Consider the following 57,671-nt stretch of genomic DNA (forward strand, 5'->3'; position numbering starts at 1 on the left):
GGAATGAAATCGAAAAATATCAGGGCTTCTTCCACCTCAACCTGATGTGGATCCTCGGTGGCGTTATCGGCGTGTTCCTTGCCATCGATATGTTCCTGTTCTTCTTCTTCTGGGAAATGATGCTGGTACCGATGTACTTCCTGATTGCTCTGTGGGGCCACAAAGCCTCTGACGGGAAGACTCGTATCACCGCTGCAACCAAGTTCTTCATCTACACCCAGGCAAGCGGCCTGGTGATGTTGATTGCGATTCTTGGGCTGGTGTTTGTGCACTACAACGCGACCGGCGTTTGGACCTTTAACTACGAACAACTGCTGCATACCGAAATGTCCCACAGCGTACAGTGGCTGTTGATGCTGGGCTTCTTCATTGCATTTGCGGTGAAAATGCCTGTCGTTCCATTGCACGGTTGGTTGCCAGACGCGCACTCCCAGGCACCAACAGCGGGTTCTGTTGACCTCGCAGGTATCTTGCTGAAAACCGCGGCCTACGGCCTGCTGCGTTTCGCTCTTCCCCTGTTCCCTGAAGCGTCTGCTGAGTTTGCACCAATCGCCATGTGGTTGGGTGTTATCGGCATCTTCTACGGCGCGTGGATGGCCTTCGCACAAACCGATATTAAACGTCTTATCGCTTATACCTCCGTTTCCCACATGGGCTTCGTGTTGATTGCCATTTATACCGGTAGCCAGTTGGCCTACCAGGGGGCGATTATCATGATGATTGCGCATGGTTTGTCTGCGGCGGGTATGTTCATCATCTGTGGTCAGCTTTACGAGCGTTTGCACACTCGCGATATGCGTCTGATGGGCGGCCTGTGGAACAAAATCAAATGGCTGCCAGGTTTGTCGATGTTCTTCGCAGTGGCGACTCTCGGGATGCCAGGTACGGGTAACTTCGTTGGCGAATTCATGATTCTGTTCGGCAGCTTCCATGTTGTGCCAGTGATTACGGTTGTCTCGACCTTCGGTCTGGTGTTTGCCTCGGTTTATTCTCTGGCGATGCTGCATCGTGCTTACTTCGGTAAAGCAAAAAGCGAAATCAGTGATAAACAACTGCCAGGCATGTCGCTGCGCGAGTTCTTTATCATTCTGTTGCTAGTGGTGTTGTTAGTCCTGTTGGGCTTCTACCCGCAGCCAATTCTGGATACTTCGCATGCTGCGATGAGCAATATTCAGCAGTGGTTTACCAGTTCAATTCCAACTACAAGGCCGTAATTCGCCATGACTATAACTCCTCAACAATTGATCGCGCTGCTACCGCTGCTCGTCGTCGGATTGACGGTGGTGGTTGTGATGCTCTCCATAGCGTGGCGACGCGACCATTTTGTCAATGCAACACTTGCTGTTATCGGCCTTAACGCTGCGTTAGTTTCGCTGTGGTTTGTGGGGCAGGCTGGAGCAATGGATGTCACACCGCTGATGCGTGTTGATGGCTATGCAATGCTCTACACCGGGTTGGTTCTGCTGGCGAGTCTGGCAACCTGTACGTTTGCCTATCCGTGGCTTGAGGGTTACACCGACAACCGCGAAGAGTTTTACCTGCTGGTGCTGATTGCGGCACTCGGCGGTATTCTTCTGGCAAACGCCAACCACCTGGCGGCGTTGTTCCTCGGCATTGAATTGATCTCACTGCCGCTGTTCGGTCTGATTGGTTACGCCTTCCGTCAGAAGCGCTCGCTGGAAGCCAGCATCAAGTACATGATTCTGTCTGCCGCCGCCTCTTCATTCCTGCTGTTTGGTATGGCGCTGGTGTACGCAGAATCGGGTGACCTGTCGTTTGTGGCTCTCGGCAAAAGTCTGGCTGACAGCATGCTGCACGAACCGTTGCTGCTTGCCGGTCTGGGCCTGATGATTGTGGGACTTGGCTTTAAACTGTCACTGGTTCCGTTCCACCTCTGGACGCCTGATGTTTACCAAGGGGCTCCGGCACCTGTTTCCACTTTCCTGGCGACTGCCAGCAAGATCGCCATCTTTGGTGTGGTGATGCGTCTGTTCCTCTATGCGCCAGTTGGCGACAGTGAAGCGGTGCGCGTGGTGCTGGGTATTATCGCCTTCGCCTCTATCATCTTCGGTAACGTGATGGCGCTGAGCCAGACCAATATCAAGCGTCTGCTGGGTTATTCGTCTATCTCGCACCTCGGTTATTTGATGGTGGCACTGATTGCCCTGCAAAGTGGCGATATGTCGATGGAATCAGTGGGTGTCTATCTAGCCGGTTACCTGTTCAGCAGCCTCGGCGCGTTCGGCGTGGTCAGCCTGATGTCCAGTCCATACCGTGGCCCGGATGCAGATTCTCTGTACTCCTACCGTGGTCTGTTCTGGCATAAACCGATTCTGTCTGCGGTGATGACCGTGATGATGCTGTCACTGGCAGGTATCCCAATGACATTAGGCTTCATCGGTAAGTTCTACATTATTGCTGTCGGCGTCCAGTCTCACCTGTGGTGGTTGACCGGTGCTGTGGTGCTGGGTAGTGCGATCGGTTTGTACTACTACCTGCGTGTGACGGTGAGTTTGTACCTGAATGCGCCGCAACAGCTTACTCGTGATACCCCAGGAAACTGGGCATTCACCGCAGGCGGTGTTGTGGTTCTGATCTCCGCTGTGCTGGTACTGCTGCTGGGTGTTTACCCGCAACCGCTTATCAGCCTGGTGCGTTTGGCAACACCGATGATGTAAATGATTTCTGCTGCAAACGAAGGCTACCCAATCGGGTAGCCTTTTTTGTTTTACATGCTTGCTACACTTAGATGTGAATACGCTTAAAGGAGTAAGTCATGAGCGACAAAATTAATATTGGCATCAGCGCTTGCTTACTCGGGGAAAATGTCCGGTTTGACGGCGGGCATAAACGGCTGGCCTTTGCCGTCAATGAACTGGCTCCGTGGGTGCATTTTGAGCCTGTTTGCCCTGAAATGGCGATTGGTTTACCCACGCCCCGGCCTGCTTTACGCCTGGTAAAACAGGATGATGGTGAAATCGCATTGCGCTTTAGCAACCACAGTGAAGGGGATTTAACGCAGGCGATGCAGCAATTTTCTTCGCGCCGGGTTGCCGGTTTGGACCATCTTTGCGGTTATATCGTTTGTGCGAAATCCCCAAGCTGTGGCCTGGAGCGGGTGAGGGTTTATGAAACTGAAGGGAATAATAATCGTAAAAGCGGCACTGGGATTTTTACTGCCGAGTTGAAACGACAGTTACCGTGGTTGCCGGTCGAAGAGGACGGACGTTTATATGACCCGGCTATTCGCGAGAACTTTGTCGAGCGCATTTATACGCTTTATGAGCTTAATAAATTACGCAAATCTGGCCTGACGCGCGGTGGACTTATCGGTTTTCACAGCCGTTATAAATTACTGCTGCTGGCACATTCTCAGCCGCAGTATCGGGAACTGGGGCGGTTTGTGGCGGGTATCGAAAGCTGGGATTCGCTGGATGACTTTTTCGTTGAGTACCGTACGCGTCTTATGGCTTTGCTCGAACACCAGGCGACGCGCCGCAACCACACTAACGTGCTAATGCATGTACAAGGATACTTCCGCCGCCAGTTAAATTCTCGCCAGCGACAGGAGCTATCAGGGCTTATCGACCGCTATCGCCAGGGCACCCAACCTTTACTGGCTCCCATCACCTTGTTAAAACACTATATGGCAGAATATCCTGACGCTTATCTGGCGCAGCAACGCTATTTTGAGCCTTATCCCGAAGCGTTACGTTTGCGCTACGGAAATTAAATATGGAGATGTATGACCACCCATCTGGTCTGGTTTCGCAATGATTTACGAGTGAATGACAACCTGGCGCTGGCTGCGGCGTGCCGCGATCCTCATGCTCGCGTGGTGGGGATTTTTCTCGCCACGCCAGAACAATGGCGGCAACACGATATGTCGCCACGCCAGGCGGAATTTATCTGGCAGCATCTGCAATGCCTGCATGATGCCCTTGCTGCGCGCGGTATTGAATTGCACATCCATCAGCTTAATGACTTTGCTGATTGTGTTGAATACCTGAAAAGCTTTTGCGAAACGCAGAAAGTGGATGCGCTATTTTATAACTACCAATACGAACTGAATGAACGAAAGCGGGATGCTGACGTTGAAAAAACGCTGGATGTTGATGTGGTGTGCCAGGGTTTTGATGACAGCGTTTTATTACCGCCCGGTAGCGTGACCACCGGTAATCACGAAATGTATAAAGTGTTTACGCCGTTTAGTCGGGCATTTATCAAACGACTGCATGAAGGTTTACCTGAATGCATCGCGCCACCAAAGGCACGTAGCGCCGCTTTGCCTGATACCGAAAAACTTACCCCGTTTGATTACCCCCGCCAGCCCGTAGACGCAAATCTATTTCCCATTGGTGAGCAGCAAGCGATAAACCAGTTGCGTCAATTCTGCCGCCAGCCGGTGGCGAATTATGGCGAGCAGCGCGATTTCCCGTCTGTTGACGGAACCAGCCGCTTATCGGCCTATCTTGCCATTGGCGTGCTGTCACCGCGCCAGTGCTTACACCGTTTACTGAAAGAGCACCCACAGGCGCTGGACGGTGACGCAGGGGCAATCTGGCTAAATGAGCTCATCTGGCGTGAGTTCTATCGCCACTTGCTGGTGGCATACCCCAAACTTTGCCGCCATCAGCCGTTTATCCCATGGACAGATAACGTCAGCTGGCAGCAAGATGAACAGCAGTTCATTGCCTGGCAACAAGGGAGGACGGGTTATCCGATAGTGGATGCGGCAATGCGTCAGCTAAACACCACCGGCTGGATGCATAACCGTTTGCGAATGGTGGTGGCGAGTTTTCTGGTCAAGGATTTATTGGCAGACTGGCGGCAGGGTGAACGCTACTTTATGTCACAACTGATTGATGGTGACCTGGCTGCAAACAACGGTGGCTGGCAGTGGGCAGCCTCGACAGGGACTGATGCCGCACCTTATTTTCGTATCTTTAACCCGACCACCCAAGGCGAGCGGTTTGATAAGAAAGGTGAATTTATACGCCAGTGGTTGCCAGAACTGGGTATTGTGCCTGATAAATATATTCATACCCCATGGGTTTGGGCCGAAAAACAGCAACTGACGCTGGACTATCCGCATCCCATTGTTGAACATAAACAGGCACGTATAGCGACACTCGCCGCTTATGAAGTGGCCCGTAAACCTGAAGAGAAAGAACATGAAAAATAGCGAACTGGAACGCCTGATTAACGAGAAACTCAACAGCGCCGCCATCAGCGATTACGCGCCAAATGGTTTGCAGGTCGAGGGACGCGAAGAAGTCCGCAAAATCGTCACGGGTGTGACGGCAAGCCAGGCGCTCATTGACGAAGCCATTCGCCAGCAAGCCGATGCCGTCATCGTTCACCATGGTTACTTCTGGAAAGGTGAATCACCGGTCATTCGTGGTATGAAACGCAATCGCCTGAAAGCCTTGCTCAGTAACGACATCAATCTCTACGGCTGGCATTTACCGCTTGATGCGCATCCTCAGTTGGGCAATAACGCGCAACTCGGGGCGCTACTGGGGATTGAAAACAAAGGTGAAATCGAGCCGCTGGTGCCTTGGGGCGAGTTTTCAACATCGCTTTCTGGCGTGGAGTTAGCGTCATGGATTGAGATGCGTCTTGGCCGCACGCCGCTGTGGTGTGGCGATACTGGCCCTGAGCAAATTCGCCGCGTCGCCTGGTGTACTGGCGGTGGGCAAAGCTTCATAGATAGCGCGGCACGTTTTGGTGTCGATGCGTTCATTACTGGTGAGGTTTCAGAGCAAACCATTCATTCTGCGCGTGAACAGGGGCTGCATTTTTATGCGGCTGGGCATCATGCCACTGAACGCGGCGGCATCCAGGCACTGAGTGACTGGCTGAACAGCGAAACTGATTTGGACGTGGCGTTTATAGATATTCCAAACCCGGCATAGCGCAAAACCAAGGAGCAAAAGTGCAAAGAGCACGGTGTTATCTGTTAGGCGAAAGTGCAGTGGTTCTTGAACTGGAACCGCCTGTATCGCTAGAAAGCCAACAACGCATCTGGGGATTAACGCAACGACTGCTGGAAGCACCCAGCGTTTTGGATGTGATTCCTGGGATGAATAATATCACTGTGGTACTACGCGAGCCGCAAAGCCTGGCGCTGGATGGCATTGAACGTATTCAACGCTGGTGGGAAGAGAGTGAGGCGATAGTGCCTGAATCCCGACGCATCGAAATCCCGGTGATATATGGTGGAAATTGCGGCCCTGATCTCCAGGACGTCGCCAAACATTGCGGGCTATCACCAGCGCAGGTGGTGGAGCAGCACTCATCAGTTGAGTACATCGTCTATTTCCTCGGTTTCCAGCCGGGTTTCGCCTACCTTGGCGGACTGGCTCCGTCACTTGAAACACCACGTCGGGCTGAGCCGCGTTTAATCGTGCCTGCCGGTTCGGTGGGGATTGGCGGCAGCCAAACGGGGATTTATCCACTTTCCACTCCTGGAGGCTGGCAAATTATCGGCCAGACTTCCGTACGGTTATTCAATCCGGCAGATGAAATGCCAACATTATTGGCTCCGGGTGATACCGTCCGCTTCGTGCCTCAAAAGGAGGGCGTGTGCTGAAAATAATTCGTGCTGGAATGCACATGTCGGTGCAGGACACCGGACGTTATGGTTATCGGCAGTTAGGCGTGAGCCGTTGCGGTGCGCTTGATGCACCGGCACTGCAAATGGCAAATTTGCTGGTAGGTAATGCGCCAGAGAGTGCTGCGCTAGAAATCACATTGGGAAATTGTGTCGTCGAGTTTACGCAGGATGGGTGGTTTGCGTTAACGGGGGCGGGCTGCCACGCGGAGCTGGATGGCCATGCCGTATGGACGGGCTGGCGATTGCCGGTTAAAGCGGGTCAGCAATTACGCCTGAAAGTGCCTGAGCGTGGGATGCGCAGCTATCTTGCTGTTGCAGGCGGGTTGGATGTTCCTGAAGTCCTGGGTTCTTACAGCACCGATGTGAAAGCGCAAGTCGGTGGCATCGAAGGGCGGTTGCTCAAAGATGGCGATGAAATTGCTCAACTGCCTGCTACGCGACATTTCCGCGAAGCGCGTGGTGTGAAGCAACTGTTATGGGGAAATCGCATTCGTGCGTTGGAGGGGCCGGAGTATCACGAGTTTACTCAACACGCTCAGGATGCGTTCTGGCGTTTGCCGTGGCAGTTAAGCCCGCAAAGTAACCGAATGGGTTATCGCCTGCAGGGGCAACGCCTGGAGCGCACGACTGACCGTGAGTTACTCTCGCATGGATTGCTGCCGGGTGTTGTGCAGGTGCCACACAACGGTCAGCCTATCGTGCTGATGAATGATGCGCAGACCACGGGCGGGTATCCTCGGATTGCCTGCGTTATCGAAGCAGATATGTTTCATCTGGCGCAATTACGGTTAGGTGAACCGATCCATTTCGTACACTGCACTCTGGAAGAGGCGCTTAAAGCGCGACGCGATCAGCAAATCTATCTTGAGCAGTTGGCCTGGCAATTGAACAACGAAGACTGATTTTTTAGGGATGACGTGATGCCTGAAGGCCCTGAAATTAGGCGAGCGGCGGATAAGCTTGAAGCCGCCGTTTTAGATAAACCGTTAACCGATGTCTGGTTTGCTTTTACTGAGCTGAAACCGTTTGAACCCACGTTGGTCGGCCAAAAAGTTATACGTATAGAAACACGTGGCAAAGCTCTGTTGACGCATTTCTCCAACGGGAAAATCCTGTATAGCCACAACCAACTTTACGGTGTGTGGCGGGTGGTCAATAGCGGCGAACTCCCGCAAACAACACGGATACTGCGTGTAAAACTGCAAACGGCTGACAAAGCAATTTTGCTTTATAGTGCGTCAGATATTGAGATGCTCGATTCGGAGAAACTGGCGGAGCATCCATTTTTAAAGCGAGTAGGGCCGGATGTGCTGGATATGACGTTGACGGTGCAACAAGTTAAAGAACGTTTATTGTCAGCCCGATTTCGCAAGCGTCAGTTCAGCGGCTTGCTGCTCGATCAGGCATTTCTCGCGGGGTTGGGTAACTATCTGCGCGTTGAGATCCTCTGGGCGGTTGAATTACTTGGTCATCATAAAGCGCAGGATTTAACGGCGACACAACTCGATAAACTGTCACACGCGCTGCTGGATATTCCACGATTTTCGTATAACACGCGTGGCAATGTGGATGAAAATAAACATCATGGCGCGATTTTTAGCTTTAAGGTGTTTCATCGGGCTGGTGAAAAGTGCGAGCGTTGCGGTGGTGTGATTGAGAAAACTATGCTCTCATCAAGGCCATTTTACTGGTGTCCGGGTTGCCAGCATTAAATCGTGCTGAAGATAGCATTTGTCTCATAGGGCGGAGGGAATCAGGGATTTTGTTGAAAAATGGATAATCGGGGGGAACGGACTCCTCTGAGTCTCCCGACTGTGCATTCATCTCTCACCGGAGATCGAGTATATTGCGCCACAGATCACAAAAATCCCTTAAAGGAAGACCTCGCATTATGAGTTATCGTTTCACCCTGGCTGCCGTAGCAGCTGTTCTAGCCCTGACGGGCTGCGCAAAATCGAAAACCGCCGACCAGGCACCGGCTTTTGATTTCGGCTCCTCGCGGGTGACCGTAACGCATATCCCGACCAAAACCGACGATGGCACCCAAATCTATGTGACCGTTGATGACAAAGATGCCGGAGCGCTGGGGACGGGTGAGAGCCTTGAGGTGCAGCTGCCAGAAGGTAAACATAAAGTCGGCGGGTATGCCCGTTCGCTCATTGGCCGCGTGAACATATCGCCTGTCGAAGTGTTAACATCGAGAGATGTTATCAGTCATGTGACCTATTCTGTTGCGAAGGGTAAACCGACATTTATCGTCCGCGCGCCAACCCCAGTTCCAAAACCGAAGGCAGAATCGATTCCGGCAGAACCTGTTCCGGTTATGCCAAAACAAATTGAAACCCCTGCTACGGCCGAACAGACGCAGGCTGCAACACCTGCTGTACCAGCAGCAACTCAGCAAACGCAGACTGCAACACCTGGCGAGCCAGCCGCGACACAGGAAACGCAGACGCCAAAAGTGACCGAGCTGACGCCAACGACTGAAGCACCGACCGAAACGCAAACCACGACACCGCAGGGCGTGAACATCACTAATCTGACGGACAGCCCTCAGGCATAAGTTGGCTCTGGTCTGAAAAAACAAAACCCCGCGAAAAACGCGGGGTTCGTCAGCGGCTTTTAGTCCTCTTTAAAAGGAGAGGGCTGAAAGATTATTTCTTCAAATCAGATTTGAAATCACGCTGTGCATAGCCGGTATACAATTGGCGTGGACGGGCAATTTTAATGCCGTCGTCGTGCATTTCGTTCCAGTGAGCAATCCAACCAACCGTACGCGCCATCGCGAAGATAACGGTAAACATGGAAGATGGAATCCCCATCGCTTTCAGGATGATACCGGAATAGAAGTCCACGTTCGGGTAGAGTTTCTTCTCGATGAAGTACGGGTCGTTAAGCGCGATATGCTCAAGTTCCATCGCCACTTCCAGCAGGCTGTTATCTTTCAGATTCAGCTCTTTCAGTACTTCATGGCAAGTTTCACGCATCACAGTGGCACGCGGGTCGTAGTTTTTGTACACGCGGTGGCCAAAGCCCATCAGGCGGAAAGAGTCATTCTTGTCTTTCGCACGACGGATGAATTCCGGAATGTGTTCCACGCTGCTGATTTCTTCGAGCATTTTCAGTGCGGCTTCGTTAGCGCCACCGTGTGCGGGTCCCCACAGGGATGCGATACCGGCAGCGATACAGGCGAACGGGTTAGCGCCGGAGGAGCCTGCGGTACGAACGGTAGAGGTAGAGGCGTTTTGCTCGTGGTCAGCGTGTAGGATCAGAATTCGGTCCATTGCGCGTTCAAGAATCGGGTTAACTTCGTATTTCTCACACGGTGTGGAGAACATCATGTTCAGGAAGTTACCGGCATAGGACAGGTCGTTGCGTGGGTAAACGAACGGCTGGCCAATGGAATATTTGTAGCTCATTGCTGCTACGGTCGGCATTTTTGATAGCAGGCGGAATGCTGCAATCTCGCGGTGGCGCGGGTTATTCACGTCCATTGCGTCATGGTAAAACGCCGCCAGTGCGCCGGTCACACCACACATGACTGCCATTGGGTGTGAGTCACGACGGAAACCGTGGAACAAACGGGTGATTTGTTCGTGGATCATGGTGTGACGGGTGACGATGGTTTTAAATTCTTCGTATTGTTCCTGAGTCGGTTTTTCGCCGTTCAGCAGGATATAGCAGACTTCAAGATAGCTGGAGTGGGTTGCCAGTTGATCGATTGGGAAACCACGGTGCAACAAGATGCCTTCATCACCATCGATAAAGGTAATTTTTGATTCACATGATGCAGTCGATGTAAAACCTGGATCAAAAGTAAATACACCTTTAGAACCAAGACTACGGATATCAATTACATCCTGACCGAGCGTGCCTTTTAGCACATCCAGTTCCAGAGCATCACCACCGTTATAGGTGAGAGTTGCTTTTTTATCAGCCATTTACGGTCTCCTTAGCGCCTCATTTCATAAGACTGCGGGATACCTGATTTGCATTCAAACACAACCGTGTTCGTTACCCGTTTTTTATTTGCTCGTGGCTCTGTTTTGATTGTGTACAGCCAGGGTACAGAGCGATGGGCGCTTGCAGGTAACATATTCCACGCAGGCGAAAAAATCAGCAAATCAAGGTGTTAGCAGTCCATATCATTCAAACCTGTTTACCACTAATAACTGTCCTAATCGACCGGGTCAATACCGACACACTGTTACATAACTTATTCTCAGGTGAAAGGCTGACCCTATAACTTTTGCGAATTATACGGCTTTTCTGGCTCTGGTTGTAACAAGAATGTTTAACTTTTGTCAAATCAGATGATTAAAAATTAAAATAATGTTGTTATCGTGATCCTGCTCACTGTTCCGACTAAAACCCTTCAAACTATATGTAGGTTAATTGTAATGAATTTGTGAAGCGCCTATACTGCGGCCAGGTCTCCGGAATACCCTGCCACCGGGCGCCACCCAGCGTTGTAGCCAGTTTTTTGGCATCTGGATGTAGCTGTTTTTGCATGACGCACAGTTATAGAAAGTTCACGCTGTCTGACCCCGCCTACAGATCCGGAGGAAGGAAACTATAAGAACAGCATGTGGGCGCTATTCATGATAAAAAATGCGAAAAAACAAAGACCTGTAAACCTCGATCTCACAACGATGAGGTTCCCCGTCACTGCAATCGCTTCCATCCTCCATCGTGTATCCGGCGTGATCACCTTTGTGGCTGTCGGCATCCTACTTTGGTTATTGGGTCAGTCACTCTCATCTCCAGAAGGCTTCCTTGTTGCATCAGCAATAATGGGTAGCTTCTTTGTTAAATTCATTATGTGGGGCATCCTCACCGCGCTGGCTTATCACGTTGTTGTGGGTATTCGCCACATCATGATGGACACCGGTTTGCTGGATGAAACCCTAATAGCGGGCAAACGATCCGCGATGATTTCCTTTGTTATCACTGTCGTGCTTTCACTTCTCGCAGGAGTCCTCGTATGGTAAGCAATGCCTCCGCATTAGGTCGCAATGGTGTGCATGACTATATTTTAGTCCGTGCCTCCGCCATCGTAATCACCCTGTACATCATCTATATGATTGGGTTCTTCGCTGTTACCGGCGATTTAACCTACGAGGTCTGGAGTGGGTTCTTTGCCTCCGCCTTCACCAAAGTGTTCACCCTGCTGACATTGTTCTCAATTTTGATCCATGCCTGGATTGGCATGTGGCAGGTGTTGACCGACTACGTTAAACCAGTGGCGATTCGTCTTGGTCTGCAACTCGTGATTGTTGTTGCCCTGCTGGTTTACGTCATTTATGGATTCGTTGTGGTGTGGGGTGTGTAATGAGCTTACCAGTCAGAGAGTTTGATGCAGTCGTCATCGGTGCGGGTGGTGCAGGTATGCGCGCCGCGCTACAGATTTCCCAGTCAGGCCAGACTTGTGCCTTGCTGTCTAAAGTTTTCCCAACCCGTTCCCACACCGTGTCTGCGCAGGGGGGGATTACCGTTGCACTAGGTAACACCCACGAAGACAACTGGGAATGGCATATGTATGACACGGTAAAAGGTTCCGACTATATCGGTGACCAGGACGCCATTGAATATATGTGTAAAACCGGCCCGGAAGCGATTCTGGAACTGGAACACATGGGTTTGCCGTTCTCCCGTCTTGAAGACGGTTCCATTTATCAACGTCCGTTTGGTGGCCAGTCGAAGAACTTTGGCGGCGAACAAGCGGCACGTACTGCGGCTGCGGCTGACCGTACGGGTCACGCGTTGCTGCACACCCTTTATCAACAAAACCTGAAAAACAAAACCACCATTTTCTCTGAATGGTATGCGCTGGATCTGGTGAAAAATGCTGATGGCGCAGTGGTCGGTACGACCGCGCTGTGTATCGAAACCGGTGAAGTGGTGTACTTCAAAGCGAAAGCGACTGTACTGGCAACAGGCGGTGCAGGCCGTATTTACCAGTCAACGACCAATGCGCACATTAATACCGGCGACGGTGTTGGCATGGCGCTGCGTGCCGGTGTTCCGGTACAAGATATGGAGATGTGGCAGTTCCACCCAACGGGTATTGCGGGCGCAGGTGTACTTGTGACCGAAGGCTGTCGTGGTGAAGGTGGTTATCTGCTGAACAAACACGGTGAACGTTTCATGGAACGTTACGCACCGAACGCCAAAGATCTGGCGGGCCGTGACGTTGTTGCGCGTTCCATCATGATCGAAATCCGCGAAGGTCGCGGCTGCGATGGTCCATGGGGCCCACACGCTAAGCTGAAGCTTGACCATCTGGGCAAAGACGTTCTGGAATCGCGTCTGCCGGGCATTCTCGAGCTGTCTCGCACCTTTGCGCACGTTGACCCGGTTAAAGAGCCAATTCCTGTCATCCCAACTTGCCACTACATGATGGGCGGTATTCCGACCAAAGTGACCGGCCAGGCTTTAACGGTGAATGAGCAGGGTGAAGATGTTCTGATTCCAGGCCTGTTTGCGGTAGGTGAAATCGCCTGTGTATCGGTTCACGGTGCTAACCGTCTGGGTGGTAACTCACTGCTTGACCTGGTGGTCTTTGGCCGCGCGGCGGGTCTGCATCTGCTGGAATCCATCGCTGAGCAAGGCGAACTACGCGATGCAACTGAAGATGAAATCAATGCTGCACTTGAGCGTTTGAATCGCTGGAATGGCAACCGTAATGGTGAAGATCCGGTACAAATCCGCAAAGCCCTTCAGGAATGTATGCAGCATAACTTCTCGGTATTCCGTGAAGGTGACGCCATGGCGAAAGGCCTTGAGCAGCTGAAACAAATTCGTGAACGCCTGAAAAATGCCCGTCTGGACGACACGTCAAGCGAGTTCAACACTCAGCGCGTTGAGTGCCTGGAGCTGGATAACCTGATGGAAACCGCCTACGCAACTGCGGTATCCGCTAACTTCCGCACCGAAAGCCGTGGCGCGCATAGCCGCTTCGACTATCCGGAACGTGACGATGCAAACTGGCTGTGCCACAGCCTATATTTGCCTGAGTCGGAAAGCATGACTCGCCGTGAGGTGAACATGCAGCCGAAACTGCGTCCGGCATTCCCGCCGAAAGTGCGTACTTATTAATAGCGGAGCAAAGTGATGAAACTCGAATTCTCTATTTATCGCTACAACCCGGATGTTGACGATGCTCCGCGTATGCAGGAGTACACCCTGGAAGGAGAAGAAGGGCGCGACATGATGTTGCTTGACGCGCTAATGCAACTGAAAGAAAAAGATCCGACGCTGTCGTTTCGTCGTTCGTGCCGTGAAGGGGTTTGTGGCTCCGATGGCGTGAACATGAACGGTAAAAATGGTCTGGCTTGTATCACGCCAATCTCTGCGTTGGGCAATGGAAAACAGAAGATTGTGATCCGTCCCTTACCTGGATTGCCAGTTGTGCGGGATCTGGTGGTAGACATGGGGCAATTCTATGCTCAATATGAGAAGATTAAGCCTTACCTGTTGAATAATGGACAGAATCCGCCAGCTCGTGAGCATTTACAGTCACCTGAGCAGCGTGAAAAACTGGATGGCCTGTACGAGTGTATTCTGTGTGCTTGCTGCTCGACATCTTGTCCATCCTTCTGGTGGAACCCAGATAAGTTCATCGGGCCTGCGGGTTTACTGGCTGCGTACCGTTTCTTAATCGACAGCCGTGATACTGAAACCGCCAGTCGTCTTGACGGTATCAGTGATGCTTTCAGTGTATTCCGCTGCCATGGCATCATGAATTGCGTCAGTGTTTGTCCTAAGGGGCTAAACCCGACGAAAGCCATCGGTCACATTAAGTCGATGTTGCTGCAAAAGAGTGCCTAAGTAACAAGCCCTCACCCTAACCCTCTCCCCCAGGAGAGGGAACAAATCTTTTCCCCCTCTCCTGGGGGAGAGGGCCGGGGTGAGGGGAAGTGATTAATTGCAGGAAATCTTTAAAAACTGCCCTACGTAATTTGATACAGCGACAGTTTTTAAAGGTTCCTTCGCGGGCCACCTGTAAAGGTACCCGTAGTTGTGAACCCCGGTAATGTGTACCACATGTGTACGCAATAGTTATTCACGGCGAAATAAGCATATAAATGCTTAAGGGATCACGATGCAGAACGGCGAAATGAAAGCCTGGCTGGATTCCTCTTACCTGGCAGGTGCAAACCAGTCCTGGATAGAGCAGCTCTATGAAGACTTCTTAACCGATCCTGACTCTGTTGATGCGCACTGGCGCTCAATGTTCCAGCAATTACCTGGAACCGGGGCCAAACCGGATCAATTCCATTCCAAAACACGTGATTATTTCCGTCGTCTGGCGAAGGATGCCTCACGTTATTCCACCGCAATTACCGACCCTGACACTGACGTTAAGCAAGTCAAAGTCCTGCAGTTGATCAACGCCTGGCGTTTCCGTGGTCATCAAGCAGCAAATCTTGACCCGCTTGGCCTGTGGAAACAGGACGCGGTCCCCGATCTGGACCCTGCTTTCCACAATCTGACTGATGCCGATCTTCAGGAAACTTTCAACGTGGGTTCCTTTGCCAGCGGCAAAGAAACCATGAAGCTTGCTGACCTGATTGAAGCGCTCAAACAGACTTACGGCGGTTCGATTGGTGCGGAATATATGCACATCACCAGCACCGAAGAAAAACGCTGGATTCAGCAGCGCATTGAATCGGTGGTGGGTCACTCAACATTTACAGTTGAAGAGAAAAAACGCTTCCTGAGCGAACTGACCGCAGCTGAAGGGCTTGAGCGTTATCTGGGGGCAAAATTCCCGGGCGCTAAACGCTTCTCGCTGGAAGGCGGTGACGCACTGGTGCCAATGCTCAAAGAGATGATCCGCCATGCGGGCAAGAGCGGCACACGTGAAGTGGTTCTGGGCATGGCACACCGTGGCCGCCTGAACGTACTCATCAACGTACTGGGTAAAAAACCGCAGGAACTGTTCGACGAGTTTGCCGGTAAGCATAAAGAACACCTCGGCACGGGTGATGTGAAGTACCACATGGGCTTCTCATCCGACGTTGAAACCGAAGGTGGCCTGGTGCACCTTGCGCTGGCGTTTAACCCGTCGCACCTCGAAATCGTAAGCCCGGTGGTTATCGGTTCTGTGCGTGCTCGTTTAGACCGTCTGGATAAACCAGGCAGCAACCAAGTTCTGCCAATCACCATTCACGGTGACGCAGCGGTTGCCGGTCAGGGCGTGGTTCAGGAAACCCTGAACATGTCCAAAGCACGTGGCTACGAAGTGGGCGGTACCGTTCGCATCGTTATCAACAACCAGATTGGTTTCACCACTTCTAACCCGCTGGATGCGCGTTCTACACCGTACTGTACCGATATCGGTAAGATGGTGATGGCACCGATTTTCCACGTTAATGCGGATGACCCAGAAGCGGTGGCGTTTGTGACCCGCCTGGCGCTGGACTTCCGTAACACCTTTAAGCGTGACGTGTTTATCGACCTGGTTTGCTACCGTCGCCATGGTCATAACGAAGCTGATGAGCCAAGTGCAACTCAGCCAGTGATGTACCAGAAAATTAAGAAACACCCGACGCCGCGTAAGATCTATGCCGACCGTCTGGAGCAGCAAAAGCTTGCCACGCTGGAAGATGCCACTGAAATGGTCAACCTCTACCGTGATGCGCTGGATGCCGGTGAATGTGTGGTGAAAGAATACCGCCCAATGAACATGCATTCCTTTACCTGGTCGCCGTACCTCAACCACGAGTGGGATGAGAGTTACCCGAACAAGGTAGAAATGAAGCGTTTGCAGGAACTGGCTAAACGTATCAGCAGCGCTCCTGAAACCGTTGAAATGCAGTCACGCGTAGCAAAAATTTACAGCGACCGCATGGAAATGGCGAACGGCGCGAAGAAATTCGACTGGGGTGCAGCAGAAAACCTGGCGTATGCAACCCTGGTTGATGAAGGTGTCTCTGTTCGTCTGTCTGGTGAAGACGTGGGCCGTGGTACGTTCTTCCACCGTCACGCTGTGATTCACAACCAAACCAACGGTTCGACTTACACCCCGCTGCAACACGTTCACAACAGCCAGGGTGAGTTCAGAGTTTGGGACTCAGTACTGTCTGAAGAAGCGGTTCTGGCGTTTGAATACGGTTATGCCACTGCGGAACCTCGTACGCTGACTATCTGGGAAGCTCAGTTCGGCGACTTCGCCAACGGTGCTCAGGTTGTTATCGACCAGTTCATCAGCTCCGGCGAGCAGAAATGGGGCCGTATGTGTGGCCTGGTGATGTTGCTGCCGCACGGCTACGAAGGCCAGGGTCCAGAGCACTCATCCGCACGTCTGGAACGTTATCTCCAGCTGTGTGCTGAGCAAAACATGCAGGTTTGCGTGCCTTCTACTCCAGCTCAGGTTTACCACATGCTGCGTCGTCAGGCGCTGCGCGGTATGCGTCGCCCATTAGTCGTCATGTCACCGAAATCCCTGCTGCGTCATCCGCTGGCGGTTTCCACGCTTGATGAACTGGCTAATGGTAGCTTCCTGCCAGCGATTGGCGAAGTTGACGAGTTAGATCCGGCAGGCGTGAAACGCGTGGTAATGTGTTCAGGTAAGGTTTATTACGACTTGCTGGAACAGCGTCGTAAGAATGATCAAAAAGATGTGGCGATTGTGCGCATCGAGCAGTTGTATCCATTCCCGCACCAGGCGGTGCAGGAAGCATTGAAACCATTTGCTCACGTACACGATTTTGTTTGGTGCCAGGAAGAGCCGCTTAACCAGGGCGCCTGGTATTGCAGCCAGCACCACTTCCGCGAAGTGGTTCCATTTGGATCTGGCCTGAGTTATGCAGGTCGTCCAGCCTCCGCATCACCTGCGGTAGGGTACTTGTCCGTTCACCAGAAACAGCAGCAAGATCTGGTTAATGACGCGCTGAACGTCGATTAATAAAAGGATAAAAAATGAGTAGCGTAGATATTCTAGTTCCTGACCTGCCTGAGTCCGTTGCCGATGCGACTGTTGCCACCTGGCATAAAAAACCGGGTGATACCGTAACCCGCGACGAAGTGCTGGTGGAAATCGAAACTGACAAAGTGGTACTGGAAGTACCGGCGTCTGCAGATGGTGTTCTGGATGCTGTACTGGAAAATGAAGGTACAACGGTTACGTCTCGCCAAATCCTTGGCCGCCTGCGTGAAGGTAACAGCTCTGGCAAAGAGACTTCTGCGAAAGCAGAAAGCAAAGAGTCTACTCCGGCACAGCGCCAGCAGGCTTCTTTGGAAGAGCAGAGCAATGACGCACTCAGCCCGGCGATTCGCCGTCTGATTGCTGAACATTCCCTGGACGCTAATGCCATTAAAGGCAGCGGTGTGGGTGGTCGTATCACCCGTGAAGATGTTGATAAACATCTGACTCAGGCGAAAGCGGCTCAGCCTGCGACAGCGAAAGCTGCGGCAGAGACTAAAGCACCGGTTGCTCCACTGGCAGGCCGCAGTGAAAAACGCGTTCCGATGACACGTCTGCGTAAGCGTGTTGCCGAGCGTCTGCTGGAAGCGAAAAACTCCACCGCCATGCTCACCACATTTAACGAAGTGAACATGAAGCCGATCATGGAACTGCGTAAGCAGTACGGTGAATCCTTCGAGAAACGTCACGGTGTGCGTCTGGGCTTCATGTCCTTCTACATCAAAGCGGTTGTTGAAGCGCTGAAACGTTATCCAGAAGTGAACGCTTCTATCGATGGCGAAGATGTGGTTTATCACAACTACTTCGACGTTAGCATCGCGGTTTCTACTCCGCGTGGTCTGGTAACGCCAGTACTGCGTGATGTTGATACCCTCGGTATGGCTGACATCGAAAAACGTATTAAAGAACTGGCTGTGAAAGGCCGTGACGGCAAGCTGACCGTGGAAGACTTGACCGGCGGTAACTTCACCATCACCAACGGTGGTGTGTTTGGTTCACTGATGTCTACGCCGATCATTAACCCGCCGCAGAGCGCGATCCTCGGCATGCATGCTATTAAAGACCGACCAATGGCGGTCGACGGTAAAGTTGAGATCTTGCCAATGATGTATCTGGCGCTGTCTTACGATCACCGTTTGATCGATGGCCGCGAGTCTGTGGGCTACCTGGTGGCAATTAAAGAGCTGCTGGAAGACCCAACTCGTCTGCTGCTGGACGTGTAGTACCCTACGCCCGGTAGCAAAAGCTATCGGGCCTACAATTATCACCTGCGTTGTAGGTTGGTCTTGCGGCGAGAGTTGTGACAACTGACCTACATGTTTTTATGAAGGATGGATAGAACTCATGAACTTACACGAGTATCAGGCGAAACAGTTGTTTGCTCGATATGGCCTGCCGGCTCCCGTCGGTTATGCCTGTAACACGCCGCGTGAAGCGGAAGAAGCCGCGTCCAAAATTGGCGCAGGTCCGTGGGTGGTAAAATGTCAGGTTCATGCTGGTGGCCGCGGTAAAGCGGGCGGCGTGAAAGTGGTAAACAGCAAAGAAGACATCCGTGCTTTTGCTGAACACTGGCTGGGTAAACGCCTGGTGACCTACCAAACTGACGCTAATGGCCAGCCGGTTCACCAGATTCTGGTTGAAGCTGCGACTGACATTGATAAAGAACTGTATCTTGGCGCGGTGGTTGATCGTAGCTCCCGTCGTGTCGTGTTCATGGCGTCCACCGAAGGTGGCGTAGAAATTGAAAAAGTTGCGGAAGAAACCCCGCACCTGATCCACAAAGTTGCACTGGATCCGCTGGCAGGCCCAATGCCTTACCAGGGCCGTGAACTGGCGTTCAAACTGGGTCTGGAAGGTAAACAAGTTCAGCAGTTCACTAAGATCTTTATGGGTCTGGCAAACATCTTCCTTGAGCGTGATCTTGCGCTTATCGAAATCAACCCGCTGGTCATCACTAAGCAGGGCGACCTGGTATGCCTTGATGGCAAACTGGGTGCTGATGGCAACGCACTGTTCCGCCAGCCAGAGCTACGCGAAATGCGTGACCCAAGCCAGGAAGATGCGCGTGAATCTCAGGCTGCACAATGGGAACTGAACTACGTTGCGCTTGATGGCAACATCGGTTGCATGGTTAACGGTGCGGGCCTGGCAATGGGCACCATGGACATCGTTAAACTGCACGGCGGCGAGCCTGCTAACTTCCTGGATGTTGGCGGCGGCGCAACAAAAGAGCGCGTAACCGAAGCATTCAAAATCATTCTGTCTGACGACAAAGTGAAAGCCGTTCTGGTTAACATCTTCGGCGGTATCGTGCGCTGCGACCTGATTGCGGACGGTATTATCGGTGCTGTTGCAGAAGTGGGTGTTAACGTTCCAGTGGTTGTCCGTCTGGAAGGTAACAACGCAGAACTGGGTGCGAAGAAACTGGCAGATAGTGGCCTGAATATTATTGCAGCGAAAAGTCTGACGGATGCAGCACAGCAGGTTGTTGCTGCCGTGGAGGGGAAATAATGTCCATTTTGATCGATAAAAACACCAAGGTGATTTGCCAGGGTTTCACCGGCAGCCAAGGGACTTTCCACTCCGAGCAGGCGATTGCATACGGTACGCAAATGGTTGGCGGTGTTACGCCAGGCAAAGGCGGCACCGAACATTTGGGTCTGCCAGTATTTAACACCGTGCGTGAAGCCGTAGAAGCAACGGGCGCAACAGCGACTGTTATCTACGTTCCAGCACCGTTCTGCAAAGATTCCATTCTGGAGGCTATCGATGCAGGTATTAAGCTGATTATCACGATTACCGAAGGCATCCCGACGCTGGATATGCTGACAGTGAAAGTGAAACTGGACGAAGCGGGCGTGCGCATGATTGGGCCAAACTGCCCGGGCGTTATCACCCCAGGCGAGTGCAAAATCGGCATCATGCCAGGTCATATTCACCTGCCAGGTAAAGTCGGTATCGTTTCCCGCTCTGGTACGCTGACGTATGAAGCGGTTAAACAAACTACCGATATCGGTCTGGGCCAGTCCACCTGTGTGGGCATCGGTGGTGATCCGATCCCTGGCTCTAACTTCATCGACATTCTGAAGATGTTCCAGGAAGATCCGAAAACCGAAGCTATCGTGATGATCGGTGAGATCGGCGGCAGTGCAGAAGAAGAAGCCGCAGCCTACATCAAAGAGCATGTGACCAAGCCAGTTGTGGGTTACATCGCAGGTGTGACCGCGCCGAAAGGCAAGCGTATGGGTCACGCGGGCGCAATCATTGCAGGTGGTAAAGGTACAGCGGATGAGAAATTCGCCGCACTGGAAGCCGCAGGCGTGAAAACCGTTCGCAGCCTGGCTGATATCGGTGATGCGCTGAAAGCGATTTTGCCTCAATAAATAGTACTAATAATATTGTTCGACATGGTTGGCCGCTCTTGAGCGGCCTTTTTTTTGTTCCTGCAATTTCATTTGGTGCCAAGAATCTAAACCAGATGCTTGTGATACGCCGTGGCAACCAGGCCGCTTCCGATGCTTTCAGCAAGATGCGTACGCAGTGCCCTTAAAAAGCTGAGGATTGTGATGTGTTGCAAATCCGCATCTGCACCCCAGATGCGACTTGCGGCAGGGCTCTCAAGATAGTTTTAATTTTTTCTTAAAGCGGTTCATTCACGTAGCCTTTCTGTTTTTTCACACCAGGCCCAACATTGTTAACCTTATCAAAAATAATGAATTGTTGAATAGTGTGGGATAAAAAGTAAATTAATTGTTAATTACGAACAAGAAAAGAAATAAACCCGATAAATACCGCAAAGTGATTAATACCAGCAGCGACAAAGTCGAAGGAATTTAATTTTTTAATCTCGCTTCAAATAAATAACTTTTGTTTATAGTTATCATTCTTGTATTAACGATTGCGCTTTTTGTAAAACATATCTTTAACAACAAATTCACTACTCATTGTGATGGGAAACTAAATTAACAAACTAAGAATAAATTGCGCTAGATCAATATCTAAAACTGGCAAATGGTATGCGAAACCGCGTAAATTGTTGCAGATCAAGATGGCGGGATGACGACATTTTCGCTATAAATTGATCACTGTCGAGAAACGTAAATAACTCTAAGCAATTACCTGTTTATTGTAGGGAAATTGCAGGGTAATATATTTGCGGATTATTTTGGGTTTTTATTAACGTGTTTGTAACCTTTCATCCTTCTTTGTTACATGTAAATAAAGTTAACGAAGGGATGAAGTCTGGAAGCTAATGTTTTTGTATTAGGGCATGCGTTGTGGTGAACCTCAGGGTGAACCATGGTCGAAGTCTTCATGCGAAGAGCAAGGAGTCAAGATGTTGGATATTGTCGAACTGTCGCGCTTACAGTTTGCCTTGACCGCGATGTACCACTTCCTGTTTGTGCCACTGACGCTTGGTATGGCGTTCTTGCTGGCCATAATGGAAACGGTTTACGTCTTGTCAGGTAAACAAATTTATAAAGATATGACCAAGTTCTGGGGCAAGTTGTTTGGTATCAACTTTGCTCTGGGTGTGGCCACTGGTTTAACCATGGAGTTCCAGTTTGGTACAAACTGGTCATATTATTCACACTACGTGGGTGACATTTTTGGTGCACCTTTGGCCATCGAAGGCCTGATGGCGTTCTTCCTTGAATCCACTTTTGTTGGTTTATTCTTCTTTGGTTGGGATCGCCTCGGTAAAGTTCAACACATGGCGGTGACCTGGCTGGTAGCGCTTGGCTCCAACCTCTCTGCTCTGTGGATTCTGGTCGCGAACGGTTGGATGCAAAACCCAATTGCTTCTGACTTCAACTTTGAAACCATGCGTATGGAGATGGTGAGCTTCTCCGAACTGGTATTGAACCCAGTTGCTCAGGTTAAATTCGTTCACACCGTGGCTTCTGGCTACGTGTGCGGTGCGATGTTCATCCTCGGCGTCAGCTCCTACTACTTGCTTAAAGGCCGCGATGTTGCATTTGCTAAGCGTTCTTTTGCAATCGCAGCAAGCTTCGGTATGGCGGCAATCCTGTCTGTCATCGTGCTGGGTGATGAATCCGGTTACGAAATGGGTGACGTACAGAAAACCAAACTGGCCGCAATTGAAGCCGAGTGGGAAACTCAACCCGCTCCTGCAGCCTTTACGCTGTTTGGTATTCCTGACCAGGACAAGCAAGAAAACCACTTCGCGATTCAAATTCCTTACGCGTTGGGCATCATTGCCACCCGTTCTGTGGATACGCCAGTTATCGGTCTGAAAGATCTGATGGTGCAACACGAAGAACGTATTCGTAACGGGATGAAGGCTTATAGCCTGCTGGAACAGTTACGCGCAGGTTCTAATGACCAGGCAGTTCGCGATGACTTTAATGCTATCAAGAAAGACCTGGGTTACGGTCTGCTACTGAAACGCTATACCCCGAACGTCTCCGACGCGACGGAAGAGCAGATTCAGAAAGCAACGAAAGACTCTATTCCTCGCGTTGCTCCACTGTACTTTGCATTCCGCATCATGGTGGGTTGTGGCTTCCTGATGCTGTTCATCATTGCTGCTTCGTTCTGGACTGTGACTCGTAACGCTATTGGTACGAAAACATGGCTGCTGCGTGCGGCGCTCTATGGCATCCCGTTACCGTGGATTGCGATTGAGTCCGGCTGGTTTGTTGCCGAATACGGTCGTCAACCATGGGCAGTGGGTGAGGTATTGCCGACTGCGGTTGCTAACTCCTCTCTGACCGTGGGCGATCTGATCTTCTCCATGGTATTGATTTGCGGCCTTTACACGCTGTTTATGGTGGCGGAACTGTTCCTGATGTTCAAATTTGCTCGCCTTGGGCCGAGCAGTCTGAAAACAGGTCGCTATCACTTTGAGCAGTCCAATGTGGCTTCTCAGCCGGCACGCTAAGACAGGAGTCGTCAAATGATCGATTATGAAGTATTACGTTTTATATGGTGGCTGCTGATTGGCGTTCTGCTGATTGGTTTTGCAGTCACTGATGGCTTTGATATGGGCGTAGGTATGCTGTCCCGTATCATTGGCCGTACAGACGTTGAACGCCGCATTATGGTTAACTCCATCGCCCCTCACTGGGATGGTAACCAGGTCTGGCTTATCACCGCAGGTGGCGCATTATTCGCCGCCTGGCCAATGGTTTACGCGGCTGCGTTCTCCGGCTTCTATGTGGCGATGATTCTGGTACTGGCTTCATTGTTCTTCCGTCCGGTAGGCTTTGACTACCGTTCGAAGATTGAAGACATGCGCTGGCGTAACATGTGGGACTGGGGCATTTTCATCGGTAGCTTCGTTCCACCGTTAGTCATTGGTGTTGCTTTCGGTAACCTGTTACAGGGTGTCCCGTTCAACGTTGATGAATATCTGCGTCTGTACTACACCGGTAACTTCTTCCAGTTGCTGAATCCGTTTGGCCTGTTGGCAGGTATCGTGAGTGTCTCGATGATCCTGGCTCAGGGGGCAACTTACCTGCAAATGCGTACTGTGGGTGAATTGCACCTTCGTGCCAAAGCTGCGGCGCAATTATCAGCGCTGGTGATGATGGTGTGCTTCGCACTGGCCGGTGTTTGGGTGATGTACGGCATTGATGGTTACGTTGTGACTTCAGAGTTGAACCACCACGCTGCATCGAATCCGCTGACTAAAGAAGTTGCACGTCAGGCAGGTGCCTGGATGGTGAACTTCAACAATATGCCGATTCTGTGGCTCATCCCGGCTCTGGGTGTGGTTCTGCCACTGTTCACTGTGCTGATGTCCCGCATGGAAAAAGGTGCGATGGCATTTGTGTTCTCTTCATTGACTCTGGCGTGTGTCATCCTGACTGCTGGTGTGGCGATGTTCCCGTTCGTGATGCCTTCAAGCACCATGTTGAACGCTAGCCTGACAATGTGGGATGCGACATCCAGTCAGCTGACGCTGAACGTGATGACCTTTGTTGCTGCGGTCTTCGTACCGATCGTTCTTGGTTACACCATCTGGTGTTACTGGAAAATGTTCGGTCGAATCACCAAAGAACATATCGAAAGCAACACCCACTCTCTGTACTAAGTAAGGAGCTGATTATGTGGTACTTTGCATGGATTCTGGGGACGCTTCTTGCCTGTGCTTTCGGCATCATCACCGCCCTGGCACTTGAGCACGTAGAAGCTGCTAAAGCCGGTAAAGAAGAAATTTGATGGAAGGAATTATCGCAAAGCTATATGCGGTAATGGATAAGAGCCCTTTAAGGGCTCTTTCCTTGATCATGGCATTAATTCTGGCCGGTTGTATGTTTTGGGACCCATCCCGCTTCGCGGCGAAAACCAGTGAGCTGGCAATCTGGCATGGTTTTTTGCTGATGTGGGCGGTGTGCGCCGGTGTGATACATGGGGTGGGTTTTCGCCCTCGTAAGGTGCTGTGGCAAGGCGTTTTTAGTCCGTTGCCCGCGCAATTAGTCCTCTTAGCTGGACTGGTAATTTTCTTCTTCTGATGATTCTTTAACCTCAAAGTTTTTACACATATTTTATGGGCTTTAACAAGCCCATAAAATATTTACCTAACGTTTAGTGCTACCCATTCCCAACCCCCATCCTCTTGCGTATAGTAGCAACGTTTAATTGCATTACCGGGATGTAAAGTGAGTACAACGCTGTTTCGATGGCCGGTTCGTGTCTACTACGAAGATACCGACGCCGGTGGTGTGGTTTACCACGCCAGTTATGTTGCTTTTTATGAAAGAGCACGCACTGAGATGCTGCGCCATCACAACTTTAATCAACAAGATTTGTTGGCGGATCGCGTCGCTTTTGTCGTTCGCAGGATGACAGTCGACTACCTTGCGCCTGCCCGACTTGACGATTTACTCGAAATCCAAAGTGAAATTACATCGATGCGTGGTACCTCTATGGTATTTACACAGCGAATCGTCAATGCCGATAATCAGGCACTCAACGAAGCTGAGGTTCTGATCGTCTGTGTTGATCCACATCTAATGAAGCCTCGTGCGCTTCCCAAGTCTATTGTCGCGGAGTTCAAGCAGTGACTGACATGAATATCCTTGATTTGTTCCTGAAGGCTAGCCTTCTGGTCAAATTTATCATGTTGATTTTGATTGGTTTTTCCATTGCATCATGGGCAATCATTATTCAGCGAACGCGAATCCTCAATGCTGCTACTCGTGAAGCAGAAGCGTTTGAAGATAAGTTCTGGTCGGGCATTGAATTGTCCCGTCTCTATCAAGAAAGCCAGGGCCGCCGTGACAATCTTGCTGGTTCTGAACAAATCTTCTATTCAGGCTTTAAAGAGTTTGCCCGACTGCACCGTGCTAATACACATGCACCTGAAGCAGTCGTTGAAGGGGCATCTCGTGCCATGCGTATTTCCATGAGCCGTGAGCTGGAAACGCTGGAAACACATATTCCATTCCTCGGAACGGTCGGTTCCATCAGCCCGTATATCGGTCTGTTTGGTACGGTTTGGGGGATCATGCATGCCTTTATCGCACTGGGTGCGGTAAAACAAGCAACCCTACAAATGGTTGCTCCAGGTATCGCAGAAGCACTGATTGCAACCGCAATTGGTTTGTTCGCTGCAATCCCTGCGGTTATGGCGTATAACCGCCTGAACCAACGTGTGAACAAACTGGAATTGAATTACGACAACTTCATGGAAGAGTTCACGGCTATCCTGCACCGTCAGGCTTTTACCAGCAGCGATAAGCAGTAAGGGGTAATTCATGGCCAGACGTGGACGTGGGCGTGGTCGTCGGGAATTAAAGTCCGAAATTAACATCGTTCCTCTGCTAGACGTACTGTTGGTGCTGTTGCTCATTTTCATGGCGACAGCTCCTATTATTACGCAAAGCGTTGAGGTTGATTTACCGGATGCGACAGATTCGCAAACGGTGAGTAGTAACGATGAACCGCCGGTCATTATTGAAGTGTCCGGGGTAGGGCAGTACAGCGTGGTGGTTGAGAAAGATCGTATGGACCAGTTGCCGTCTGAGCAGGTTGTTGCGGAAGCACAACGTCGTTTGCAGGCAAATCCCAAAACGGTCTTTTTGATCGGTGGTGCTAAAGATGTTCCTTATGAGGAAATTATTAAGGCACTTAACCTACTGCATAGTGCAGGGGTGAAATCCGTCGGTCTGATGACGCAGCCAATCTGATCCATCTCGCTATATTTGGGAACCGATAGTGTCAAAGGCAACCATAGAAAACGATAAGCTCAAGCGCGCGATAATCGTCTCAGTGATCCTGCATATCCTCTTGATTGCAGTCCTGATTTGGAGTTCGTTTGACGAGCACATCGACGCCAGTGCTGGCGGCGGTGGAGGTTCGGCTATTGACGCGGTCATGGTCGACCCAGGTGCTGTTGTTCAGCAGTACAATCGCGAGCAACAACAGCAGGCGAGTAGCAAACGTGCGGCAGAGCAGCGCGAGAAACAAGCGCAACAACAGGCTGAAGAGCTTCAGGAAAAACAGGCTGCTGAACAACAGCGTCTGAAGCAACTGGAGAAAGAACGCCTCGAAGCGCAGGAACAAGCGAAGCAACAAGCGGAGCAGCAGAAACAAGCGCAAGAAGCAGCTAAAGAAGCGCAAGAGCAACAGAAGCAAGCAGAAGCCGCAGCGGCGAAAGCCAAAGCAGACGCAAAAGCTCAAGCTGATGCCCAGGCGAAGGCTGCGGAAGAAGCCGCGAAGAAAGCTGCTGCGGATGCGCAGAAGAAAGCAACTGAAGAGGCGGCTAAACAGGCCGCTGATGCAGAGAAGAAAGCCGCAGCCGTCGCTCTTGCTGCGGCTAAAAAAGCGCAGCAAGAAGCTGAGAAGAAAGCTGCGGAAGAAGCCGCTAAGAAAGCTCAACAAGACGCAGAGAAGAAAGCGACTGCTGAAGCTGCTAAAAAAGCAGCTGCCGCAGAAAAGGCTGCTGCTGCGAAAGAGGCTGCGGCAGAAAAAGCAGCTTCTGATAAAGCCGCAGCTGATAAGGCTGCCGCTGCAAAAGCTGCCGCTGATAAAAAAGCGGCTGCAGATGCTAAGAAAAAAGCTGCTGCTGATAAAGCCGCGGCCGATAAGGCAGCAGCTGCAGGTGTTGACGATCTATTCGGCGATTTAAGCTCAGGTAAGAATGCGCCGAAATCTGGGGCAGGGGCGAAAGGTAATAGCGCAGCTGCCGCAGGGAAAGGGAATAATAAAAATAGTGGCGCTTCTGGTGCTGAAATCAATGGTTACGCAGGGCAGATAAAAGCCGCAATTGAGAGCAAGTTTTACCAGGACCCTGCCTTTAGCGGCAAGACCTGCTCATTGCGCATAAAACTGGCTCCTGATGGCCTGTTACTTGATATCAAATCAGAAGGCGGTGACCCGGCTCTTTGTCAGGCTGCCATCGCGGCAGCGCGTCTGGCGAAGATTCCGAAGCCGCCTAGCCAGGACGTTTATGAAGTTTTCAAAAACGCGCCTATCGACTTTAAGCCACAGTAAAATTTTCCTCGCGAAAGTGAGGAAAACTAACCAGGCTGTGTCACAGGGTTTTGGTAGTTTTGTGTATTTGAGTTTGTTAACATTCTGCTAAATTATCGTGGGCTTTGGGTCCAGATAAGGGAGATATGATGAAGCAGGCATTTCGAGTAGCTTTAAGTTTCTTAATGCTGTGGGCAGCAGTACTGCACGCAGAAGTTCGTATTGAAATCACCCAAGGGGTGGATTCAGCACGTCCAATTGGTGTGGCGCCATTCAAATGGGCAGGTCCAGGTGCAGCACCAGAAGATATCGGCGGCATCGTTGCTGCTGACTTACGTAACAGTGGTAAATTCAATCCATTGGACCGTTCACGTTTACCGCAGCAACCTGGCTCCGCTCAGGAAGTGCAACCGGCCGCGTGGACAGCTCTGGGTATTGATGCCGTTGTCGTCGGTCAGGTCACACCAAACGGTGATGGCAGCTATACCGTTGCGTACCAGTTGGTTGATACCTCTGGAGCGCCAGGTACTGTGCTGGCACAGAACTCCTACAAAGTGAACAAACAATGGCTTCGTTATGCCGGTCATACCGCGAGCGATGAAGTGTTTGAGAAGCTGTCGGGTATCAAGGGTGCATTCCGTACGCGTATTGCTTACGTCGTGCAGACTAACGGCGGCCAGTTCCCGTATGAACTGCGTGTCTCTGATTACGATGGCTACAACCAGTTTGTTGTACACCGTTCTCCGCAGCCGTTGATGTCACCAGCTTGGTCCCCAGATGGTAGCAAACTGGCTTACGTTACATTTGAAAGTGGTCGCTCAGCGCTGGTTATCCAGACTCTGGCGAATGGCGCTGTGCGTCAGGTAGCTTCTTTCCCACGTCATAACGGTGCGCCAGCCTTCTCTCCAGACGGCAGCAAACTGGCGTTCGCATTGTCTAAAACCGGCAGTTTGAACCTGTATGTAATGGATATAGGTTCAGGCCAAATTCGTCAGGTGACTGACGGCCGTAGCAACAACACCGAACCAACCTGGTTCCCGGATAGCCAGAACCTGGCTTACACCTCCGATCAGGCAGGTCGTCCACAGATTTATAAAGTGAATGTTAATGGCGGTGCTCCACAACGTATTTCCTGGGAAGGTTCTCAGAACCAGGATTCCGATGTGAGTTCCGACGGCAAGTTTATGGTGATGGTGAGCTCCAATGGTGGGCAACAACATATCGCCAAACAGGATCTGGTAGCGGGTGGCGTACAAACATTGTCGTCAACGTTCCTGGATGAAACGCCAAGTCTGGCACCTAACGGCACGATGGTAATCTACAGCTCTTCTCAGGGGATGGGATCTGTGCTGAATCTGGTCTCAACAGATGGGCGTTTCAAAGCGCGTCTTCCGGCAACCGATGGTCAGGTCAAATTCCCTGCCTGGTCGCCGTATCTGTGATAATAAAATATTAAAGGATCAAAGAAATGCAACTGAACAAAGTGCTGAAAGGGCTGATGCTGGCACTGCCTGTAATGGCAATCGCTGCGTGTAGTTCTAACAAGAGCGCCAACAACGAGAGCGGCGAAGGTATGCTGGGCGCCGGCACTGGTATGGACGCTAACGGTAGCAATGGCAACATGTCATCTGAAGAACAGGCTCGCCTGCAGATGCAACAACTGCAACAGAACAACATCGTATACTTCGGTCTGGACAAATATGATGTGAGCTCTGAATTTGCTGCAATGCTGGATGCACACGCAAACTTCCTGCGTAGCAACCCATCTTACAAAGTGACCGTAGAAGGTCATGCGGACGAACGTGGTACCCCGGAATACAACATCTCCTTGGGTGAGCGTCGTGCTAGCGCTGTTAAGATGTACCTGCAAGGTAAAGGCGTTTCTGCAGACCAGATCTCCATCGTTTCTTACGGTAAAGAAAAACCAGCTGTACTGGGTCATGACGAAGCGGCTTACGCTAAAAACCGTCGTGCCGTACTGGTTTACTAAGAGAACAGCATGAACAGTAACCTCAGACATCACTTGTTGAGTCTGTCGTTACTGGTTGGCATAGCGGCCCCTTGGGCCGCTACTGCTCAGGCGCCAATCAGTAGTGTCGGCTCAGGCTCGGTCGAAGACCGTGTCACTCAACTCGAGCGTATTTCTAACGCTCACAGTCAACTTTTAACCCAACTCCAGCAGCAACTCTCTGATAACCAAAATGATATTGATTCCCTGCGTGGTCAAATTCAGGAAAGCCAATACCAATTGAATCAAGTTGTTGAGCGTCAGAAGCAAATTTTATTGCAGATTGACAGTCTCGGCAGTGGTGCTGCGGCAGGGCAAGCAGCGGGTGCCGCTGATCAAGGTGCAGCAACTACCGCTGCACCGGATGCTGGTGCTGCGGCTAGCGCACCGGCAACAGCAGCCCCTGCGCAGGGTGGTGACGCTAACAGTGACTACAATGCGGCTATTGCCATGGTGCAGGATAAGTCCCGCCAGGACGAAGCCATTGCAGCATTTCAAAGTTTCATTAAGCAGTACCCGGATTCAACCTATCAGCCAAATGCCAATTACTGGCTCGGTCAGTTGAATTACAACAAAGGTAAAAAGGATGATGCGGCGTTTTATTTTGCCTCCGTGGTGAAAAATTACCCGAAATCGCCTAAAGCTCCAGATGCAATGTTTAAAGTCGGTGTGATCATGCAAGACAAAGGCGATACCGCCAAAGCGAAAGCTGTCTATCAACAAGTGATCAAACAGTTCCCAAATACCGATGGCGCAAAGCAGGCACAAAAACGTCTGAATGCGATGTAGTGTGTACGGTCTGACCAGATATCGCTGCTTTTCTGGTCAAGCCGGACGAAACACGAGCCATTAGGTGATCTTGATCGAAATTCTTGTTGCGTCAAAATCTTAAATCAGTAATATATGCCGCCGTTGCCAAGGGATATCACACAAACCCGAAGTGACTCGAAATTGGGTCGTTAGCTCAGTTGGTAGAGCAGTTGACTTTTAATCAATTGGTCGCAGGTTCGAATCCTGCACGACCCACCAATTTCGAAGTAGTAACCGCATTGCGGGGCGTTAGCTCAGTTGGTAGAGCAGTTGACTTTTAATCAATTGGTCGCAGGTTCGAATCCTGCACGCCCCACCAATTCAGATGCAGTAAGCGTTTGAAGAAGCAGTAAACCGCACAGCGGGTCGTTAGCTCAGTTGGTAGAGCAGTTGACTTTTAATCAATTGGTCGCAGGTTCGAATCCTGCACGACCCACCAATTTTTAAAGTAGTACCGAAGTTTGGGTGATTAGCTCAGTTGGTAGAGCACCTCCTTTACACGGAGGGGGTCGGCGGTTCGAGCCCGTCATCACCCACCATTCGGGTCGTTAGCTCAGTTGGTAGAGCAGTTGACTTTTAATCAATTGGTCGCAGGTTCGAATCCTGCACGACCCACCACTTTAAAAGTGGAATGCAGTAAGTTAATCGTGAAGGGTTTGAACCTGCAGCAGGTTCGAGTGGAGCGTAAGCGACACAGCGTTGCAAAGCAACGACCCGAAGGGTGAGGCCAAAGGCCGAGTCATCCTGCACGACCCACCAATGTAGAAAGGCGCCCTAAAGGCGCCTTTTTGCTATCTGTCATTCAGCCTTGAAGTTAAATTCCTCACGACAATCCAGTCATAATTCGCTATCTTGTTTAGCATACAAAACAACCTTAGCCGTTTCTGGTCGGTCTTCATCAGAAAAGTGCTAATTTGGTTAAGTCAGTCAAACGAGAAAGCACTATGAGCGTAATGTTCGATCCAGAAACAGCGATTTATCCATTCCCACCTAAACCACAGCCTTTGAGCTCGGACGAAAAGCAATTTTATCGCGAGAAAATCAAGCGTCTGCTGAAAGAGCGGAACGCTGTGATGGTGGCTCACTACTATACCGACCCAGAAATCCAGGCTCTGGCAGAAGAGACGGGCGGCTGTATCTCTGATTCCCTCGAGATGGCACGCTTTGGGGCAAATCATCCTGCCACCACGCTGTTGGTGGCAGGGGTTCGCTTCATGGGGGAAACGGCGAAAATCCTGAGCCCGGAAAAAACCATTCTGATGCCCACCCTGCACGCAGAATGTTCTTTGGATCTCGGTTGCCCAATTGAAGAATTTAACGCCTTCTGCGATCAACACCCCGACCGCACGGTGGTCGTCTATGCTAATACTTCTGCAGCGGTCAAAGCGCGCGCTGATTGGGTTGTGACTTCCAGTATTGCGGTTGAATTAATTGAACATCTCGACAGTCTTGGCGAGAAAATCATTTGGGCGCCTGATAAGCACCTTGGCAGTTATGTACAAAAGCAAACAGGCGCAGATGTATTGTGCTGGCAGGGCGCATGTATTGTGCATGACGAATTTAAAACTCAGGCGTTAACGCGCATGAAAGCGCTCTATCCGGATGCCGCAGTTCTGGTACACCCGGAATCGCCGCAAGCCGTAGTAGATTTGGCAGATGCTGTCGGTTCAACCAGTCAGCTGATTGCAGCGGCGCAAACGCTGCCGAATAAACAACTGATTGTGGCGACCGATCGCGGCATTTTCTACAAGATGCAGCAGGCGTGTCCGGATAAAGAATTGTTTGAAGCACCGACGGCGGGCGAAGGTGCCACTTGCCGCACCTGTGCTCATTGTCCGTGGATGGCGATGAACGGCCTTAAAGCTATCGCTGAGGGACTGGAGCAGGGCGGGGGGGAGCATGAGATTCATGTTGATGCTGCGCTGCGTGAAGGCGCTCTGGTGCCTTTAAATCGAATGCTCGATTTTGCAGCCGAGTTGCGACGCAATATTAAGGGTAACGTGTAAGTATTTTATTCCCGTTATGTTGGGTATACGTTCAGGAGCGAATATGGATTATTTAAGCACACAGAACATTTTGGTACACATACCCATCGGGACGGGTGGATATGATTTATCGTGGATTGAAGCGATTGGTACCCTGGCGGGTTTACTGTGTATCTGGTTGGCGAGTTTAGAAAAAATCAGTAATTACGCATTTGGTTTAATCAACGTTACGTTTTTTGCGATTATTTTCTTCCAAATCCAGCTTTACGCGAGCCTATTGCTCCAGCTGTTTTTCTTTGTGGCCAATATTTACGGTTGGTATGCATGGTCAAGGCAGACGAGCGACAATCAGGCCGCACTCCATATTCGTTGGTTACCTTTGCCCAAAGCATTTGCCTGGATTGCAATCTGTGTGGGTGCGATTGGGTTGATGACCGTATTTATCGATCCCGTCTTTGCATTTCTGACCCGGGCAGCTGTTTCCGTGATGCAGACACTGGGCCTAAATGTGACGATGCCGGAGCTTCAGCCCGATGCGTTCCCGTTCTGGGACTCCTGTATGATGGTGTTGTCGATTGTGGCGATGATATTGATGACTCGCAAATACGTCGAAAACTGGTTGCTGTGGGTTATCGTTAACGTTATCAGCGTGGTGATTTTTGCCTTACAGGGTGTCTACGCAATGTCACTCGAATATTTGATTCTCACGTTTATTGCGCTCAACGGTAGTCGCATGTGGATCAACAGTGCGCGTGAGCGTGGCTCACGCGCCTTGTCTTAATCAGTGATGATGATGAGCATGATCGTGGTGGTCATGCTCATTTAAATCACAATCCTGGCCGTGGCAAAGCTGATATTCCATTTGCACTGTGGCGTGTTCAATCTGATATTCATCTTTTAGAAAATGGTGGATGCGTTCTAGCAGAGCGTCGTGATCGTGCGGTGGCACGACCTGAACATGCAGTGTCATTAGCGGTTTCTCGCCCACCAGCCAGATATGCACGTGGTGAACGTTGCGGACTTCAGGAATCGTTCTAATCAGCCTGCGTTGCAAAACGGCAATATCAATGGCATTAGGCGCGCCTTCGAGAAGTTCATTCACGCTCTCTTTGAGTAAATTCCACGCGCTGCGTAACACCAGGCATGAAACCAGAATTGAAAGTATAGGGTCAATAGGTGTCCAGCCTGTCCACAAAATAATGAGCGCCGCGGCGATGGCGCCAACTGAACCTAACAAATCACCCAGCACATGCAGAGCTGCAGCACGCACGTTGATATTTTTTTCTTCATTTCCGCGATGCAATATCCAGAACGAAAACAGATTTGCCAGTAACCCTGCAAACGCAATGATCAGCATCGTCCAACCAGCGATAGGCTGCGGGTGATAAAAACGTACGATCGCTTCCCAGACAATCAAAACCGTAATCACTACCAGAGCAATGGCATTCACGAAGGCTGCAAGTGTGGTCAACCGGAGCCAGCCGAAAGTATGGCGGGCATTAGGTGGTCGACGAGCAAACTGTACTGCCATCAGCGCGACCAGCAACGCTGCTGCGTCAGTCAACATATGTCCGGCATCAGCAAGTAAGGCAAGCGACCCTGAAATTACCCCTCCGACGACTTCAGCCACCATAAATAGCGCCGTGACAATAAACGCCCAGAACAGGCGTTTGGAGTTGGAATTCTCTGAGGAATGTTGATGTGAATGCGCCATGGTTTCTCTGTTTTTGATAAGCAACAATGTGCTAATTATAACCACTAAAGCTGTTTAACTTATTGAATAAAACTCATAAAAAAGGAGAGCCTAAGCTCCCCCTGGTTTTTTACCGGGATGATTTTACTGTGACGTTCCATCCACTTTGGTATTCACGTCATCTCCGCTACCGGTTTCAACTTTTTGGTTGGTGTCCGGACACTTACCGTCTTTACACATCGAATTTTTGTGAATTTCATCTTTGGTCATGCCATCGTGGGTCATACCGCTATTGCTGGTTGAGCCATTTGGATGGAGCATAGTACCGCCGTCGTTGATATTGCTGTTATCAACACCTTTGGGCGCGATGTTCTGATTCGCATCAGGAGCGACCTGGCCTGCTTCAGCGCTTGCATTCGCCTGGCCGTTATTCATGCCGCTTGTCTCGGCAGCCAAAGCTGCACCGCTGGCAAGGGTGAGTGTTGCTGTCAGGAATAAAGTCGTTAATTTGTTCATTATGATGCTCCTGTTATGGTCGTTATTGCTGGATAACTTCTTCCAACAGTGCATGGGTTTTATTCTGATTAAATTATTTCTATCGGCGATACTTGCCGGCATTGAGTACCTAATCAGAATACAATTTTGCTAAATTGCGACTTTCTAGTGTTTACAATTAAAAATTGTAGTGGGAAACCGAGTTTTTACCATTTATTGACCGCTTTTAGGTCATTTCCAGGAATATTCCGCCTGAAGTGTAAAAGCCCGTTTACACTTCAGGCTTGAAGCGATAGATTGAAGGGATTGCAACTAAGCTAAATCTAAAGGCCATTCCCGGAAATATCATGAATTATCAGAACGACGACTTACGCATCAAAGAAATCAACGAACTTCTGCCTCCAGTAGCGCTGCTCGAAAAATTCCCTGCCACTGAAAATGCAGCCGCAACGGTAGCTGGCGCGCGCAAAGCGATTCATAAAATTCTGAAAGGAAATGATGATCGTCTGCTGGTTGTCATCGGCCCTTGCTCAATTCACGACGTTAAAGCGGCGAAAGAGTATGGTGCACGCTTGCTGACACTGCGTGAAGAATTGCAAGACGAGCTGGAAATTGTTATGCGTGTTTACTTCGAAAAACCACGCACGACAGTGGGCTGGAAAGGCCTTATTAACGATCCTCAAATGGATAACAGCTTCCAAATCAACGATGGCCTGCGCATTGCACGTAAGTTGTTGTTAGATATCAACGACTCTGGCCTTCCGGCTGCGGGCGAGTTCTTAGATATGATTACCCCGCAGTATCTGGCGGACTTGATGAGCTGGGGTGCCATTGGTGCACGTACTACAGAATCTCAGGTTCACCGTGAACTGGCATCAGGTTTGTCATGTCCGGTTGGTTTCAAAAATGGCACAGATGGCACAATGAAAGTGGCGATTGACGCAATCAATGCTGCGGGTGCGCCACACTGCTTCCTGTCTGTGACGAAATGGGGCCACTCTGCCATCGTTAACACCAGTGGTAATGGCGACTGCCATATCATTCTGCGTGGCGGTAAAGAGCCAAACTACAGTGCAGCACACGTTGCTCAGGTTAAAACCGATCTGCAAAAAGCGGGGCTGCCAGCCCAGGTCATGATTGATTTCAGTCATGCCAACAGCAGCAAGCAGTTTAAGAAACAGCTGGAAGTCAGCACCGATGTTTGTCAGCAAATCGCTGGTGGTGATAAAGCCATTACCGGCGTGATGATTGAAAGTCACCTGGTTGAAGGCAATCAGAGCCTGGAAAGCGGCGAGCCGTTGGTTTACGGCAAGAGTGTTACCGATGCATGTATCGGTTGGGAAGACACTGAAACTGTGTTGCGCCAGCTAGCGGATGCCGTTAAAGCCCGTCGCGGGTAACTTCTTGCACAGCACCAATAAAAAAGGCGTGGTTTTTACCACGCCTTTTTCACATCTAACGAATTACTTCGCTTTACCCTGGTTTGCTACCGCAGCGGCTTTTGCTGCAATTTCATCAGCATTACCCAGATAGTAGCGCTTCAGCGGTTTGAAGTTCTCGTCGAACTCATACACCAATGGCACGCCAGTTGGGATATTCAGCTCAAGAATTTCTTCTTCGCTCAGGTTATCAAGGAATTTCACCAGCGCACGCAGGGAGTTACCGTGAGCCGCAACAATGACGCGCTCGCCGCTTTTCATGCGTGGCAGAATGGATTCGTTCCAGTAAGGGATAACGCGATCGATAGTCAGTGCCAGGCTTTCAGTTACTGGCAACTCTTTATCAGTCAGGCTTGCATAACGTGGGTCATGGCCTGGGAAACGTTCGTCATCACGAGTCAGCTCTGGAGGCGTGATCGCAAAGCCACGACGCCATTGTTTAACTTGCTCATCACCGTATTTTTCTGCGGTTTCTGCTTTGTTCAGACCCTGCAATGCACCGTAGTGACGCTCATTGAGCTTCCAGGATTTTTCAACCGGCAGCCAGGCCTGGTCCAGTTCATCGAGGATGTTCCACAGTGTATGGATGGCACGTTTCAGCACAGAAGTGTAAGCAAAGTCGAAGGAGTAGCCTTCGTCTTTCAGTAATTTACCTGCCGCTTTCGCTTCAGATTCACCTTTCTCAGATAGATCAACGTCATACCAACCGGTGAAACGGTTTTCGTTGTTCCACTGGCTTTCACCGTGACGAACCAGAACCAGCTTAGTAACAGCCATAGTTTACTCCTTAATAAGCCTGCGATTAATGATAACGATTATCATTATATTGCCGCAAAGGGGCGAGCGGCAATGCTAATCGTTTAACATAGCGAAAAAGAGTGTGGAGTGTAAGGTGGATGTGAATGGTTGTTATATTTTTGTCGCTAAATGGCGGGAAATCCAGCGATTCGAAGAAGAATCACCCTCCCAGGGGGAGGGTGGGGAACTTATAGCGGAATGAATTCGTATTCCGTAATACTCAGATATTCTTCATTAGGCTGTAACCAACAATCGGGTTGTGGCCATTCCGGATGATTTGGGCTGTCAGGCAGGAATTCGCTTTCCAGCGCCAGGCCTTGATATGCGCGGTAAGTCCCTTGCTCCCGAGCAGGCGTCCCATCCAGATAATTACCGCTGTAAAACTGTAATGCAGGTGCAGTCGTGTAGACCGTCATTTGCAGTTTATTATCGCTCGACCAGAGGTGTGCTGCCGGTTGGCTGGCATCGCCCTGTGCCTGCAACAAGAACGCATGATCGTAACCTTTCACCAGCACCTGATCGTTATCACTCAGGAAGTCATCAGCGATGGTTTTCACCGTGCGGAAATCAAAACTGGTGCCTTCCACATCTTTAAGCCCAGCCTGTGGAATGCCGTTGCCGTCCACGGGTAAATAGCTATCAGCCAGAAGTTGCAGGCGATGCTGACGAATATCGTTTTGCTGACCATCAAGGTTGAAGTAGGCGTGGTTGGTCAGATTAACCGGGCATGCTTTGCTTGTTTTAGCGCGAAACTCAACAGTGATGCAGTTATCTTCGGTGAGCGCATAGCGTGCCGTTGCACGCAACTCGCCGGGATAACCCTGGTCGCCATCCTGGGAATCCAGGGTGTACAGCACTTCGTGTTCGTTCTGGCGCACAATACGCCAGCGACGTTTGTCGAAGCCGTCAGGCCCGCCATGTAGCTGATGTGCGCCTTGGTTAGCCGTCACGCTAACGGTTACGCCATCAAGGCTAAACGTGCTGTTTGCAATCCTGTTGGCATAGCGCCCAACCGTTGCTCCCAGATAAGCCGACTGATTCAAATAATCTTCCGGTGTTTCACAGCCGAGCAACGTTTCGCGCACGGAACCGTCTTTCATCGGCACACGACACGACAGCAAAGTCGCGCCCCAGTCCATGACCGAGACCACTAATCCTGCACTATTGCGCAGGGTGGAAATGCGGAATGGCTGCCCGTCAGGAGCGAGCTGTGGCGTTTCTTTTAGCATTGACCCGCGCCCTCCGAAGCTTTGCAGACATAGAAGGTTTCTTTGATGCCCGTTTTCGCTTCGTACTGTTTTGCGACGGCTTGCTGCACCGCTGGAACCAAATCTTCCGGGATAAGCGCAACAATACAACCACCGAAACCGCCACCGGTCATACGCACACCGCCTTTATCGCCGATAGTGGCTTTGACGATTTCAACTAATGTGTCGATCTGCGGTACGGTAATTTCGAAATCGTCGCGCATAGAAGCGTGAGATTCAGCCATTAGCTCGCCCATACGGTGAAGGTCACCTTTTGCCAGTGCATCAGCGGCTTCAACGGTGCGGATATTTTCGGTCAGTACGTGGCGCACACGTTTAGCGACAATCGGATCCAGTTCGTGAGCCACAGCGTTGAATTTGGACAGTTCCACATCACGCAACGCTTTCTGAGTAAAGAAGCGCGCGCCGGTTTCGCATTGCTGGCGGCGGGTGTTGTATTCGCTGCCCACCAGCGTGCGTTTGAAGTTACTGTTGATGATGACAACGGCCACGCCTTTTGGCATTGAAACCGCTTTGGTGCCAAGCGTGCGGCAATCGATCAGCAGCGCGTGATCTTTTTTACCTAACGCGGAGATCAGCTGATCCATGATCCCACAGTTACAACCAACAAACTGGTTTTCTGCTTCCTGGCCATTCAGGGCAATTTGTGAACCATCAAGTGACAGGTGATAAAGCTTCTGGAACACCGTACCCACAGCCACTTCAAGTGAAGCCGATGAGCTAAGTCCTGCGCCTTGTGGCACGTTACCGCTGATCACCAAATCAGCGCCGCCAAAGTTTTTATCACGCTTTTGTAGATGTTTAACCACACCGCGAACATAGTTGGACCACTGTTGCGTGTCATGGCTCAGAATCGGTTTATCGAGAGAAAACTCATCGGTTTGGTTGTCGTAATCGGCGGCGATCACGCTCACCATGCGGTCATCACGTTTCGCACAACTGATCACAGTTTGGTAGTCGATCGCACAAGGCAGCACAAAACCGTCGTTATAATCGGTGTGTTCGCCAATCAGGTTAACGCGGCCCGGAGCCTGAATCGTATGGGTCGCCGGATAACCAAATTTTTCGGCGAAGATGTGTTGGGTATTATCTTTCAGACTCATTTTTTATTCTCCGGATTGGCGAAAGTGGATATCGGAAACGGCACGCAAGCGTTCTGCGGCTTGCTCTGCGGTTAAATCACGTTGGGTTTCAGCCAGCATTTCGTAGCCGACCATAAATTTACGCACTGTTGCGCTACGCAGCAGCGGTGGATAGAAGTGAGCATGCAACTGCCAGTGGCCATTTTCCTCGCCGTTAAACGGAGCGCCGTGCCAGCCCATGGAATACGGGAATGAGCACTGGAAAAGGTTGTCGTAACGGCTGGTCAGTTTTTTCAGCGCGAGCGCTAAATCACTGCTTTGTTCGGCACTTAAGTCGGTGATGCGCAGGATATGCGTTTTTGGCAGCAACAAGGTTTCGAACGGCCAGGCGGCCCAATAAGGCACCACGGCAATCCAGTGTTCCGTTTCGACCACCGTACGGCTACCGTCTTTCAACTCGCGCTGCGCGTAATCGACCAGCATTGGCGAGCCATTTTTGGCAAAGTATTCGCGTTGTAACACATCTTCACGCGCCACTTCATTTGGCAGGAAGCTGTTTGCCCAAACCTGACCGTGCGGGTGCGGGTTGGAGCAGCCCATCGCTGCACCCTTATTCTCAAAAACCTGTACCCACGGATAGGTTTTCCCTAAATCCGCGGTCTGTTCTTGCCAGGTTTTTACCACTTCTTCCAGCGCAGACACTGAAAGCTGTGGCAATGTTTTACTGTGATCTGGTGAGAAGCAGATAACCCGGCTGGTGCCGCGTGCGCTTTCACAACGCATCAATGGATCGCTGCTTTCTGGCGCATCAGGGGTGTCCGTCATCAACGCAGCAAAATCATTAGTAAAAACAAATGTGCCGGTATATTGCGGATTTTTATCGCCAGTGACACGCGTATTGCCAGGACACAAGAAACAATCCGGATCGTGGGCCGGCAGTGTTTCATTTGACGGCGTTTCCTGCGCCCCTTGCCATGGGCGCTTAGCGCGATGCGGGGACACCAGAATCCATTGTCCGGTCAGTGGGTTATAGCGGCGATGTGGATGATCCACCGGGTTAAACTGCTCCATCACATTTCCTTAGTCTGGATAACCTTGAGGATGGCGAGACTGCCAGCGCCAGGTATCATCTGCCATTTCTTGCAGAGTCCGGCTGACACGCCAGTTAAGTTCTTGGTCGGCTTTGGTGGCATCAGCCCAATAAGCGGGGAGATCACCATCACGACGCGGTGCGAAGTGATAATTCACCGGTTTACCGCAAGCGGTGCTGAAGGCGTTGATCACGTCCAGCACGCTGCTGCCGATACCGGCGCCGAGGTTGTAAATATGCACGCCCGGTTTGCCTTGCAGCGTTTGCATTGCTGCAACGTGGCCATCGGCGAGATCCATTACGTGAATATAATCGCGCACACCGGTACCGTCTTCGGTTGGGTAATCGTTTCCAAAGACGGCCAGTGAATCACGACGCCCAACGGCAACCTGTGCGATGTAAGGCATCAGGTTGTTTGGAATGCCTTGAGGATCTTCCCCCATATCTCCTGATGGATGCGCACCCACCGGGTTGAAGTAACGCAGCAGGGCCACGCTCCAGTTCGGCTGGGCTTTTTGCAGGTCAGCCAGAATCTGTTCAACCATTAACTTACTGCGGCCATAAGGGCTTGCAGGTGTGCCCGTTGGGAAGCTTTCAACGTAAGGGATTTGTGGTTGATCGCCATAAACCGTGGCGGAAGAGCTGAAGATGAAGTTAGTGACATTGGCTGCGCGCATGGCAGAAATCAGACGCAATGTGCCGGTTACGTTGTTGTCGTAGTATTCCAGCGGTTTGCTAACCGATTCGCCAACGGCTTTCAACCCGGCAAAATGAATAACGGCATCAATCTGGTGATCGTGGAAAACGTCAGCCAGCAGCGCTTCATCGCGAATATCGCCATCGATGAACAGAGGATGTTTACCACCCAGACGTTCAATCACTGGCAGAACGCTACGCTTGCTGTTGCACAAATTATCCAGAATGACGACATCGTGGCCATTTTGTAGCAGTTGCACGCAGGTATGACTGCCAATGTAACCGCTACCACCTGTTACCAATACTCTCATTTTTCGCTCCATTACGCGTATGGTATGTAATAAACATAGCATAACAGAGATGTCAAAAGTGTGACATGCGCTAAATTAGTGGAATCGCTTACACTGATTGTTTCTCGGGCTTTTCTTAGGTGAGCTGGATTATAAAACACCCCGCTATGTAGCGGGGGTGCGGCTTATCTTAAAGTGCCAAATCCTCAAATTCGTAACGATAGATATCGCCATCAGCCACAAAACTTAATCGCTTCGTAATGCATTCCGGTGCATCTTCAGCATGATGAGAGACAAACAGTAACTGGGTTTCTCCTTCACCAATCAAAATATCAATGAAGCGGCGTACTAGCTGGCGATTCAGCGGATCCAGACCTTGCAGCGGTTCATCCAGAATCAGCAGGGTTGGGTGTTTAACCAATGCACGTGCAATAAGCGCGAGACGTTGTTGGCCCCATGAAAGGCTGTGGAACGGCGCATCGGCGATGGTGTTGTCCATACCGAGCATGTTTAGCCATTGGCGAGCCAGTTTTTGCTGGCGGTCAGATACGGCCTGATAAATCCCAATCGAGTCAAAATAGCCGGAAAGAACCACGTTTCGTACCGTGGTGCTAACGCGGTAATCCAGATGCAAATTGCTGCTTACGTAACCGATATGCTTTTTGATATCCCAAATGGTTTCGCCGCTGCCACGACGACGGCCAAATAGAGTCAGATCGTTGCTATAACCTTGCGGATGATCGCCAGTAACCAGACTGAGTAATGTCGATTTACCCGCGCCGTTTGGACCCACTATTTGCCAGTGTTCGCCGGAATTTACCGTCCAGGAGAGCTTATGCAGAATAGGGCGGTCGTTATATTCCACGACACCATCGCGCAGAATGATACGCGGCTGGTTTTCTGGAAGTGTATAGCGCGCACTTGGGTCGTCGGCTTCAGGTAGCGCCACGCCCGCCAGTTTTTCGCTGTGGGCCAGTTGTGCAATCAGCGCCTGCTCGAGCAATGTTTGTTTCTCGCCAACTTCAATCAGCGCGCAATCGGCCAGCACGCCAGCATGTTGTACAAAGTCCGGAATTTCATCGAAACGGTTAAGCACCACTATCACGGTGTAACCCTGCGTGCTCAGTTCACCCAATAACCTGGCGAGTTGCTCACGAGATTTCACATCCAACCCATCAAACGGTTCATCAAGAATGAGCAAATCAGGCTGTGGCATCAAAGCCTGGCAGAGCAGGGCTTTACGAGTTTCACCCGTTGAAAGGTATTTAAAACGACGAGTTAATAAGGGGGTGATACCAAAAAGCTCAGCTAATTGCTGACAGCGGGCTGCATCTTTGACTTCTTCTTGAATGATTTCCGCTGTCGTGCGGCCAGTATCGTCTTCGTCAGGGCTCAATAAATCGGTGTTATTACGCTGCCATTCATCGCTGACTAACTTTTGCAGTTGCTCAAAGGAAAGGTGGGCAACGCGTGTAAACGTGCATTGGCGTTCGCCTTTTTGCTGAGGTAGAGATCCTGCGAGAGCGCGGGCAAGCGCGGATTTTCCGCTGCCGTTCGCACCCACAAACGCCCAGCTTTCACCGGCGTTAATGGTTAAATCATTGAGGTTTAGAGTTCGGATGTCGCTTAGGTGAAATATACCTTGCGAGATGTGCAACACAGACATGTTTTATCCCATGTTTTGCAGTGATAAGTTCCAGATTTACGGATTGCACATATCGTTGTCAATTCACCGGGCGGATTTAGCACAGAGTGGCGATAATCACGCGATCGGCATTAAAAAATGCTATGGCTTCAGCACCTTCTACCAGTTTCTCGATTTCTACCACGTGATTAGGAACCGTTGCACACAGCGTTTGTCCGTCGGGCAGTTGCACCAGAACTTCACTTTGTTCGGCATCTTGTTGAATATGGGTGATAGTGCCGGTGAGCTGGTTGTCTGCGCCGCTGGCGCGTTGGGCGTCAGTGGTGATTTCTACCCATGGCGCTTTAATTAACACCAGCACTTCTTTGCCTTCGCTTAGCCCCAGACGTTCGGCACTTTGGCGTGTAACCGCTGCACGCAGACGTGTGGTGCCATCAGCCAGTAGAATATCAACGTGCTGTTGTACTTGTTCGCTATCGCGATGCAGAACGGTGCCGAAAAGCTGGTTACGGGCGCTGGTTTGCAGTGAAAAACGGGAAATAGCGGCAAGCAGGCTATCAAGTGGCAGTGCATCATCACGCAGCACATCGAAAGCTTTTTGTTGGATTTGCGCGAGCAATTCATACAGCTGAATCAGGCGTTCGCCATAGCGCGTAATCACCGCACCGCCGCCGCCTTTGCCGCCCGTCGCCCGCTCAACCAGGGTCTCGTCGCTTAACTGATTCATCTCATTGATGGCATCCCAGGCACTTTTGTAGCTAATACCTGCGAGTTTTGCGCCCTGGCTAATTGAGCCGGTATGTTGTATTTGTTTAAGTAGCGCGATACGACGTGGATCGGCGAACAGCCGCTGCTGGAGTTTCAGCGTCAGTAAAATTTCAGCTTGCATAACCTCTCCGCAATAGTAAAAACGTCATTTTCCCCTATTGCGAGGGGTTGGGCAAATCGCACAAAAGGAGAGTGCGTTTTTCTGTCAGGTCGTTAGAATACTCGTTCTCACTTTTGTTGGAGGCATCCATGTTAGAGTTATTGAAAAGCTTGGTGTTTGCCGTGGTCATGGTGCCAATCGTAATGGCGGTGATCCTCGGTCTTATCTATGGATTGGGTGAAGTCTTTAACGTCTTCTCAAAAGTCGGTCATAACGACCAACCGAATCAACACCATTGATTTCCTGACGCCCGCTTATGCGGGCGTTGCTTTTTTTATTTTCCCCGATTCAAAAATTCAGCAGCGGCAAAACCGCAGGTATCTGTGATAGCAGGTACAACACCAGCCCGATGGAACCCCCAACCAGCGTGCCGTTAATGCGGATAAACTGTAAATCTTTACCAATATTCAGTTCAATTTGCCGCGACATATCCTGTGCATCCCAACTTTTGACCGTATCGCTAATGTGGTGAGTGAGGAATGTGGCGAACTCGGGTGCCATTTTTTGCACGGCTTGCTCCAGATGCTCATTCAGTGAAGCGCGCAGCGCGCTGTCAGCAACCAACGTTTCCCCCAACCAAAGTCCTGCTTCTGCAATACGCTGTTTCAAGCGTGAGTCATCAGAGTTAACGTCTGCTTTCAGCCATTGCCGTAAATCCCCCCACAGTTCACCCAGATAGCGATTGAATGCCTCATCTTCTTTTAAATAATTTTTAATGCTGTCAGCTTTTTCAGCCATTTGCGGTGAGTGTTTAAGATTCTCGATGAGCTTTAACGTCGCCCGATCAAACGCCTGCCGGATCTGATGCCCCTGGTCGTGGCTGACGTCATCTAAAAATGAATTTACCGCACTGGAAACCCATTCCGCACTGTGTTCCCCCAGCCACTCTGTTGGCAGCATTTTGGCTTTGCGCGGATGCTCTGTTTCCAGCCAACGCACAATCTGGCGGGCAATAAAAGCACGCGTGTTTTCACGTTTAATTAGCGTGATCATTTGGGCGATAACTGAATCGAGCAGTTCCTGATGGCGGTTATTTTTCGTCAAACTTTCCAGCAGTAGGGCGCTTGAATGCGTCAAATCGACTTTATCAATGGCCTTATGCACGGCCTGGCGGATCAAGCGCTGGATCCGAGCATCGTCGGTCATATCCAAAAAAGCGCTCATCACCTGCAGTAGATGCTGACCAACCCGCTGAGCATTGTCGGGTTTGCTGAACCATTGGCCAATCATGTGTGCCGGCTCGTGGCGACGAATCAGGGCAATCAGGGATTGAGTATCGAGAAACTTCTCTTGCACAAAGATGCCAAGATTTTCGCCGATTCTGTCTTTATTACGCGGAATAATCGCCGTATGGCGAGAAATAAAGGGGATAGGGACTCGATGGAAGAGTGCCGCAACCGCGAACCAGTCAGCAAGAGCCCCCACCATTGCGGCTTCAGCAATCGCTTTTAAGCCGCTAACCCAGAAGTTGGGTGGCAAAAAGAGGGTGGTCACAAACGTTACAGCAGCAATCAACAGTAAGGAAAGCGCAAGGCGCTTGGTTCGTTTTAGTTCAGCTATTTTCTCCATCAGATAAGCATAGAACGGTGAAGGCTGAATCGGTAGGACAAATTTGACTGGTGATTAACCCCGCTCATCAACATGTCTGGTTCTGCTAACTAAATTTTCCGCCACTTCAGATTGTTATAAGAATCTTCCTGCAAGCGGCTTGATTGGGGCGTCTATTTAACGATACTGTATGTATATACAGTTAATTGTCATTTGGAGCATCACTATGGGGGCATTTCCGTCACCGGCTCAGGATTATGCGGAGCAGAGCATCGATCTGCATCAGTTGCTGGTTAAGCATCCTGGCGCCACATATTTCGTACGCGCATCTGACGACTCGATGATTGAAGGCTGCATCGGCAATGGTGATTTACTGGTTGTCGACAGCGCCAGAACGGCGGCGCATGGCGAGATTGTGATTGTGCCGGTTAATGGTGAATTTATCGTCAGGCAATTACAACTCAGACCCATCATTCAATTAATGCCGCTTAATCGTGCTTACAAAGCTATCACTTTGATACCCGATGAGGCGCTTGAGGTATTTGGTGTGGTCACTTACATCGTGAAATCGACGAGCCCGTTATGTTCGCCCTGGTAGATGTGAATTCATTTTACGCCAGTTGCGAAACCATTTTCAGGCCAGACCTGAAAGGCAAGCCGGTGGTCGTTTTAAGTAACAATGATGGTTGCGTGGTGGCCCTTAATGCCGAGGCGAAGAAATGTGGTGTCAAAATGGGCGGCCCTTACTTCAAGCAGAAAGATCTCTTTCGCCATTATGGTGTTGTTGCGTTCAGTAGCAATTATGAGCTGTATGCCGATATGTCGCATCGGGTGATGACAACGCTGGAAGAAATATGCCCACGGGTTGAGAGGTACTCAATTGACGAAGCATTCTGTGATTTTTCTGGTGTGAGTCACTGTCGCAATCTGAAGGATTTAAGCCGGGAAATTCGCGCGACCCTTTTGCTGAGAACGCATTTAACGGTGGGTATCGGGGTAGCACAAACCAAAACGTTAGCGAAGCTCGCTAATCACGCCGCTAAAAAATGGCCGCAACAAACAGGCGGTGTGGTTGACCTTTCGAACATCGAAAAACAACGCAAGCTGATGGCTTATTTCCCGGTGAGTGAAGTGTGGGGTATTGGTCGGCGTATCAGTAAAACGCTTGATGCGATGGGGATCAAAACCACGCTGCAACTTGCAGATACTGATACGCGTTTTATACGTAAGCACTTCAGCGTTGTGCTCGAAAGGACAGTTCGTGAACTGCGTGGTGAATCCTGTCTGGGATTTGAAGAGTTTGTGCCGACGAAACAGGAAATTATCTGTTCTCGCTCATTTGGGGAACGTCTTACAGAGTATGAGCACATGCGGCAGGCTGTATGCAGCTACGCGGTGCGTGCCGCAGAAAAGCTTAGAGCTGAGCATCAGTATTGCCGCCATATTTCCGTATTCGTCAAAACATCACCTTTCTGTGTGAATGAGCCTTACTATGGCAACCAGGCAATGGTGAAACTCCTGGCACCTACGCAGGACTCCCGAGACATTATCAGTGCTGCAATGCGTTGCCTGTGTGCTATCTGGAGAGATGGGCACCACTATCAAAAAGCCGGAGTGATGCTCGGCGACTTTTTTAGCCAGGGTGTGGCTCAACTCAATCTCTTTGATGAGAACCCGCCACGACTGAATAGCGAGGCGCTAATGCAGGCAATGGACGGCATTAATAAGAAAAGGGGAAAAGGGACGCTTTACTTTGCAGGACAGGGCATCCAACAACCGTGGCAGATGAAAAGGGAAATGCTGTCACCACGATACACCACCCGTTTTTCAGATTTGTTGATGCTGGGGTCGCTGGCGAATATGCCTGGAGAATTTCATCATTCGAAAAATTAGCGATATAAAAAAAGCAGCCATAACAGGCTGCTTTCTAAAGTATTTTGGTCGGCACGGAGAGATTTGAACTCTCGACCCTCGCCACCCCATGACGATGCGCTACCAGGCTGCGCTACGTGCCGAAACGATTGATAAGTAACGATTTTTATCAATATTGCGCGAGTCGTAAACATCATAGCAACTGTGAACGGGGTAAGGCAACATAACAGGGTTCAAATGGCTACTTTTCGTACTCTACCTTCTGGTAAGGTTCAGTGTCAGATCCGCAAGGCAGGACAAAAACCAATTTCCTCTACACATCCCACATTAGAAGATGCTGAACAGTGGGCGCGGGAACAAGAGCAGGAACAATCACCAGCTAACACTATTCAACTATTAGCACCCTTATATTTATCTGAGGTAATGATTAAGGCAGGAAAGAAAAGAGGCGGTTATGATTCTGTAGAGAACCGCTTAACAGTGGTAGCCCGTAACCTACGTACAACGGCTTTAGAAGCGATTACTAAAGAAGATGTAGTAGCTTATAGGTCGCACCGTTTAAACGCTGTAACGGGTTCTACAGTGAGGCTAGAGATACAATTACTTTCACGTTTCCTACGTTGGGCGAAAGAAGAACATAACGTAGCCTGTGAAGATGTAACGCAAGGTGTGAAGTTACCAGAAGCAGGGAAAGCAAGGGATGTAATTGTAGAACCGGATGAACTACGTAGGATCTTAAAATGGGCTAGTGAAAAGAGTAAGCCGATTATTGAACTTGCCTATGAAACGGCAATGAGAAGAAACGAGATCTTAGCTATAACGCCATATATGATAGATCTTGATAAACGTATTATTCGTTTAATGGGTGACTTAACGAAAAATGGTGAAGCACGAAAAGTACCTCTTACCCTTCGGGCAATGGAGATCCTTAAAGAACAATGCAAAGGTAAGCAAGTGCATCAACGGATCTTTGACATTTCCCCTTATGGGATCACACAAGCCTTTAGACGTGCTGCACGGATAGCAGAGGTAGAAAATGTATGTTTCCACTCACTACGACATACAGCCATTACTAACGCTGCTGAGAAAGGTTTATCTACTGTTCAGTTAATGGCGGTATCAGGTCACAAAACTTTATCTATGCTTTCCAGATATGCACACGTAAAAGCAGAATCTATAGCCCATTTATTAGACTAACCAGAAATACCCCTCAAACATCAAATTTAAGCCCCCTAGAAGCGATTCTACGGGGTTTTCTATATTGGTTAACCCACTTGTAGCTATAATCGCTTAGAAGGGCGTGTAGGGGCTTACAGGTGGCTTAAAATCGATATGTAAAATAATTCAAATATTTTTCAAGTTTGAATTAATCCACATTATAGTATTAGGGGTTTTAAAAAGAATACGCGGAAACAAGAAAACCCTCAATTAAGAGGGTATTCTAAGAAACTATTATTAACTGTTCTGGAAAGAACCAGTTTTAACAGCGTTGATCTCACTCTTAGTATGAGTGATCACCGCATCTAGCACTTCCCGCGCTTCTGTGATTTCCTCACCAGTAAGACCAGAAGAAGCAAGGCTAGAAACCTGAGAACGATAACCAGCAAGTTTAGAATACAAGGCTACTAACTGTTCAGCCTTGCTTAAAGTCATAGTAGGCATTTAAGCACCTCTTAAATAAAAAACAGTAAAGGGAACCAGCACCACCGGACAAACCACCCCTGATTAGTCGGATTGGTGGCACTGGTAAATTATATGGTGAAGCGACTTTAGGCCGCTACTCTTGATTGTTCACCGTTCAACCCTCCGCACTCCTAAGAAACCGCGTATTAACTACCGCGTTTTCTACTACTTATAATGCGCTCTGTGTTGGCGGTACTCCCTAGCGCCTGAACATAGTCACATAGTATCATGATCTTTGCAACTAGTTATTTTATGGTACTTAGAAATAATCTGATCACCTTCTCCGCGCTGCGTCATTAACCAGCCTATGCCGCGTTCTCTCGCTATCTGCTTCATTTCCTTGTAACCACTAGCCAAAGCGCCTTTAACGTTGCTGTAGGCCATTAGAGGAAGGATTACGGGGCATCCTTTGTGTAAGTCGTATTCGTCGATTAAAAATACTAAAACAGCCTGGACAACCCCGCGATCATCTACCGCTAAATATTCCCACCTATCGAAAGATTCAAACACTTTGTTAAAGTGGTTTACCATATCATCAACATTCTTGTAACAATCAAACATTGGTGATCTGTTCTGTTTTACTGACTCTACAAAATGGTAAGGGGTGCAAGCTGTTTGATCACCCGCTTTTAATTGCTGTATGAAATTCAATTTACACCCCTTATATTAGTTAGCTGTTACGGTACGCATTACGGACTTTAGCAAAATAAGCATGATCGTTATTATTACCTCGCCACTGCATAACAGTTTTATCTAAACTACCATTATTATCTTTAATCATTTTCTGTAGCATCTTGCGTACTACTGCTGCATACAGTTTACGATCTTCTTTACCACCTAATACACCTGAACCACCATAACCAAATACAGGATCATTATGTGCTGCATGTTTCATCATTTGCCCTTGCTCTGAGAAGCGTTTAATATAATCACGCTCCTTAGCATTGAACAAACCGGAATTACGCTTGTAAAAATCATCAAGTGTAGAAACTGTTAATTGTGCTGCACCATATGCTGTACTAACTCCAGATTCAGCAGCCTTAGTACGAATAAAGCGATTATCTAACCCGCCTGTTTCCGCGTGTGCTAAAGCCTTATAGAGTTTTGTAACTTTAGGATCAAAATTATCAGTTGTGTTAGCTTCACGTTTAGCTACTTGCGCATGTTGTACAGGTTCTGGTGTAGAATCATCTGTAACAGGTGCAATAGTATTAACGGAAGGTGAAACAGAAGGGCTATTAACACTGCTATAATTAGTTGCTGTTGATTGTGTGATTGAATCAATAGCCCTTGTAATAGCATCTGTAGTAGCATTTAAACCACCCTGATTAGCTAATACATCTGAAACTAATTTAGCATTAGCTGGATCAGATAGGAATTGAATGTATTTATTACCCCTACCTAAAGTACCAGTAAGACGATCTAACAATCCTTCACCAACTACTTTAGCTGCACTGTTACCAGCTAATGCACCTAAGCCAGCACCTACACCGCCTAATGTAGAACCCAATGCACCACCTACACCAGCACCTACAGTACGACCCACACCAGACGCTAACACGTTAGTAATACGGCCTGTAGAACGTGCTTTAGCCCTTGTGAGCTGTACAGCGTCTAACAGTGCATCATTTACGGCCTGTTCATCAGCAGCAAAACGAGTAGCTACGCTAACTTGTGGATCAAGTCGGTTAAGGGTGTTTGCAAACTTAGTAGGAGAGAAGTTAGCACCAGTTGTAGCAGCACCTAACGCTGTTTCACGGGTAGCACTGCCTAAACTAGATCCAAACTCTGTAGCAAGTGTTGCAGCATTATCAAGAGAACCAGAAGCAATAGCAGAATCCATAGCATCACCAATCTGATTAGCGTGAAACTCTGCATTCTGACCCCTTACTAAAACATTAGTAGCGGTCTGTGGGTTTTCCTTATCTGCCATTTTACCTAATACAGATTTCTTACCTGAACCAAAATCACCTACTGATTCTTTAAAATAAGTATCTGCATCACGATAAATAGAACCAGCAGCAGGATCAATACTCTGAATAGTTGCATCTGCTTCACCACGTAGATTATCTAATACACCTTTCAATGTGCTAGAACTTGTATAATCTCCGTTACGGTAGGCTTTATTTGCTTTCTCACTTAATGCACGTTTCCACGCATCAAGAGTATCAATAGAATCAAACTTAGTTTTTTGTAACTGCGTTAAGGTTCTACGTGTTTCAGCATTAAGATTAATCTTTCCTGCCTGTGCATCTGCTTCTAAATGTTGTGCTGCTAGATCCTTAGTATTTCTAAAGTGCATTTCTGTTACGTTGCGACTATCTAGAATATCCTGAGCATTAGATTTAGATTCATTGTAGAGTTTATTACTCTGCTGTTTAAACTGGCCTGTAATATTCTGTGCTGAGTCCTGCAATGGTACAGCACCTGCATTAGCATCTGTTACAGCCTGTGTAATTCCTTCCCCTGATTGCTGTTGTGCTAAACGCTGATTATATTCAGATTTATCACCGCGTAACATATCACGAGATTCAGCAGCAATATATTTATCACCTGCCTGATTATTCATAACCTGAGAAGGTAACAGAATACTATTTCCCTGTGCATCTGTGGTAGCTGTTCTGTAAGCCTGTTGTGCTTCCTGATTACCACCCTGTAATACACGTTCTACAGCTTCTGGTTTAACTACATTAGCTGTTTTCTCTGCTACTGAATAACCGCCGAAATTCTCCGGTAACATATTACGTACACCGCGAACAGCAGCACCGCCTACTTTCTCAATTACAGCAGGGGCTACAGTATTAAGTGCAATATTACCAGCAGAAAGATCACCCTGATTATGTTCAGCAAATTCACCAGAAATAGCACTAGGCAAATTATTAATAACACTGGTAGTAAATTTAGCTACACGACCTGCATTAGCAGCGGCTTTAACTGGTGCAACTACTTCACCGCCTACTACATAGGAAGGTAAAGAGGCTACAACACGTTCACCTGTAGTTTGTGGTGTTAGGTATTCTTTAGAAAATTCTGAATCACCATAACCAGCACTAGGCAACCTGTAATCAATATTACCTCCTGCCTGTTCAGCAGCCCAATCAGCAGCAGATAAACCAGCATTAACCACACCTACACCAACGTTAGCTACATCAGATACAGCACCAGCGGCAATACGCCCAGACGCTTTAAGAGTATCTGTAACACCCTGCATAAAACCACCTGTAGAAGCGCCTGTATCGCTCTGTACGGCGTTCTGCGGCTGTTCTGGTGTAGTTGGGTTAGTAGCCCCTTGCGGGGCTTGTGGGGCTTCTGGTGAAGTCTGAGAGGGTAGGGCTTTAATCATCCCTGCAATACGTGTAGCACCTGCTGTATCACCTGCGTTATGTGCATTGCGTAAAGCAGTTAATAGAGTTTGACGATCAGCCATTGCTAACCCTCCTTATTTTGTATATGTAGCTAACAATTCTTCATCACTCATTTGATCAGTAGATTTATTAGCTGTAGTTTTTACACCCTTACCTTTAAGCAATGAGGCTTTAAAGTTATCAGTGTATTCCTGAATTTCTTTTAGTGATTGTTTATAATCTTCTACAGAAGAATAACGCACTTGAGGTACACCAGCGGTAAAGCGTTTTAATTCAGCCTCTGTATTAATACCAGAAGCACCAGCGGCTTTAGCTGCTGCAATAGCACTATTACCCAATTGAGTAGAAAGGCGTTTAGAGGCTGCTAAATTAGCTTGTGCATCCTTACCGTGAAATTCTGCGTAACTATCCTGTGCTACTGAACTCTTACTAATAGTGTGACCTGTGAAGTTTTCAATCTCACTATCTGGCAATTCAGATAAACGTTTTAGATCAGAATCTACTAACTGTGTATTAGCATCACCTTTAGATTCACCTGCACTTTCACGATCACGCCAATAAGCCTGTTCTTTTTCACCTAGAGGTTTAAAGTTATGCTTATTATCATAAGTACCATAAACACCATTTACTTTAGCTGGTGTGTCGCTGTGTGATTCATCTTCATCTAAACCAATGCCACCACCTGATCCAGTTACACCCATTTCAGCTTTTTGTTCTGGAGTCATATTTTTTGGTAATACTTTAATAGTTTCACCAGCATCATTAACAAAGTGAATTTCATCACCTGTATCTACTTGTGTTAGTTTCTTCTGATCCTGATAACCTTCAATACGCTTAGATTCACCTGTAAGGGTATTGTGCATAAAGCCGTTACCGTCACTTGTCCATGTACCCTGATTAGCAATTAGATCTTTTGTATCACCAGTTTCAGCCCACTTAGCCATATCTAAAGAGTTATAGCGGCCTGTGCTTTCCAGTTGGCTTAACATACCTTCACGTTTTAAACGTGCGTCATGTTGTGCTACAGCATTAGAAGCACCCATAGCACCAGCGGCAATAGCTTGATTCTGATCACCCATATTAGCAAGGTAGTTAGTCATGTATGCCATTGCAGCATTTCTACCCATACTTACACGATCATCAGGCGTTTTATCCATCATATAACCATCTTTAAACACATATTTACCATCAGTGTTTTGAGCACCCATAGTATCAATTTGTGCTTGCCTTGCCTGTTGTTTATAGTCCTGTGCTGTACGCTGATCATTAGAATAATCATTAGCTACAGGAACATTATTAGCAGGAGGGGTAGGGGCTAGTGATTCCCCCTGTGTGTTAAACTGCTGCTGATTGTAATCAGGCTGTACGCCTAACTGAGCACCAGCACCATAATTAAAATAGTCGTAAACTGACATATTATTTATCCTCCTTGATCCATGATGTATCATGCAAGCTAATTTTATGACTTGCTGAATGTTTACCGTGATGTTTTTCAAACACTGGATCAAATCGTTCTGCACCCCATTGAGCGGCAATTTGTTTAGCCTGATTAATATCAATCTGACCATTAGCAATACCTAAACGCAAAGGCTCTAGCATTTCGTGCATTTCATCCCCAATCTCGTTAAAGGCTGGATCATGTTCAATATTCTTAGAGAATAGTTTAGCCTTTTCCTCTGTATGCTCTGAATTAACATCATATTGATTCATAGGTACAGGGGCTAAATACTGCTGCATATTAGCGGCGTGTGCTTGCTGTGCATCTTGCTGTGTTTGTTCTACAGGCTGATAAGGGTTATAACCTTCACCAGTTGTAGCCGTCTGTGCTTCACCTTTTAACATTGAATGGTGAGCTTGTAGCGCATTAATAATTTCATCTGCACTAGGCGCTGTACTAGGTGCAATAGGGTTATTGTGTGATACTTGAATCATTTTAATATGCCTTACCGAATGATTGCGCGTTAATTCCACCTGCATTGTTATTAATAATTTCAGAAGTAGAATTAGGCGCTAATGGGTTATTAGTTGCAGATTGACCAGCATTTGTATTTCGTAGTGTCAATTCTGGCTGTGTTAATCGCATTGGTTCAGGTGCATTCTGTTGTGATTGTTGGCTATTAGAATTAAGAAGATTATTAGCTCTGTTGCCATTCCTTACCCAATCCTGCCAGCCCATAGAAGCAGTAGAACCACCTGTATTAGCTACAGTAGCTTCACCCCCTAAGTGTGTTGCCATATAGCCACCACTAGAGAGAGAAGCACCAGATCCAGAAGCACCAGCTACAATAGAGTAAGAAGGAGTAGCCGTAACTGCTGCACCTGTACCACTCATCATAGAAGCAGCAGAAGGTATAGCGGGCACTGTTTGCCCGATCACTGTACCAGCAGCGATAGAGGAACCACCTGTAGCACCTGCTGTACCAGCAGCAGCACCAGTAGCGCTACCTGCTGCACCAGCAGCCCCACCAGCAGCAGAAGCACCATAAGCACCCCATGCAGCCCAACCACCAAAGATAGTAGCTACAGCAGCGCCTACGGATTGCATAGGGTGAGAACCAACCCACCCCCTAATACCTACACTGTGCGCTACATCCTGACCAGCTTTAGAGGCTGAATGAAACAGATCATTAAACCCGCCTTTAAAATCTCCGTGTGCTGCTTTCTTGATTGATCGGAAAGGTTGAGTTACAGACTGTTCCCCTAAATGGAGAACAGATTTAAAGAAGTTAGACATATTTAATTAACTCCTTTATTAGTAGCTACTGCCAAAAGCATTACCAGCCATACCGCCAAACATGCTCATCATACCAGTACCTGTATCACTCATTCCGTAATGTTGACCCAACATCGCACCACCCATACCCATTAAACCACCTAACAAGTTACCACCCTGACCCGGTGTTTTATTTTCACCTGTACCAGTGAACGTACCAGATCCAGAAGTAGACAAATTAGCCATAGGTAAGAATGATTGATTGTAATAACTCAAACGCTGCAATGCTGGAGATTGTCTAATAAGTTCATTTTGACGATTAACATCATATTGCTGTTGCTGCATCTGGCGCTGATATTGTCCGGCTTGGAATTGGTTTTGTAGGTTCTGTGTTTGTGCTTGGTTATATTGTGAATAATAACCCATACCTGCACCGTACATCTGTAGACCCTGACTAGACATATTAGAACCAATCTGAGCAATATTATTAGCTGCGCTGGATTGCTGATTCATGTAGCTGTTAAGGCGGTTATATGCTTGCTGTTCTTCTGCAACACGATATTGCACCGAACCACTAGCAATAGCTTTCTGTGCTTGTCCTGCCATTACACCTTGTGCTACACCTGCACGACTGTTACCCATGCCACCAGCCATATTAGCTTGCTGGTTAAGGTGCTGTACTTGATCTTGATATTGATCGTTAACATCACCTTTAAGCTGTTCAATCTCCTGATTAACTAAATCAGAATTATATTCTGACTTCATCATATTTTGATAATCTGCCTGTGACATATTACCAATCTGATTTAGTTTACCTAGAGCACTACTTAAAGCATTTGAACCCTGATTATATTGACCCTGACCCTGTGATAACATCTGTAGGTAAGCATCTTTATAACCCTGTGTATCTACACCCTGACCTAATCCCGCTAATGCCTGATCAATATTGTTATTAGCACCTGCTAACTGATATTGAGGCATATTGAAGTTATTAGCTTCATTCAGTGCGTTATTCTGTAAAGTTTGATACTGTTTATTTTGTTCTAGCCATGATTGCTGTGATTCGGTTTTTGTACTATTTTCTTTAGTTTTAGTAGTACCGCCGCCACCATGACCAGTTAAACTCTTTACAACCTTTCCCATAAAATTAAAATCCTTTTTAATTAGTCGATAAGATAATCAAAGGCTTTTACGTTGTGATCGCGGCTACTACCCATTTTAGATAGTGCTGCTTTAGCTTTCGCTGCATCTTGTTCACTTACCTTTTGATTACGTGTTGACTGATTAGCACTGCTAGTAGAACGGGCATTACGTGCCTGAGAAGTTTTATTATTAATCTCTGCTGCTACACGTTTTTTATTTGCATCATACAAATACGCTTTAAGCATCATTTGCATAATTGGCTTATCATAAACTTTTTCTAGAATGTTACCGTTTACTCCCTCTGATTGTGCATAGCTCAATACATCGGTTTTATACTTGTTCCATTCTGGATAGAGGTTAGATAGCTCTTGATCCGCTGCACGAATACGATAGCCATTTACTAGCTGTTCCTGCTGGCTACGGGTATTCATGATCTGATTCACTTCATTAGTTAGCTGTTGGTGTGCTACCTGCTGTTGCTGTAACTGGCGTGAATAGTTTGCATAATCAGAATCAGTAATATTAGGATTGTTCAAACGCTGAGTAAGTACATTAATATTATTTTCTAATACTGTTGCTTGCATCAGATAACGCTGATTGATCATCTTATTATCTTCATCAAAGCGTTTAGCCTGTTCAGAGAAATAAGCGGAATCATGTTCTACTTTAGTTTTAGATTTATACAGTTCTTTAATTTGTGCTTTAGTTAATTGCAAGCCTTCAAAATCAATAAAAGCATTATCATCAGCAGCGCGGAAGTAATCAGTAAGATTAGCACCGTTACGCGGTTCATTAATTGCTAAATCTGAAACATCATCATTAGGATCGATCTCCTGTTCTTCCTCATCGCGTACCGCGTCTGGGAAAAGATCGCTCATATCATCAATTTCATCACGATATGCTTTAGCATTATTACTTACTGATTTTTTATCGTGTGCTGGATTGCCGTTATTATCATTCAAACCTACAATATCTGTAAGGCTATCAAAATCAAAAGAACTAGTATCAAAATACATTTCATTAGACATAATTTAAAATTCCTTATATTGAAAATATAATAGTTGCTTCATGCAACTTAAATGTTAAGCTGTGGTGCGGATTCATGGCGGGCATTTTCAATCGTTTTAA

56 protein-coding genes, 6 tRNA genes and 1 other RNA gene (2 of these 63 running past the window's edge) are annotated in these 57,671 nt (G+C 48.9%); 41 read left to right on the forward strand and 22 right to left on the reverse strand.

The window, feature by feature from the left end; translation table 11 throughout:
* From nuoM to OH773_RS06465, 9 genes are all read left to right on the forward strand, one after another.
* Positions 1-1,214: the 3' portion of an NADH-quinone oxidoreductase subunit M gene (nuoM, locus tag OH773_RS06425; protein WP_183270002.1), read on the forward strand. Its footprint begins 316 nt before the window's first position; only the last 1,214 of its 1,530 coding nucleotides appear in the window; its start codon lies beyond the left edge, outside the window; its stop codon occupies positions 1,212-1,214.
* Between the two features lie 6 nt (positions 1,215-1,220).
* The gene (gene nuoN, locus OH773_RS06430) at positions 1,221-2,678 is read left to right on the forward strand and encodes an NADH-quinone oxidoreductase subunit NuoN (RefSeq protein ID WP_270144072.1); all 1,458 of its coding nucleotides are present in this window, start codon (positions 1,221-1,223) and stop codon (positions 2,676-2,678) included.
* A 98-nt stretch (positions 2,679-2,776) separates the two neighbouring features.
* Complete coding sequence (locus OH773_RS06435) at positions 2,777-3,733, forward strand: YbgA family protein (RefSeq protein WP_270144074.1); 957 nt, start codon at positions 2,777-2,779, stop codon at positions 3,731-3,733.
* A 12-nt stretch (positions 3,734-3,745) separates the two neighbouring features.
* Positions 3,746-5,185 carry a deoxyribodipyrimidine photo-lyase gene (phrB, locus tag OH773_RS06440; RefSeq protein WP_270144076.1) on the forward strand — a complete coding sequence of 480 codons (1,440 nt, stop codon included), beginning with the start codon at positions 3,746-3,748 and terminating at the stop codon, positions 5,183-5,185.
* Positions 5,175-5,918 carry a type 2 GTP cyclohydrolase I gene (locus OH773_RS06445; protein ID WP_270144078.1) on the forward strand — a complete coding sequence of 248 codons (744 nt, stop codon included), beginning with the start codon at positions 5,175-5,177 and terminating at the stop codon, positions 5,916-5,918. The genes phrB and OH773_RS06445 overlap by 11 nt, the downstream gene beginning before the upstream one ends.
* 20 nt (positions 5,919-5,938) lie before the next feature.
* Positions 5,939-6,595, forward strand: a complete 657-nt coding sequence (gene pxpB / locus OH773_RS06450; RefSeq protein ID WP_270144080.1) for a 5-oxoprolinase subunit PxpB — start codon at positions 5,939-5,941, stop codon at positions 6,593-6,595.
* A complete protein-coding gene (pxpC, locus tag OH773_RS06455; RefSeq protein ID WP_183269996.1) occupies positions 6,589-7,521 on the forward strand; it encodes a 5-oxoprolinase subunit PxpC in 933 nt (310 codons plus the stop codon). The genes pxpB and pxpC overlap by 7 nt, the downstream gene beginning before the upstream one ends.
* A gap of 18 nt (positions 7,522-7,539) precedes the next feature.
* Positions 7,540-8,331: an endonuclease VIII gene (gene nei, locus OH773_RS06460; RefSeq protein WP_270144083.1), complete on the forward strand. Its 792-nt coding sequence runs from the start codon at positions 7,540-7,542 to the stop codon at positions 8,329-8,331.
* Positions 8,332-8,510: 179 nt separating this feature from the next.
* Entirely contained in the window at positions 8,511-9,182 is a 672-nt protein-coding gene (locus tag OH773_RS06465; RefSeq protein WP_270144085.1) for a hypothetical protein, read from the forward strand.
* A gap of 91 nt (positions 9,183-9,273) precedes the next feature.
* Here OH773_RS06465 and gltA read toward each other — a convergent pair whose 3' ends face one another.
* Both gltA and OH773_RS22420 read right to left on the reverse strand, forming a co-directional pair.
* Positions 9,274-10,560: a citrate synthase gene (gene gltA / locus OH773_RS06470; RefSeq protein WP_270144087.1), complete on the reverse strand. Its 1,287-nt coding sequence runs from the start codon at positions 10,558-10,560 to the stop codon at positions 9,274-9,276.
* Positions 10,561-10,768: 208 nt separating this feature from the next.
* Entirely contained in the window at positions 10,769-10,927 is a 159-nt protein-coding gene (locus tag OH773_RS22420; protein ID WP_442865654.1) for a hypothetical protein, read from the reverse strand.
* Between the two features lie 278 nt (positions 10,928-11,205).
* Between OH773_RS22420 and sdhC the strand changes: the two genes are divergently transcribed.
* The 27 genes from sdhC to pnuC all read left to right on the forward strand — a co-directional run bounded on the left by sdhC (position 11,206) and on the right by pnuC (position 33,576).
* Positions 11,206-11,610 (forward strand): succinate dehydrogenase cytochrome b556 subunit, encoded by a 405-nt coding sequence (gene sdhC, locus OH773_RS06475; RefSeq protein ID WP_270144090.1) that lies wholly within the window; start codon positions 11,206-11,208, stop codon positions 11,608-11,610.
* Positions 11,604-11,951: a succinate dehydrogenase membrane anchor subunit gene (gene sdhD, locus OH773_RS06480; protein ID WP_183269991.1), complete on the forward strand. Its 348-nt coding sequence runs from the start codon at positions 11,604-11,606 to the stop codon at positions 11,949-11,951. The genes sdhC and sdhD overlap by 7 nt, the downstream gene beginning before the upstream one ends.
* The gene (gene sdhA / locus OH773_RS06485) at positions 11,951-13,717 is read left to right on the forward strand and encodes a succinate dehydrogenase flavoprotein subunit (protein WP_183269990.1); all 1,767 of its coding nucleotides are present in this window, start codon (positions 11,951-11,953) and stop codon (positions 13,715-13,717) included. Before sdhD ends, sdhA begins: the two co-directional genes overlap by 1 nt.
* A gap of 15 nt (positions 13,718-13,732) precedes the next feature.
* Positions 13,733-14,449 carry a succinate dehydrogenase iron-sulfur subunit gene (locus tag OH773_RS06490; protein ID WP_034497183.1) on the forward strand — a complete coding sequence of 239 codons (717 nt, stop codon included), beginning with the start codon at positions 13,733-13,735 and terminating at the stop codon, positions 14,447-14,449.
* Between the two features lie 274 nt (positions 14,450-14,723).
* The gene (sucA, locus tag OH773_RS06495) at positions 14,724-17,531 is read left to right on the forward strand and encodes a 2-oxoglutarate dehydrogenase E1 component (RefSeq protein ID WP_270144099.1); all 2,808 of its coding nucleotides are present in this window, start codon (positions 14,724-14,726) and stop codon (positions 17,529-17,531) included.
* A 14-nt stretch (positions 17,532-17,545) separates the two neighbouring features.
* Positions 17,546-18,772 carry a 2-oxoglutarate dehydrogenase complex dihydrolipoyllysine-residue succinyltransferase gene (gene odhB / locus OH773_RS06500; RefSeq protein WP_270144101.1) on the forward strand — a complete coding sequence of 409 codons (1,227 nt, stop codon included), beginning with the start codon at positions 17,546-17,548 and terminating at the stop codon, positions 18,770-18,772.
* A gap of 121 nt (positions 18,773-18,893) precedes the next feature.
* A complete protein-coding gene (gene sucC, locus OH773_RS06505) occupies positions 18,894-20,060 on the forward strand; it encodes an ADP-forming succinate--CoA ligase subunit beta (protein ID WP_034458764.1) in 1,167 nt (388 codons plus the stop codon).
* Positions 20,060-20,932 carry a succinate--CoA ligase subunit alpha gene (gene sucD, locus OH773_RS06510; RefSeq protein WP_270144105.1) on the forward strand — a complete coding sequence of 291 codons (873 nt, stop codon included), beginning with the start codon at positions 20,060-20,062 and terminating at the stop codon, positions 20,930-20,932. The genes sucC and sucD overlap by 1 nt, the downstream gene beginning before the upstream one ends.
* Positions 20,933-21,885: 953 nt before the next feature.
* Positions 21,886-23,454 carry a cytochrome ubiquinol oxidase subunit I gene (cydA, locus tag OH773_RS06515; protein WP_183269986.1) on the forward strand — a complete coding sequence of 523 codons (1,569 nt, stop codon included), beginning with the start codon at positions 21,886-21,888 and terminating at the stop codon, positions 23,452-23,454.
* A 15-nt stretch (positions 23,455-23,469) separates the two neighbouring features.
* Positions 23,470-24,609, forward strand: a complete 1,140-nt coding sequence (cydB, locus tag OH773_RS06520) for a cytochrome d ubiquinol oxidase subunit II (protein WP_270144107.1) — start codon at positions 23,470-23,472, stop codon at positions 24,607-24,609.
* 14 nt (positions 24,610-24,623) lie between these two features.
* Entirely contained in the window at positions 24,624-24,737 is a 114-nt protein-coding gene (gene cydX / locus OH773_RS06525; protein ID WP_064512614.1) for a cytochrome bd-I oxidase subunit CydX, read from the forward strand.
* On the forward strand, positions 24,737-25,030 hold the full coding sequence (gene ybgE, locus OH773_RS06530) for a cyd operon protein YbgE (protein ID WP_270144111.1): 294 nt from the start codon (positions 24,737-24,739) through the stop codon (positions 25,028-25,030). The genes cydX and ybgE overlap by 1 nt, the downstream gene beginning before the upstream one ends.
* 147 nt (positions 25,031-25,177) lie before the next feature.
* Positions 25,178-25,582 (forward strand): tol-pal system-associated acyl-CoA thioesterase, encoded by a 405-nt coding sequence (gene ybgC, locus OH773_RS06535; RefSeq protein WP_183269983.1) that lies wholly within the window; start codon positions 25,178-25,180, stop codon positions 25,580-25,582.
* Positions 25,579-26,265 carry a Tol-Pal system protein TolQ gene (tolQ, locus tag OH773_RS06540; RefSeq protein ID WP_072009447.1) on the forward strand — a complete coding sequence of 229 codons (687 nt, stop codon included), beginning with the start codon at positions 25,579-25,581 and terminating at the stop codon, positions 26,263-26,265. The genes ybgC and tolQ overlap by 4 nt, the downstream gene beginning before the upstream one ends.
* 10 nt (positions 26,266-26,275) lie before the next feature.
* Entirely contained in the window at positions 26,276-26,707 is a 432-nt protein-coding gene (tolR, locus tag OH773_RS06545) for a colicin uptake protein TolR (RefSeq protein ID WP_064544880.1), read from the forward strand.
* 28 nt (positions 26,708-26,735) lie between these two features.
* On the forward strand, positions 26,736-28,013 hold the full coding sequence (tolA, locus tag OH773_RS06550) for a cell envelope integrity protein TolA (RefSeq protein ID WP_183269982.1): 1,278 nt from the start codon (positions 26,736-26,738) through the stop codon (positions 28,011-28,013).
* 128 nt (positions 28,014-28,141) lie between these two features.
* Entirely contained in the window at positions 28,142-29,434 is a 1,293-nt protein-coding gene (gene tolB / locus OH773_RS06555) for a Tol-Pal system beta propeller repeat protein TolB (protein WP_064544885.1), read from the forward strand.
* 26 nt (positions 29,435-29,460) lie between these two features.
* Positions 29,461-29,982 carry a peptidoglycan-associated lipoprotein Pal gene (gene pal, locus OH773_RS06560; protein ID WP_064544887.1) on the forward strand — a complete coding sequence of 174 codons (522 nt, stop codon included), beginning with the start codon at positions 29,461-29,463 and terminating at the stop codon, positions 29,980-29,982.
* Between the two features lie 9 nt (positions 29,983-29,991).
* Positions 29,992-30,789, forward strand: coding sequence for a cell division protein CpoB (gene cpoB / locus OH773_RS06565; protein WP_270144121.1), 798 nt, complete (start codon positions 29,992-29,994; stop codon positions 30,787-30,789).
* A 164-nt stretch (positions 30,790-30,953) separates the two neighbouring features.
* A tRNA-Lys gene (locus OH773_RS06570) sits at positions 30,954-31,029 on the forward strand.
* Between the two features lie 24 nt (positions 31,030-31,053).
* A tRNA-Lys gene (locus OH773_RS06575) sits at positions 31,054-31,129 on the forward strand.
* A gap of 44 nt (positions 31,130-31,173) precedes the next feature.
* Positions 31,174-31,249, forward strand: a tRNA-Lys gene (locus OH773_RS06580).
* A gap of 24 nt (positions 31,250-31,273) precedes the next feature.
* Positions 31,274-31,349 (forward strand) — tRNA-Val (locus OH773_RS06585).
* Positions 31,350-31,352: 3 nt separating this feature from the next.
* Positions 31,353-31,428, forward strand: a tRNA-Lys gene (locus OH773_RS06590).
* A gap of 15 nt (positions 31,429-31,443) precedes the next feature.
* Positions 31,444-31,569: non-coding RNA, RtT sRNA (locus OH773_RS06595), on the forward strand.
* A 185-nt stretch (positions 31,570-31,754) separates the two neighbouring features.
* Complete coding sequence (gene nadA / locus OH773_RS06600) at positions 31,755-32,816, forward strand: quinolinate synthase NadA (RefSeq protein ID WP_270144123.1); 1,062 nt, start codon at positions 31,755-31,757, stop codon at positions 32,814-32,816.
* Positions 32,817-32,859: 43 nt separating this feature from the next.
* A complete protein-coding gene (gene pnuC, locus OH773_RS06605; RefSeq protein WP_270144125.1) occupies positions 32,860-33,576 on the forward strand; it encodes a nicotinamide riboside transporter PnuC in 717 nt (238 codons plus the stop codon).
* Here pnuC and zitB read toward each other — a convergent pair whose 3' ends face one another.
* Together zitB and OH773_RS06615 are read right to left on the reverse strand one after the other, a co-directional pair.
* Positions 33,577-34,509: a CDF family zinc transporter ZitB gene (gene zitB, locus OH773_RS06610; RefSeq protein ID WP_270144127.1), complete on the reverse strand. Its 933-nt coding sequence runs from the start codon at positions 34,507-34,509 to the stop codon at positions 33,577-33,579. It abuts the gene before it with no gap.
* A gap of 123 nt (positions 34,510-34,632) precedes the next feature.
* Positions 34,633-35,010: a YbgS-like family protein gene (locus tag OH773_RS06615; protein ID WP_270145710.1), complete on the reverse strand. Its 378-nt coding sequence runs from the start codon at positions 35,008-35,010 to the stop codon at positions 34,633-34,635.
* A 320-nt stretch (positions 35,011-35,330) separates the two neighbouring features.
* Here OH773_RS06615 and aroG point away from each other — a divergent pair, with 320 nt between their 5' ends.
* Positions 35,331-36,383: a 3-deoxy-7-phosphoheptulonate synthase AroG gene (gene aroG, locus OH773_RS06620; RefSeq protein ID WP_270144129.1), complete on the forward strand. Its 1,053-nt coding sequence runs from the start codon at positions 35,331-35,333 to the stop codon at positions 36,381-36,383.
* 63 nt (positions 36,384-36,446) lie between these two features.
* Here the strand turns inward: aroG and gpmA are convergent, their stop codons facing one another.
* From gpmA to modE, 7 genes are all read right to left on the reverse strand, one after another.
* Positions 36,447-37,199 carry a 2,3-diphosphoglycerate-dependent phosphoglycerate mutase gene (gpmA, locus tag OH773_RS06625; RefSeq protein ID WP_183269976.1) on the reverse strand — a complete coding sequence of 251 codons (753 nt, stop codon included), beginning with the start codon at positions 37,197-37,199 and terminating at the stop codon, positions 36,447-36,449.
* Between the two features lie 209 nt (positions 37,200-37,408).
* Positions 37,409-38,449, reverse strand: coding sequence for a galactose-1-epimerase (gene galM, locus OH773_RS06630; RefSeq protein WP_270144131.1), 1,041 nt, complete (start codon positions 38,447-38,449; stop codon positions 37,409-37,411).
* Positions 38,443-39,591, reverse strand: a complete 1,149-nt coding sequence (galK, locus tag OH773_RS06635; RefSeq protein ID WP_270144133.1) for a galactokinase — start codon at positions 39,589-39,591, stop codon at positions 38,443-38,445. Before galK ends, galM begins: the two co-directional genes overlap by 7 nt.
* A gap of 3 nt (positions 39,592-39,594) precedes the next feature.
* Positions 39,595-40,641 carry a galactose-1-phosphate uridylyltransferase gene (galT, locus tag OH773_RS06640; protein ID WP_270144135.1) on the reverse strand — a complete coding sequence of 349 codons (1,047 nt, stop codon included), beginning with the start codon at positions 40,639-40,641 and terminating at the stop codon, positions 39,595-39,597.
* 9 nt (positions 40,642-40,650) lie between these two features.
* Entirely contained in the window at positions 40,651-41,667 is a 1,017-nt protein-coding gene (gene galE / locus OH773_RS06645) for a UDP-glucose 4-epimerase GalE (protein WP_270144137.1), read from the reverse strand.
* Between the two features lie 169 nt (positions 41,668-41,836).
* Positions 41,837-43,312 (reverse strand): molybdate ABC transporter ATP-binding protein ModF, encoded by a 1,476-nt coding sequence (gene modF / locus OH773_RS06650; RefSeq protein ID WP_270144139.1) that lies wholly within the window; start codon positions 43,310-43,312, stop codon positions 41,837-41,839.
* 76 nt (positions 43,313-43,388) lie between these two features.
* On the reverse strand, positions 43,389-44,180 hold the full coding sequence (gene modE, locus OH773_RS06655) for a molybdenum-dependent transcriptional regulator (protein WP_270144141.1): 792 nt from the start codon (positions 44,178-44,180) through the stop codon (positions 43,389-43,391).
* Between the two features lie 128 nt (positions 44,181-44,308).
* On the opposite strand from modE, the gene OH773_RS06660 reads away from it, so the two are divergent.
* Positions 44,309-44,458 carry an AcrZ family multidrug efflux pump-associated protein gene (locus OH773_RS06660; protein WP_270144143.1) on the forward strand — a complete coding sequence of 50 codons (150 nt, stop codon included), beginning with the start codon at positions 44,309-44,311 and terminating at the stop codon, positions 44,456-44,458.
* A 49-nt stretch (positions 44,459-44,507) separates the two neighbouring features.
* Here OH773_RS06660 and OH773_RS06665 read toward each other — a convergent pair whose 3' ends face one another.
* Complete coding sequence (locus OH773_RS06665) at positions 44,508-45,788, reverse strand: DUF445 domain-containing protein (protein ID WP_270144145.1); 1,281 nt, start codon at positions 45,786-45,788, stop codon at positions 44,508-44,510.
* Between the two features lie 169 nt (positions 45,789-45,957).
* Between OH773_RS06665 and umuD the strand changes: the two genes are divergently transcribed.
* Both umuD and OH773_RS06675 read left to right on the forward strand, forming a co-directional pair.
* Positions 45,958-46,365, forward strand: coding sequence for a translesion error-prone DNA polymerase V autoproteolytic subunit (umuD, locus tag OH773_RS06670; protein ID WP_270144147.1), 408 nt, complete (start codon positions 45,958-45,960; stop codon positions 46,363-46,365).
* The gene (locus tag OH773_RS06675; RefSeq protein ID WP_270144149.1) at positions 46,350-47,660 is read left to right on the forward strand and encodes a Y-family DNA polymerase; all 1,311 of its coding nucleotides are present in this window, start codon (positions 46,350-46,352) and stop codon (positions 47,658-47,660) included. Before umuD ends, OH773_RS06675 begins: the two co-directional genes overlap by 16 nt.
* A gap of 45 nt (positions 47,661-47,705) precedes the next feature.
* Here OH773_RS06675 and OH773_RS06680 read toward each other — a convergent pair.
* Positions 47,706-47,782: transfer RNA gene (locus OH773_RS06680), tRNA-Pro, on the reverse strand.
* 94 nt (positions 47,783-47,876) lie between these two features.
* Here OH773_RS06680 and OH773_RS06685 point away from each other — a divergent pair.
* Positions 47,877-48,836 carry a tyrosine-type recombinase/integrase gene (locus OH773_RS06685; RefSeq protein WP_270144151.1) on the forward strand — a complete coding sequence of 320 codons (960 nt, stop codon included), beginning with the start codon at positions 47,877-47,879 and terminating at the stop codon, positions 48,834-48,836.
* A 258-nt stretch (positions 48,837-49,094) separates the two neighbouring features.
* On the opposite strand, the gene OH773_RS06690 is transcribed toward OH773_RS06685, so the two are convergent.
* The 9 genes from OH773_RS06690 to OH773_RS06730 all read right to left on the reverse strand — a co-directional run.
* Positions 49,095-49,301 (reverse strand): hypothetical protein, encoded by a 207-nt coding sequence (locus OH773_RS06690; protein WP_270144153.1) that lies wholly within the window; start codon positions 49,299-49,301, stop codon positions 49,095-49,097.
* Positions 49,302-49,538: 237 nt separating this feature from the next.
* Positions 49,539-49,973 (reverse strand): hypothetical protein, encoded by a 435-nt coding sequence (locus tag OH773_RS06695; RefSeq protein WP_270144155.1) that lies wholly within the window; start codon positions 49,971-49,973, stop codon positions 49,539-49,541.
* A 19-nt stretch (positions 49,974-49,992) separates the two neighbouring features.
* Positions 49,993-52,749 (reverse strand): hypothetical protein, encoded by a 2,757-nt coding sequence (locus tag OH773_RS06700; protein ID WP_270144157.1) that lies wholly within the window; start codon positions 52,747-52,749, stop codon positions 49,993-49,995.
* A 12-nt stretch (positions 52,750-52,761) separates the two neighbouring features.
* On the reverse strand, positions 52,762-54,102 hold the full coding sequence (locus OH773_RS06705) for a hypothetical protein (protein WP_270144159.1): 1,341 nt from the start codon (positions 54,100-54,102) through the stop codon (positions 52,762-52,764).
* A 1-nt stretch (position 54,103) separates the two neighbouring features.
* The gene (locus OH773_RS06710) at positions 54,104-54,619 is read right to left on the reverse strand and encodes a hypothetical protein (protein ID WP_270144161.1); all 516 of its coding nucleotides are present in this window, start codon (positions 54,617-54,619) and stop codon (positions 54,104-54,106) included.
* A 1-nt stretch (position 54,620) separates the two neighbouring features.
* The gene (locus OH773_RS06715) at positions 54,621-55,421 is read right to left on the reverse strand and encodes a hypothetical protein (protein WP_270144163.1); all 801 of its coding nucleotides are present in this window, start codon (positions 55,419-55,421) and stop codon (positions 54,621-54,623) included.
* A gap of 18 nt (positions 55,422-55,439) precedes the next feature.
* A complete protein-coding gene (locus tag OH773_RS06720) occupies positions 55,440-56,543 on the reverse strand; it encodes a hypothetical protein (RefSeq protein WP_270144165.1) in 1,104 nt (367 codons plus the stop codon).
* 20 nt (positions 56,544-56,563) lie between these two features.
* Complete coding sequence (locus OH773_RS06725; protein ID WP_270144167.1) at positions 56,564-57,571, reverse strand: hypothetical protein; 1,008 nt, start codon at positions 57,569-57,571, stop codon at positions 56,564-56,566.
* A gap of 47 nt (positions 57,572-57,618) precedes the next feature.
* Positions 57,619-57,671, reverse strand: partial view of a hypothetical protein gene (locus tag OH773_RS06730; RefSeq protein ID WP_270144169.1) — the 3' end only. 190 nt of this gene lie beyond the right edge of the window; only the last 53 of its 243 coding nucleotides appear in the window; its start codon lies beyond the right edge, outside the window — the gene reads right to left on this strand; it ends in the stop codon at positions 57,619-57,621.

The organism is Buttiauxella sp. WJP83 (assembly GCF_027594725.1).
Lineage (GTDB): Bacteria > Pseudomonadota > Gammaproteobacteria > Enterobacterales > Enterobacteriaceae > Buttiauxella > Buttiauxella selenatireducens.

Coding starts and splice junctions, on each gene's coding strand:
- sdhA (WP_183269990.1), top strand. CDS start 11,951: ATGAGCTTACCAGTCAGAGAGTTTGATGCAGTCGTCATCGGTGCGGGT.
- cydB (WP_270144107.1), top strand. CDS start 23,470: ATGATCGATTATGAAGTATTACGTTTTATATGGTGGCTGCTGATTGGC.
- sucC (WP_034458764.1), top strand. CDS start 18,894: ATGAACTTACACGAGTATCAGGCGAAACAGTTGTTTGCTCGATATGGC.
- galE (WP_270144137.1), bottom strand. CDS start 41,667: ATGAGAGTATTGGTAACAGGTGGTAGCGGTTACATTGGCAGTCATACC.
- sucA (WP_270144099.1), top strand. CDS start 14,724: ATGCAGAACGGCGAAATGAAAGCCTGGCTGGATTCCTCTTACCTGGCA.
- cpoB (WP_270144121.1), top strand. CDS start 29,992: ATGAACAGTAACCTCAGACATCACTTGTTGAGTCTGTCGTTACTGGTT.
- ybgE (WP_270144111.1), top strand. CDS start 24,737: ATGGAAGGAATTATCGCAAAGCTATATGCGGTAATGGATAAGAGCCCT.
- OH773_RS06660 (WP_270144143.1), top strand. CDS start 44,309: ATGTTAGAGTTATTGAAAAGCTTGGTGTTTGCCGTGGTCATGGTGCCA.
- OH773_RS06435 (WP_270144074.1), top strand. CDS start 2,777: ATGAGCGACAAAATTAATATTGGCATCAGCGCTTGCTTACTCGGGGAA.
- cydX (WP_064512614.1), top strand. CDS start 24,624: ATGTGGTACTTTGCATGGATTCTGGGGACGCTTCTTGCCTGTGCTTTC.
- gltA (WP_270144087.1), bottom strand. CDS start 10,560: ATGGCTGATAAAAAAGCAACTCTCACCTATAACGGTGGTGATGCTCTG.
- pal (WP_064544887.1), top strand. CDS start 29,461: ATGCAACTGAACAAAGTGCTGAAAGGGCTGATGCTGGCACTGCCTGTA.
- phrB (WP_270144076.1), top strand. CDS start 3,746: ATGACCACCCATCTGGTCTGGTTTCGCAATGATTTACGAGTGAATGAC.
- aroG (WP_270144129.1), top strand. CDS start 35,331: ATGAATTATCAGAACGACGACTTACGCATCAAAGAAATCAACGAACTT.
- gpmA (WP_183269976.1), bottom strand. CDS start 37,199: ATGGCTGTTACTAAGCTGGTTCTGGTTCGTCACGGTGAAAGCCAGTGG.
- OH773_RS06665 (WP_270144145.1), bottom strand. CDS start 45,788: ATGGAGAAAATAGCTGAACTAAAACGAACCAAGCGCCTTGCGCTTTCC.
- OH773_RS06445 (WP_270144078.1), top strand. CDS start 5,175: ATGAAAAATAGCGAACTGGAACGCCTGATTAACGAGAAACTCAACAGC.
- OH773_RS06700 (WP_270144157.1), bottom strand. CDS start 52,749: ATGGCTGATCGTCAAACTCTATTAACTGCTTTACGCAATGCACATAAC.
- nadA (WP_270144123.1), top strand. CDS start 31,755: ATGAGCGTAATGTTCGATCCAGAAACAGCGATTTATCCATTCCCACCT.
- OH773_RS06685 (WP_270144151.1), top strand. CDS start 47,877: ATGGCTACTTTTCGTACTCTACCTTCTGGTAAGGTTCAGTGTCAGATC.
- OH773_RS06715 (WP_270144163.1), bottom strand. CDS start 55,421: ATGTCTAACTTCTTTAAATCTGTTCTCCATTTAGGGGAACAGTCTGTA.
- OH773_RS06720 (WP_270144165.1), bottom strand. CDS start 56,543: ATGGGAAAGGTTGTAAAGAGTTTAACTGGTCATGGTGGCGGCGGTACT.
- OH773_RS06465 (WP_270144085.1), top strand. CDS start 8,511: ATGAGTTATCGTTTCACCCTGGCTGCCGTAGCAGCTGTTCTAGCCCTG.
- sucD (WP_270144105.1), top strand. CDS start 20,060: ATGTCCATTTTGATCGATAAAAACACCAAGGTGATTTGCCAGGGTTTC.
- zitB (WP_270144127.1), bottom strand. CDS start 34,509: ATGGCGCATTCACATCAACATTCCTCAGAGAATTCCAACTCCAAACGC.
- galK (WP_270144133.1), bottom strand. CDS start 39,591: ATGAGTCTGAAAGATAATACCCAACACATCTTCGCCGAAAAATTTGGT.
- galM (WP_270144131.1), bottom strand. CDS start 38,449: ATGCTAAAAGAAACGCCACAGCTCGCTCCTGACGGGCAGCCATTCCGC.
- tolB (WP_064544885.1), top strand. CDS start 28,142: ATGAAGCAGGCATTTCGAGTAGCTTTAAGTTTCTTAATGCTGTGGGCA.
- sdhC (WP_270144090.1), top strand. CDS start 11,206: ATGTGGGCGCTATTCATGATAAAAAATGCGAAAAAACAAAGACCTGTA.
- modE (WP_270144141.1), bottom strand. CDS start 44,180: ATGCAAGCTGAAATTTTACTGACGCTGAAACTCCAGCAGCGGCTGTTC.
- sdhD (WP_183269991.1), top strand. CDS start 11,604: ATGGTAAGCAATGCCTCCGCATTAGGTCGCAATGGTGTGCATGACTAT.
- odhB (WP_270144101.1), top strand. CDS start 17,546: ATGAGTAGCGTAGATATTCTAGTTCCTGACCTGCCTGAGTCCGTTGCC.
- OH773_RS06705 (WP_270144159.1), bottom strand. CDS start 54,102: ATGTCAGTTTACGACTATTTTAATTATGGTGCTGGTGCTCAGTTAGGC.
- modF (WP_270144139.1), bottom strand. CDS start 43,312: ATGTCTGTGTTGCACATCTCGCAAGGTATATTTCACCTAAGCGACATC.
- nuoN (WP_270144072.1), top strand. CDS start 1,221: ATGACTATAACTCCTCAACAATTGATCGCGCTGCTACCGCTGCTCGTC.
- OH773_RS06675 (WP_270144149.1), top strand. CDS start 46,350: ATGTTCGCCCTGGTAGATGTGAATTCATTTTACGCCAGTTGCGAAACC.
- nei (WP_270144083.1), top strand. CDS start 7,540: ATGCCTGAAGGCCCTGAAATTAGGCGAGCGGCGGATAAGCTTGAAGCC.
- OH773_RS06710 (WP_270144161.1), bottom strand. CDS start 54,619: ATGATTCAAGTATCACACAATAACCCTATTGCACCTAGTACAGCGCCT.
- umuD (WP_270144147.1), top strand. CDS start 45,958: ATGTATATACAGTTAATTGTCATTTGGAGCATCACTATGGGGGCATTT.
- tolR (WP_064544880.1), top strand. CDS start 26,276: ATGGCCAGACGTGGACGTGGGCGTGGTCGTCGGGAATTAAAGTCCGAA.
- OH773_RS06690 (WP_270144153.1), bottom strand. CDS start 49,301: ATGCCTACTATGACTTTAAGCAAGGCTGAACAGTTAGTAGCCTTGTAT.
- OH773_RS06725 (WP_270144167.1), bottom strand. CDS start 57,571: ATGTCTAATGAAATGTATTTTGATACTAGTTCTTTTGATTTTGATAGC.
- pnuC (WP_270144125.1), top strand. CDS start 32,860: ATGGATTATTTAAGCACACAGAACATTTTGGTACACATACCCATCGGG.
- cydA (WP_183269986.1), top strand. CDS start 21,886: ATGTTGGATATTGTCGAACTGTCGCGCTTACAGTTTGCCTTGACCGCG.
- galT (WP_270144135.1), bottom strand. CDS start 40,641: ATGGAGCAGTTTAACCCGGTGGATCATCCACATCGCCGCTATAACCCA.
- OH773_RS06490 (WP_034497183.1), top strand. CDS start 13,733: ATGAAACTCGAATTCTCTATTTATCGCTACAACCCGGATGTTGACGAT.